Annotated in this window: 50 protein-coding genes; 26 read left to right on the forward strand and 24 right to left on the reverse strand. The window is 72.2% G+C overall.

Annotated elements, in window-relative coordinates:
• Positions 1-150 precede the first annotated feature (150 nt).
• The gene (locus tag ACWDRR_RS14750; protein WP_449772544.1) at positions 151-1,089 is read right to left on the reverse strand and encodes an LLM class flavin-dependent oxidoreductase; all 939 of its coding nucleotides are present in this window, start codon (positions 1,087-1,089) and stop codon (positions 151-153) included.
• A gap of 86 nt (positions 1,090-1,175) precedes the next feature.
• Here ACWDRR_RS14750 and ACWDRR_RS14755 point away from each other — a divergent pair, with 86 nt between their 5' ends.
• Positions 1,176-1,955: a helix-turn-helix domain-containing protein gene (locus tag ACWDRR_RS14755; RefSeq protein ID WP_449772545.1), complete on the forward strand. Its 780-nt coding sequence runs from the start codon at positions 1,176-1,178 to the stop codon at positions 1,953-1,955.
• 46 nt (positions 1,956-2,001) lie between these two features.
• On the opposite strand, the gene ACWDRR_RS14760 is transcribed toward ACWDRR_RS14755, so the two are convergent.
• Positions 2,002-2,427, reverse strand: a complete 426-nt coding sequence (locus ACWDRR_RS14760) for a hypothetical protein (protein ID WP_449772546.1) — start codon at positions 2,425-2,427, stop codon at positions 2,002-2,004.
• Between the two features lie 404 nt (positions 2,428-2,831).
• On the opposite strand from ACWDRR_RS14760, the gene ACWDRR_RS14765 reads away from it, so the two are divergent.
• Positions 2,832-4,394, forward strand: a complete 1,563-nt coding sequence (locus tag ACWDRR_RS14765) for a hypothetical protein (RefSeq protein WP_449772547.1) — start codon at positions 2,832-2,834, stop codon at positions 4,392-4,394.
• A gap of 109 nt (positions 4,395-4,503) precedes the next feature.
• Here the strand turns inward: ACWDRR_RS14765 and ACWDRR_RS14770 are convergent, their stop codons facing one another.
• Positions 4,504-4,713: a hypothetical protein gene (locus ACWDRR_RS14770; protein ID WP_449772548.1), complete on the reverse strand. Its 210-nt coding sequence runs from the start codon at positions 4,711-4,713 to the stop codon at positions 4,504-4,506.
• A gap of 226 nt (positions 4,714-4,939) precedes the next feature.
• Between ACWDRR_RS14770 and ACWDRR_RS14775 the strand changes: the two genes are divergently transcribed.
• Both ACWDRR_RS14775 and ACWDRR_RS14780 read left to right on the forward strand, forming a co-directional pair.
• Entirely contained in the window at positions 4,940-5,854 is a 915-nt protein-coding gene (locus ACWDRR_RS14775) for a DUF6891 domain-containing protein (RefSeq protein WP_449772549.1), read from the forward strand.
• 88 nt (positions 5,855-5,942) lie between these two features.
• On the forward strand, positions 5,943-6,263 hold the full coding sequence (locus ACWDRR_RS14780) for a hypothetical protein (protein ID WP_449772550.1): 321 nt from the start codon (positions 5,943-5,945) through the stop codon (positions 6,261-6,263).
• A 34-nt stretch (positions 6,264-6,297) separates the two neighbouring features.
• Here the strand turns inward: ACWDRR_RS14780 and ACWDRR_RS14785 are convergent, their stop codons facing one another.
• The 5 genes from ACWDRR_RS14785 to ACWDRR_RS14805 all read right to left on the reverse strand — a co-directional run bounded on the left by ACWDRR_RS14785 (position 6,298) and on the right by ACWDRR_RS14805 (position 12,643).
• Complete coding sequence (locus tag ACWDRR_RS14785; protein ID WP_449772551.1) at positions 6,298-7,842, reverse strand: Clp protease N-terminal domain-containing protein; 1,545 nt, start codon at positions 7,840-7,842, stop codon at positions 6,298-6,300.
• Positions 7,843-7,847: 5 nt separating this feature from the next.
• Complete coding sequence (locus tag ACWDRR_RS14790) at positions 7,848-9,164, reverse strand: caspase, EACC1-associated type (protein ID WP_449772552.1); 1,317 nt, start codon at positions 9,162-9,164, stop codon at positions 7,848-7,850.
• Between the two features lies 1 nt (position 9,165).
• A complete protein-coding gene (locus ACWDRR_RS14795) occupies positions 9,166-9,549 on the reverse strand; it encodes an effector-associated constant component EACC1 (protein ID WP_449772553.1) in 384 nt (127 codons plus the stop codon).
• Between the two features lie 329 nt (positions 9,550-9,878).
• Positions 9,879-10,793: a diacylglycerol kinase gene (locus ACWDRR_RS14800; RefSeq protein ID WP_449772554.1), complete on the reverse strand. Its 915-nt coding sequence runs from the start codon at positions 10,791-10,793 to the stop codon at positions 9,879-9,881.
• A gap of 227 nt (positions 10,794-11,020) precedes the next feature.
• The gene (locus tag ACWDRR_RS14805; RefSeq protein ID WP_449772555.1) at positions 11,021-12,643 is read right to left on the reverse strand and encodes an FAD-binding oxidoreductase; all 1,623 of its coding nucleotides are present in this window, start codon (positions 12,641-12,643) and stop codon (positions 11,021-11,023) included.
• Positions 12,644-12,663: 20 nt separating this feature from the next.
• On the opposite strand from ACWDRR_RS14805, the gene ACWDRR_RS14810 reads away from it, so the two are divergent.
• Together ACWDRR_RS14810 and ACWDRR_RS14815 are read left to right on the forward strand one after the other, a co-directional pair.
• Positions 12,664-13,272 carry a TetR/AcrR family transcriptional regulator gene (locus ACWDRR_RS14810; protein ID WP_449772556.1) on the forward strand — a complete coding sequence of 203 codons (609 nt, stop codon included), beginning with the start codon at positions 12,664-12,666 and terminating at the stop codon, positions 13,270-13,272.
• Between the two features lie 102 nt (positions 13,273-13,374).
• Complete coding sequence (locus ACWDRR_RS14815; protein ID WP_449772557.1) at positions 13,375-14,931, forward strand: glycerol-3-phosphate dehydrogenase/oxidase; 1,557 nt, start codon at positions 13,375-13,377, stop codon at positions 14,929-14,931.
• A gap of 21 nt (positions 14,932-14,952) precedes the next feature.
• Here ACWDRR_RS14815 and ACWDRR_RS14820 read toward each other — a convergent pair whose 3' ends face one another.
• Together ACWDRR_RS14820 and soxR are read right to left on the reverse strand one after the other, a co-directional pair.
• Positions 14,953-15,246: a hypothetical protein gene (locus ACWDRR_RS14820; protein ID WP_449772558.1), complete on the reverse strand. Its 294-nt coding sequence runs from the start codon at positions 15,244-15,246 to the stop codon at positions 14,953-14,955.
• Between the two features lie 156 nt (positions 15,247-15,402).
• Entirely contained in the window at positions 15,403-15,867 is a 465-nt protein-coding gene (gene soxR, locus ACWDRR_RS14825; RefSeq protein WP_449772559.1) for a redox-sensitive transcriptional activator SoxR, read from the reverse strand.
• A gap of 94 nt (positions 15,868-15,961) precedes the next feature.
• Here soxR and fdxA point away from each other — a divergent pair, with 94 nt between their 5' ends.
• Positions 15,962-16,285, forward strand: coding sequence for a ferredoxin (gene fdxA, locus ACWDRR_RS14830; RefSeq protein ID WP_449772560.1), 324 nt, complete (start codon positions 15,962-15,964; stop codon positions 16,283-16,285).
• 164 nt (positions 16,286-16,449) lie between these two features.
• Here the strand turns inward: fdxA and ACWDRR_RS14835 are convergent, their stop codons facing one another.
• Positions 16,450-17,241 carry an SDR family oxidoreductase gene (locus ACWDRR_RS14835; RefSeq protein ID WP_449772561.1) on the reverse strand — a complete coding sequence of 264 codons (792 nt, stop codon included), beginning with the start codon at positions 17,239-17,241 and terminating at the stop codon, positions 16,450-16,452.
• A 121-nt stretch (positions 17,242-17,362) separates the two neighbouring features.
• Here ACWDRR_RS14835 and ACWDRR_RS14840 point away from each other — a divergent pair, with 121 nt between their 5' ends.
• Positions 17,363-18,295 (forward strand): LysR substrate-binding domain-containing protein, encoded by a 933-nt coding sequence (locus ACWDRR_RS14840; RefSeq protein ID WP_449772562.1) that lies wholly within the window; start codon positions 17,363-17,365, stop codon positions 18,293-18,295.
• Positions 18,296-18,431: 136 nt separating this feature from the next.
• A complete protein-coding gene (locus ACWDRR_RS14845; RefSeq protein ID WP_387882469.1) occupies positions 18,432-19,007 on the forward strand; it encodes a TerD family protein in 576 nt (191 codons plus the stop codon).
• Positions 19,008-19,175: 168 nt separating this feature from the next.
• On the opposite strand, the gene ACWDRR_RS14850 is transcribed toward ACWDRR_RS14845, so the two are convergent.
• Entirely contained in the window at positions 19,176-20,405 is a 1,230-nt protein-coding gene (locus tag ACWDRR_RS14850) for an FAD-dependent monooxygenase (protein WP_449772563.1), read from the reverse strand.
• A 332-nt stretch (positions 20,406-20,737) separates the two neighbouring features.
• Between ACWDRR_RS14850 and ACWDRR_RS14855 the strand changes: the two genes are divergently transcribed.
• The gene (locus ACWDRR_RS14855; protein WP_449772564.1) at positions 20,738-22,786 is read left to right on the forward strand and encodes an oxidoreductase; all 2,049 of its coding nucleotides are present in this window, start codon (positions 20,738-20,740) and stop codon (positions 22,784-22,786) included.
• 23 nt (positions 22,787-22,809) lie between these two features.
• On the opposite strand, the gene ACWDRR_RS14860 is transcribed toward ACWDRR_RS14855, so the two are convergent.
• Complete coding sequence (locus ACWDRR_RS14860; protein ID WP_449772565.1) at positions 22,810-23,268, reverse strand: pyridoxamine 5'-phosphate oxidase family protein; 459 nt, start codon at positions 23,266-23,268, stop codon at positions 22,810-22,812.
• 134 nt (positions 23,269-23,402) lie between these two features.
• Here ACWDRR_RS14860 and ACWDRR_RS14865 point away from each other — a divergent pair, with 134 nt between their 5' ends.
• Both ACWDRR_RS14865 and ACWDRR_RS14870 read left to right on the forward strand, forming a co-directional pair.
• On the forward strand, positions 23,403-23,960 hold the full coding sequence (locus ACWDRR_RS14865; RefSeq protein WP_449772566.1) for a PadR family transcriptional regulator: 558 nt from the start codon (positions 23,403-23,405) through the stop codon (positions 23,958-23,960).
• 89 nt (positions 23,961-24,049) lie between these two features.
• Positions 24,050-24,802, forward strand: a complete 753-nt coding sequence (locus ACWDRR_RS14870) for a hypothetical protein (RefSeq protein WP_449772567.1) — start codon at positions 24,050-24,052, stop codon at positions 24,800-24,802.
• A 67-nt stretch (positions 24,803-24,869) separates the two neighbouring features.
• Here ACWDRR_RS14870 and ACWDRR_RS14875 read toward each other — a convergent pair whose 3' ends face one another.
• Complete coding sequence (locus ACWDRR_RS14875) at positions 24,870-29,153, reverse strand: LamG-like jellyroll fold domain-containing protein (protein WP_449772568.1); 4,284 nt, start codon at positions 29,151-29,153, stop codon at positions 24,870-24,872.
• A 560-nt stretch (positions 29,154-29,713) separates the two neighbouring features.
• Here ACWDRR_RS14875 and ACWDRR_RS14880 point away from each other — a divergent pair.
• Positions 29,714-36,817, forward strand: coding sequence for an RHS repeat-associated core domain-containing protein (locus ACWDRR_RS14880; RefSeq protein WP_449772569.1), 7,104 nt, complete (start codon positions 29,714-29,716; stop codon positions 36,815-36,817).
• Positions 36,799-37,236, forward strand: a complete 438-nt coding sequence (locus ACWDRR_RS14885; RefSeq protein WP_449772570.1) for a hypothetical protein — start codon at positions 36,799-36,801, stop codon at positions 37,234-37,236. Before ACWDRR_RS14880 ends, ACWDRR_RS14885 begins: the two co-directional genes overlap by 19 nt.
• Before the next feature lie 224 nt (positions 37,237-37,460).
• On the opposite strand, the gene ACWDRR_RS14890 is transcribed toward ACWDRR_RS14885, so the two are convergent.
• Complete coding sequence (locus ACWDRR_RS14890; RefSeq protein ID WP_449772571.1) at positions 37,461-37,889, reverse strand: hypothetical protein; 429 nt, start codon at positions 37,887-37,889, stop codon at positions 37,461-37,463.
• A gap of 95 nt (positions 37,890-37,984) precedes the next feature.
• A complete protein-coding gene (locus ACWDRR_RS14895; protein ID WP_449772572.1) occupies positions 37,985-38,383 on the reverse strand; it encodes a YybH family protein in 399 nt (132 codons plus the stop codon).
• 48 nt (positions 38,384-38,431) lie between these two features.
• Here ACWDRR_RS14895 and ACWDRR_RS14900 point away from each other — a divergent pair, with 48 nt between their 5' ends.
• Complete coding sequence (locus ACWDRR_RS14900) at positions 38,432-38,845, forward strand: winged helix-turn-helix transcriptional regulator (RefSeq protein WP_449772573.1); 414 nt, start codon at positions 38,432-38,434, stop codon at positions 38,843-38,845.
• 16 nt (positions 38,846-38,861) lie between these two features.
• Entirely contained in the window at positions 38,862-39,374 is a 513-nt protein-coding gene (locus ACWDRR_RS14905; RefSeq protein ID WP_449772574.1) for a hypothetical protein, read from the forward strand.
• A 24-nt stretch (positions 39,375-39,398) separates the two neighbouring features.
• Here the strand turns inward: ACWDRR_RS14905 and ACWDRR_RS14910 are convergent, their stop codons facing one another.
• The 3 genes from ACWDRR_RS14910 to ACWDRR_RS14920 all read right to left on the reverse strand — a co-directional run bounded on the left by ACWDRR_RS14910 (position 39,399) and on the right by ACWDRR_RS14920 (position 41,927).
• The gene (locus tag ACWDRR_RS14910; protein WP_449772575.1) at positions 39,399-39,812 is read right to left on the reverse strand and encodes a hypothetical protein; all 414 of its coding nucleotides are present in this window, start codon (positions 39,810-39,812) and stop codon (positions 39,399-39,401) included.
• A 907-nt stretch (positions 39,813-40,719) separates the two neighbouring features.
• Positions 40,720-40,902 (reverse strand): hypothetical protein, encoded by a 183-nt coding sequence (locus ACWDRR_RS14915; protein WP_449772576.1) that lies wholly within the window; start codon positions 40,900-40,902, stop codon positions 40,720-40,722.
• A 290-nt stretch (positions 40,903-41,192) separates the two neighbouring features.
• On the reverse strand, positions 41,193-41,927 hold the full coding sequence (locus ACWDRR_RS14920) for a TetR/AcrR family transcriptional regulator (RefSeq protein WP_449772577.1): 735 nt from the start codon (positions 41,925-41,927) through the stop codon (positions 41,193-41,195).
• A 201-nt stretch (positions 41,928-42,128) separates the two neighbouring features.
• On the opposite strand from ACWDRR_RS14920, the gene ACWDRR_RS14925 reads away from it, so the two are divergent.
• Both ACWDRR_RS14925 and ACWDRR_RS14930 read left to right on the forward strand, forming a co-directional pair.
• The gene (locus tag ACWDRR_RS14925) at positions 42,129-43,622 is read left to right on the forward strand and encodes an APC family permease (RefSeq protein WP_449772578.1); all 1,494 of its coding nucleotides are present in this window, start codon (positions 42,129-42,131) and stop codon (positions 43,620-43,622) included.
• Between the two features lie 76 nt (positions 43,623-43,698).
• Complete coding sequence (locus ACWDRR_RS14930) at positions 43,699-45,336, forward strand: amidohydrolase (RefSeq protein WP_449772579.1); 1,638 nt, start codon at positions 43,699-43,701, stop codon at positions 45,334-45,336.
• A gap of 104 nt (positions 45,337-45,440) precedes the next feature.
• Here the strand turns inward: ACWDRR_RS14930 and ACWDRR_RS14935 are convergent, their stop codons facing one another.
• Entirely contained in the window at positions 45,441-46,814 is a 1,374-nt protein-coding gene (locus tag ACWDRR_RS14935) for an MFS transporter (protein WP_449772580.1), read from the reverse strand.
• A 71-nt stretch (positions 46,815-46,885) separates the two neighbouring features.
• Between ACWDRR_RS14935 and ACWDRR_RS14940 the strand changes: the two genes are divergently transcribed.
• Positions 46,886-47,875, forward strand: a complete 990-nt coding sequence (locus ACWDRR_RS14940; protein ID WP_449772581.1) for a GlxA family transcriptional regulator — start codon at positions 46,886-46,888, stop codon at positions 47,873-47,875.
• A gap of 198 nt (positions 47,876-48,073) precedes the next feature.
• On the opposite strand, the gene ACWDRR_RS14945 is transcribed toward ACWDRR_RS14940, so the two are convergent.
• The gene (locus tag ACWDRR_RS14945; RefSeq protein WP_449772582.1) at positions 48,074-48,532 is read right to left on the reverse strand and encodes an ATP-binding protein; all 459 of its coding nucleotides are present in this window, start codon (positions 48,530-48,532) and stop codon (positions 48,074-48,076) included.
• A 132-nt stretch (positions 48,533-48,664) separates the two neighbouring features.
• Between ACWDRR_RS14945 and ACWDRR_RS14950 the strand changes: the two genes are divergently transcribed.
• The 6 genes from ACWDRR_RS14950 to ACWDRR_RS14975 all read left to right on the forward strand — a co-directional run bounded on the left by ACWDRR_RS14950 (position 48,665) and on the right by ACWDRR_RS14975 (position 52,901).
• A complete protein-coding gene (locus ACWDRR_RS14950) occupies positions 48,665-49,537 on the forward strand; it encodes a helix-turn-helix domain-containing protein (protein ID WP_449772583.1) in 873 nt (290 codons plus the stop codon).
• A gap of 2 nt (positions 49,538-49,539) precedes the next feature.
• A complete protein-coding gene (locus ACWDRR_RS14955; protein WP_449772584.1) occupies positions 49,540-49,833 on the forward strand; it encodes a DUF397 domain-containing protein in 294 nt (97 codons plus the stop codon).
• A gap of 174 nt (positions 49,834-50,007) precedes the next feature.
• Positions 50,008-50,973: a DUF4331 family protein gene (locus ACWDRR_RS14960; RefSeq protein ID WP_449772585.1), complete on the forward strand. Its 966-nt coding sequence runs from the start codon at positions 50,008-50,010 to the stop codon at positions 50,971-50,973.
• 123 nt (positions 50,974-51,096) lie between these two features.
• Entirely contained in the window at positions 51,097-51,930 is an 834-nt protein-coding gene (locus ACWDRR_RS14965) for a DUF1206 domain-containing protein (protein WP_449772586.1), read from the forward strand.
• 87 nt (positions 51,931-52,017) lie between these two features.
• Positions 52,018-52,458, forward strand: coding sequence for a hypothetical protein (locus ACWDRR_RS14970; RefSeq protein ID WP_449772587.1), 441 nt, complete (start codon positions 52,018-52,020; stop codon positions 52,456-52,458).
• A gap of 278 nt (positions 52,459-52,736) precedes the next feature.
• Positions 52,737-52,901: a hypothetical protein gene (locus tag ACWDRR_RS14975; protein ID WP_449772588.1), complete on the forward strand. Its 165-nt coding sequence runs from the start codon at positions 52,737-52,739 to the stop codon at positions 52,899-52,901.
• 106 nt (positions 52,902-53,007) lie between these two features.
• Here ACWDRR_RS14975 and ACWDRR_RS14980 read toward each other — a convergent pair whose 3' ends face one another.
• From ACWDRR_RS14980 to ACWDRR_RS14990, 3 genes are read right to left on the reverse strand one after another with little or no spacing between them, the layout of a single operon-like run.
• A complete protein-coding gene (locus ACWDRR_RS14980; RefSeq protein ID WP_449772589.1) occupies positions 53,008-53,232 on the reverse strand; it encodes a DUF6458 family protein in 225 nt (74 codons plus the stop codon).
• 31 nt (positions 53,233-53,263) lie between these two features.
• Complete coding sequence (locus tag ACWDRR_RS14985) at positions 53,264-53,881, reverse strand: hypothetical protein (RefSeq protein WP_449772590.1); 618 nt, start codon at positions 53,879-53,881, stop codon at positions 53,264-53,266.
• A gap of 52 nt (positions 53,882-53,933) precedes the next feature.
• On the reverse strand, positions 53,934-54,467 hold the full coding sequence (locus ACWDRR_RS14990) for a hypothetical protein (protein WP_449772591.1): 534 nt from the start codon (positions 54,465-54,467) through the stop codon (positions 53,934-53,936).
• Between the two features lie 272 nt (positions 54,468-54,739).
• Here ACWDRR_RS14990 and ACWDRR_RS14995 point away from each other — a divergent pair.
• Positions 54,740-55,480: alpha/beta hydrolase (locus ACWDRR_RS14995; RefSeq protein ID WP_449772592.1), on the forward strand; the 741-nt coding region annotated here is incomplete at its 3' end.

Genomic DNA, 55,480 nt, shown 5'->3' on the forward strand with positions numbered 1-55,480 from the left:
CCGACAAATCCCAAACAGGACAGTCGAGACGTCAGTCAGGCCACGGGTCAGACCCACCGACGACATCACCACGAACATCATCACTGTCAGGCCAGTTCAGGGTCAGGCCGGTTCGGGATCAGGCCAGGTCACTGTCAGGCCAGGTCAGGGTCAGGCCAGCTCGGGGAGCAGGGTGGCGAGCCGCCGGAGCTGGTCGCGCTGGGAGGCGAGGTCCAGCGCGCCGGGCCGGACGACGACATGGCGCGCCCCCGCGTCCCGGTACCGGGCGAGGCCGGCGACGACGTCCTCCGGCGTCCCGGTGACGACCGCCTGGATCCGCTCCAACTCCTCCAGTGGCATCCCGTAGTTGGCGTGCGCGTAGGCGTCGAGCGCCCGGCGGCCGTCCGCCACGCTGTCGTCGACGCGGACGGAGACGAACAGGGCCGGCGTGATCGACTCCGGGGCCCGGCCGACCCCGGCCGCCGCCTTCCGCACGTCCAGCAGCCCGGACCGGTAGTCGGCCGGGTCCGGCGGGTACGGCAGCCACCCGTCGTAGAGCCGCCCGGTGCGGGCGAGGGCGGCCGCAGTGGCGCCCCCGAGCCAGATCGGCGGGCCGCCCGGGCGGAACGGGGCGGTCGCGACCGGGATCTCGGCGTGGTCGTGGAACTCGCCGTGGAAGGAGGTCGCCCCGCCCCACAGCGCCCGCCAGAGCGCCACCGTCTCGTCCAGCCGGGCGAAGCGGCGCTCCCACGGGACCTCGGACAGCGCGTGGACCGGCTGCCCGAACCGGCCGGGGAAGCCCGCCCCGACGGCGACCGCCAGCCGGCCGCCGGAGAGCAGGTCGATCGAGGCCAGGGCCTGCGCGGCCTGGATCGGCCGGCGCAGCACGGGCAGCAGCGCGCCGGTGCCGAGGGTCACCCGCTCGGTCACCGGGGCGAGGGCGGCCAGCATGGTCAGCGCCTCGATGCGCGGGCTCAGCAGGGAGTCGTTGACGAAGAGTGAGGAGAAGCCCGACTCCTCGGCCTCGCGGGCGAAGGCGATCAGCTCGCGCGGGTCGCCGTCGGAGCCCCACTGGGCCTTGCCGGTCGGGAGAAGCACACCGATGTCCATGCCGGGAATCCTCGCCGCTCCGGGAATCGTCGACAATTCCCGCGAGGGAATGGCCGGTTGTCCGTCGCGCGGGCTACAACTGCCGGGTGGACTTTCCCCGGACGCTCCGTGAGCGTCGCACCCGAAGCCGGATCAGCCAACTCGACCTCGCCACCCGTGCGGGGACCACCCAGCGCCATCTCAGCTTCATCGAGTCCGGCCGGTCCGCGCCCGGACGGGGCATGGTCGTCCGGCTGGCCGAGTCCCTCGACCTCCCCCTGCGGGAGCGCAACGAGCTGCTGCTGGCCGCCGGTTACGCCCCCGCCTACCCCGAGAGCCCGCTCGACGGCCCCGACCTGGCCCCGGTGCGGGCCGCCATCGACCACATCCTGGCCGGCCACCTGCCCTACCCCGCCGTGGTGGTGGACCGCCAGGGCGACGTGGTCGCCGCCAACGACGCCCTCGGCCTGATCACCGAGGGCGCCGCTCCCGAGCTGGTCGGGCCGGGGACGAACGCCTACCGGCTCGCCTTGCACCCCGACGGCATGGCCCCGCGCATCCTCAACTTCCCCGCCTGGGCCCGCCACATCGTCGAGCGGACCGGGCACCTGCGCGAACTGCACGCCGAACTGCTCGGCTACGTACCCGCGTTGGACACCCCCGGCGCCGACCACCTGGGCTTCGCCGTGCCGCTCCACCTGCGCAGCTCGCGCGGCGACCTGCATCTGATGACCACGGTGACCACCTTCGCCACCGCCGTCGACATCACGCTCGCCGAGCTGAAGCTGGAGGCCTTCCTCCCGGCGGACGAGCCGACGGCGGAGGCGCTGCGGGCGGCCTACCGGGTGCGGGACGAGGAACGGGACGCGGTGACCGGGACGCGGTGACCGGGCAGCCGGGGGTCGGGCGGTCTGGGGTCGGGCGGTCGGGGGCTCAGGGGCCGGGGAACATGTAGTCGGCCGTCACCCGGTCCTCGGCGTCCAGGACGAGGAACTCGACCCCGCTCCCGAGCGCCTCCCCGCCCCCGGTGGGGACCATGTCCCAGGTGAACGTGAGGACGTCGCCGAGCCGGACGGCGGCGCCCCGGGCCCGGAAGGTGTGCTCCCCGTCGGCGACGAACTCCCGGTAGCTCCGTGCCACCCGGGCCTCCACGGCGTTGTGGCCGCGCGCCTCCAGGACGGGCGAGGGGAAGCCCAACTCCGCTGCCCGGTCCCGGATCTCCACCGGTGGCTGGAGGACGTGGACCCCGTCCCGCGCCCACACCGCCTCGATGAGCCGGCGGCGCCGGGCCGGATCCGGTTCGATCCAGGCGGCGATGTAGCGGTCGGCGATCTCCTGCGGGGTGGTGGTGGCGGTCACGACGGTCTCTCCTTCGTGGGCACTGGTGGTGACGGCGGCGCTCCGGCCGTCTGCGGCCCATCCTGTGCGGCCCCCCGGGGCCGGACAATTCCCGCCGGGGAATGGCCGGGTGTCGTCGTGCGGCGGGCCTTCCTCCCGGTCGGCGGGGGTACGGCCCCCGCCGGTCGACGGGTTGGCGGAGGGCGGAGCCCCGTCGAAGGTCGGGGGTCGGCGCCGACCGCACACCGCAACTCGTCGTGTCGGTAGGGCAGTTGGCCCGGTCCTCTCGATCCGCGGGGCATGTGCATGACTTCGACAAGATGATTCCTCGTCAGTAACATGGCGGCGCGGCCGTGCGAGCCGCCTTCCTGCGTCCACTGATCACGGGCGGTCGTGTCCTCGTCCGCCGCTCCGAAAGAGTCCCGTTGAAGAGTTCCCTCGGCATGGCGGTCCGCCCTGCCCTCGTTTCGCTGGTGCTGTTCGGTGTCGCTGCGTGCGGGCCGACCTCGGACGCCCAGCAGGCCTCCTCGGTGGCCGACGCGACCGGTGGTGCCCCGGTCGCCACCTCCACCTCCGCCGCCGGCCGCGCCCCGTCGTCGGCCGCGACCCCGCCCGCCTCCCCGCAGGCCCGGGCGGCCACTCCGGCCGCCGCCCCGACCTCCGCCGGGCCTTCGACGGCCACCACCCTGCCGGTCGCGGCCGCCCAGCCGGGCGCGCAGCAGGCGGCCGTCGGCGCGCCCGGGAAGGACGGCGCGGCCGTCTCCCCGGCGGCTAGGAACCTCCAGCTCACCGCGTACGACCCGGCGGCCGGCACGGCGGTCCTGGCGGCCGCGGCGCCCGCGTCGGCGGCTCCGTCGACGACCCCGTCGGCCGCTCCGTCGTCGGTCCCGCCGGCGGCCTCCCCGGTCGAGCCGACGGCCGCCGCCGAGGCCGTCCGGCCCGGCCAGCTGATCGCCAGCCCGCCGACGGCCGCCGCGCCGCAGGGCGCACTGGTCGCGGTCACCGCCGTCCGTTCGGCGAGCGGCGGGTCCGTCACCCTGGCGACCCGGCCGGCGACCCTGACCGAACTGCTCGGCGGCGCCGAGGCCGACGGCAAGGTCGCCGTCGACCCGAAGGCGATCAAGGTGACGCCGCTGGTCAAGGACGTCAAGGCGACCGTCGGGCGGGAGAACGGCACCACCACGGCCGACGCCTCCGGCACGCTGGAGGTCGACGTCAACGCACCGATCCCGCTCCCCGACGGACTGAGCGCCGACGCCTCCGGCTCCCTCCAACTGCACCCGGCCGTGCACTTCGCGTACCACGGCGCCGGCGTGACCGGCCCGCGCACCGCCTCGATCGGCTTCGACCTGGGCGCCCACGCCCGCTGGAAGGTCACCGGCGACCTCGCCCGCAGCACCGGCGCCGCGCCGATCCGGGTGCCGTTCGCCAAGCTCCAGGCCAGCCCCGTCATCACGGTGGCCGGCCTCCCGGTCGTGGTGAACCTCGGGCTCACCTGCTACCTGGAGATCAGCGCCGACGGCCAGGTCCACCTGGAGGCCGAGCAGGAGGCCACCGGCACCTGGGCGGTGCACGCCGACTACACCGGCGGCCGGGGCTGGACGTCGGCCACCGACGCCGCCGACACCAAGGTGTCCCCGGTCCACGTCCGACTGAGCGGCAAGGCCGGCGCCCGCGCCGCCCTGGGCGCGGAGGTGAGCGTCGGCCTCTACGACACGGTCGGCGTCGAAGCCACCGTGGCCCCCTACCTGCGCGCCCAGGTCGACGGCTCCCTCACCGTCGACGTCCCGGGTGGCGCTCCCCAGGTCCAGGGCGGCTGGGCCCTGCTCGGCGGCGTCGACCTGAACGGCGCCCTCACCGCCCACCTGAAGATCTTCGGGACCCCGATCCTGGAGGGCAAGCTCCCGCTCCCGCCCTTCCACCGCGAGTGGCCCCTGCTGGCGGGCGCACTGCCGTCGGCCCCGGCCCCGGCAGCGTCGAAGGGCTGACCCGGTCCGTGACGACGGCGAACCCCGGGCCGACGACACCGGCCCGGGGTTCACTGCTGCGCGGACGCGGCCCGGCGGCCCGGCCGAGGGATGGGGCCGGGCCTCGGGGTCAGGCTCCCGCGTCGGACCCTCCCGCCTCCTCCTCGGCGACCGCCGGCGCGACGCCACTGAGGGTGTTCGCCGCCAGCAGGTAGTCGAAGCTGCCCGCGCTGCTGTGCACGCCGCCGGCGGGGCAGGACCCGTTGGTCGGGTTCCCGTTGAACCAGAGGCCGAAGCATTTGCTGCAGTAGCGCCAGTTGGACTGACCGACAATGGCCATGGTGCTTCCTTTCCGGACGGATTCCCGGTCCTCGGGAAGGCGCCCTGTGGGGATGCGTTCATGGTTCTGTGCCCGGCGTCCCGGGCACATGAGGCCTGGGTCCCCTTCGCGGCACGGAAGAGCGCATGACGCCCTGTCGGTGAGCCGCGAGGGGCACGCGGGCGGCCCGCCGGGTCGGCTCGGCCGGTCCGGCCGGGGTGTCAGTGGCCCGTGCCAGAGTGACGGCATGTTGGCGATCACGGTGCACACGGAGAACGGCGCGCGGCACCCTCGGGTGACCGCGGAGACGCTGGCCGCGCTGATCCTCGGGATCGGCGGGCCGGACAACCACTTCCTCATCGTCGAGCGGGCACCGGAGGTCCCGGACTTCTACATCCAGGTGTGGCACGACGCCGGGGGAGAGTACATGCTGCAGCACCGCGCCGGCTCCGCGGACCGGCACTTCCAGGTGCTGCTCGACGGCCCCGAGCCGGTGATCGCGGCGATGACGGGCTGGGCCCGTCTCCAGGACGGCTGGGACGACGGACTGGACTGGATCCGACTGGCTCTGGCCGAGGAGCCCGTCCCGCCGCTGGAGCTGGACGAGGACGACCGCGTGCAGCTGGAGGGGCGGCTGCGGCAGACCCTCGTCGGCGGCTACGCGACGCGGGCGGAGCTCGCCGAACTCGCGGAGGACCACCTCGTCTCCGGCGACCGACGGCCGGTCTCGCCCGCGCAGGCCAGGGAATTGGCCGACCGGATGTGGCGCGAGCGGGTCGAGGAGCAGGCCGGCTGGGAGGGCGAGACGGACCCCGACCGGCTCACCCGCGCGTTCGCGGCCCTGGAGGCGGCCGGAATGACGGCCCGCGAGAACTTCACCTGCTGCCGCTCCTGCGGGCAGGCCGAGATCGGCGGCGCGGGCTCGCCGGACGCCCGCGGCTTCGTCTACTTCCACACGCAGTGCACCGATGCGGCCGCCGCCGGCCACGGGCTGACGCTGCTCTACGGCGGCTTCGACGGCTCGGCGGAGACGACCGCCGCCGTCGGCCGCGAGGTGGTGGCGGCGCTGGCGGCGGTCGGACTGCCGGCGGACTGGGACGGGGATCCGGCCAAGGCCGTCGAGGTGCGGCCGCTGGACTGGCGCCGGCGGCTCGGCGGGTGACGACGACCACCGCTCGGAACCGGCCGGATGACGCCGTCGGCGGGGAGCGCGCGTGGACATCCGGGCGGGGTACCGGGAGGATCGCCCCATGACTGCTGACGGACCGTTGACCGAGGAAGATCTCAGCGCGATGGAACGGCGTGCCGCCGCGGCGGCACCGGGCCCGTGGGCCGCCTGGTTGGAGGGGCGGCACGGTAGCGGTGACAGCTTCATCCAGGTCCGCCCCGAGGCGGACCGGGAGGACGAGATCTACGTCAGCCGGTTCGTCGAGGGCGCCCAACTGGCCGACCGGGACCCGAGGCTCGACGCGGACCTCGACTTCATCGCGGCCGCCCGCCAGGACGTGCCGCGCTTGATCGCCGAAGTGAGGCGCCTGCGGGCGGCGGCGGACCGGTCGCGCGGCTGGTGAGCCCGCCGGGGCGGTGGGTGGACGGCAGGTCCTGTCAGCTCATCGCCCAGACGGAGGGGTCGTGCGGTGCGGGCGGCTGCGGCGCGGTGGCGGATCGGGACTGCCGGTCGTGGGCGTCGTCCGAGGAGACCGGCGGAAGGCCGGTGTGCAGGGCCAGGGCGTTCGCCACGTCGGCTTCGTCGACGCGGCGGCCCGGGGCCTGGTTCTCGATCAGCTCTCTCCGGTGGTCGGCGAGTGCCCCGGCCAACTGAGCCAGCTCGCTCCCGTGATGGGCCGCCACTTCGGTGTTCTGGGCGGAGATCGCGGCGTCGCGCTGCATTCGTTGCTGTTCGATTCGCTGGAGGTACTCCGTGGTGAGGGCGTCGGCCGGTACCTCCGCACCACGGGTGCCGGCCTGGGCGCTCGCCTCGTCGAGCAGGTCGATCCCGGCGCCCGGCAGCGCCTGGCCCGGGAGGTGGTCCCGCGCGAGTGCGGCGGCGGTGGCGAGCGCCTCGTCGGTGATCACCACGCCGTGGTGCTCCTCCAGCCGGGGCCGGACGACGCGCAGGATCTCCAGGACCTCCTCCATCGGGGGTTCGCCGACCTCCAGGGTCTGGAGCAGCTTGTCGAGGCCCGGATCCGGTGTCCGACGGCGGTACTCGGCGGTGGTGCAGGCGGCGATGACGTGGAGGCCCGGCGTGCCGAGGACGGACCGGAGGAAGGCGAGCGCTTCGCCCCGGCCCTCCTGCGTGTGTAGGACGGTGAGGGCGTTGTCGAGGAAGAGAATCAGGTCGTCGCTGTGCTTGACCTCGGTGAGCAGGCCGGTCATGAGTTCCGCGAAGCGGCCGTGGTTCTGAGGGTTGGTGAAGACGGAGCCGAGGTCGAGGGAGCGGACGGTCCGGCGGGCGAAGGCCGCCGGGACGGTTGCGGCCGCGATGGCGTGGACCAGGCCCGTGACGACGCTGGTCTTGCCGACGCCCGGCTCGCCGACGAGCAGGGGGACGTTCCGCTGCCGCCGGGCGAGGATGTGGGTGAGTCGCTCGATCTCCCGTGTCCGTCCGACGACGGGGTCGAGTCCCCCGCTGGCCGCCGCCTGACTGAGGTTCCGGGTGAACCGTTTCAGTTGCGGGGTGGGGCGCGGGACCGGATTCGGGGCGGGCGCGGTGCCGGCGATGATCCTGATGACCTCCTGGCGCACCCGGTCGAGGTCGGTTCCGAGCTTCGTTGCCACGATCTGGGCGGCGATGCCCTCGCCCTCGCGGATCAGGCCGAGCAGGAGGTGCTCGGGGCCGATGTCGTTCTGACTGAGTTGCAAGGATTCCCGGAGTGACAGATCCAGGACCTTCCTCACCCGGGGAGTCAGGGGAATGTGACCGGACGGGGCGACCTGACCGTAGCCGATGATCTCCTCGACCTGCCGGCGAACGGCCTCAAGAGTGATCCCGAGGTTCGTCAGGGCCTGGGCGGCGGCACTCTCACGCTCGTGGATCAGACCGAGGAGGAGGTGCTCGGTGCCGACGTAGTTGTGCTTGTGCATCCGGGCTTCTTCCTGAGCCAGGACGACGACCCGCCGCGCGCGGTCGGTGAACCTCTCGAACACGCTGGTCAATCCCTTCCCTGGTCCCTGCCGAACGCCGCGAGGTCCGCCCGTGCCCGTTGCGTGTGCGGGTGCTCGTCCCCCAGGAGCCGTTCCCGCTCCGCCACCAACTGCCGCAGCAGCGCCACCGCCTCGTCGCCGTTCCCGCTGAGCGCGAGGTTGCGGGCGAGCAGGTGCCGGGTGCGCAGGGTGTGCGCGTCCTCGGCGCCCAGCAGGCGGCTGCGGTCGGCCAGCAGGACGCGCAGCATGCTCACCGCCTCCTCGCGGTAACCGGCCTCGCCGAGGTTCACGGCGAGGAACTGCCGGGTGCGCAGGGTGTCCTGGTGGTCGGGGCCGAGCAGGCGGGTCTGGTCGGCGAGGAGTGGCCGCAGGAGGCGCGCGGCCTCGGCCGGGTCCCCGGCGGCGCCCAGGCTGTGCGCGTGGGACTGGCGGCCGAGCAGGGTGTCGGCGTCGTCGGCTCCGAGGACCCGGGTCGACTCCTCGACGACGCCCTGCAACGTCTCCGCCGCCTCCTTCCAGTGGCCGTCCTTGCCGTGCTCCACCGCCGCGATGCGCCGCTCGCGCAGCTCGGGGCCGGCGGTCGCGGCGAAGGCCCGGTTGACGCCGAGCGCGATCAGGCTGGCGGTCCGGGTACCCCGGTTGAGCGGGGTCGGCAGGCACTCGGCCGCCATGGTGGCGGTGAGCCGCTGGTAGAGGTCGTCGACGGTGAGGAGTTCGGGGCCGCCGACGACACCCTCGCGGAGGAGGCGGATCAGCCTCCCGGAGAAGGCGGTGTGGTCCTCTCCGGGCAGCGACAGTGCCACCTGGTCGCGGTGGGCGGAGGTGAGGACGTAGGTGCCCGCCACCTCGAGCCGGTTGAGCTTGTCGTCGTCCGCGGCCATCGAGTCGGTGACGACGCGGCCGGAGAAGCAGCAGTCCAGGACGATGACCTTGGCGGCGGCCGGGCTGTCGAGCACCGCGCCGCGCAGTTTGTCGTACTCCAGGGAGCTGAACTCCGGTGCCACGAACTCGCTGTCCGGCAGCCCGAGGTAGAGGTCGTGGCGCCGCCCGGCGACCAGGCCGTGGCCGGTGTAGTAGACGAGCAGGAGGTCCTCCGCCTCCTGCACGGCGGTGCGCAGCCGCTGGCCGATCGTCCGCAGGTCGCCGTCGTCCAGCAGGACGGTGCAGTGCTCCTCGGGGACGAGTCCGTGCGTGGGGTCGGTGAGGACCGCCGCGAGATCGGTGATCGTCCGAGGGACGGCGGGGAGGTCGAGCAGGTGCGGATCGCTGTAGGTGCCGGCACCGATGAGGACGATCCGGGAGCGCTGCGGGTCCGGAAGGCGCATGTCACTCCTGCTCGGGCGCGGCGCTGTCCGCTACCGGGCCGTGCTCCAGCACCCGGCGCAGGACGGCCTCCAGCTCGGCGGCGCTCACCCGCTTCGCGTCGAGCTCCACGGACTCCCCGTCCGGGCGGCGGATCTTGAGCCGGACGTCGCTGCGCCGGGGGTGGGCGAACCAGGTGCGCAGCGAGGCGGCGAGTACGGAGAGGCCCCCGCCGGCTCCGACCGCGACCGTCAGGACGTCCAGGGCGGTGCCGAGCTCACCGGGCCCGGGCGCCGCGCCGATCAGGCCGACGGCGCCGGTGAGTTCGGGTTCGCCCCGGAGCCAGTCGATGAGCGATTCCGCGTCCGCGGCAGGCTGCCCGCCGGCCACCGAGAGCTGCAGATCCACGGCTTGTCCCCCGAAATTCACCTGGAAACGACAGGAGTTGAGGGCAGGAGTCTACTGAAGGCGGGGCGCCCGATGCCCGGTGAACCGGGAGACGGGGGTGCACGTTCGCCGAGGACTTTGCAAAGTGCGGGGTGGCGGTAACGACGGCTGCGGGCACTTTGCAAAGTCTGGGGCGCGGCGATGACGGCTGCGGGCACTTTGCAAAGTGCGGGGCGCGGTAACGACGGCCCGAGAGGACTTTGCAAAGTCCGGAGGCGGTGACGGCGGCGCCGACCCGGCTGCACAGGAAGTCGGCCCGGCCGACTTCCTGTGCAGGGAGGACGCGTGCCTCAGGCCGGGGTGAGCAGGTGCAGGGCGCCCGGGACGGCCTCGACGTCGATCGGCAGGGCCGCCATGAACTCGCCGTCGGCGTAGGCGGTGATGCCGGGGGAGTCGATCCGCAGCGAGGGCGTGCGGTGGGTGGTGACCTCCGGGCGTTCGACGTGGGTGCCCTTGAAGAGGGTGGGGAAGAAGCGGGCGATGCGGTGCCGGGGCATGGCGTCGACGAGGGTGACGTCGAGCAGGCCGTCGGCGGGATCGGCGGTGGGGCAGATGAGCATGCCGCCGCCGTAGCTGGTGGTGTTGCCGACGGCGGCGAGGGTGAGGTCGCGGGCGACGACGGTGCCGTCGGCGAGGGTGATCCGGAACGGGAGCGGGCGCAGGTTGGCGAACTCGACCAGGATGGCGAGGTTGTAGCGCATCCGGCCGCGCGGCCAGCGGAGCCGGTTGGTGCGGTCGCTGACCAGGGAGTCGAAGCCGCTGGCGAGGACGGAGCCGAACCAGCGCTGCGTCCCGTCGGCGGCGGTGACCCGGCCGAGGTCCACCGTCCGGGTGTGCCCGGCGGCGACGACCTCGGCGGCGGCCTCCGGCTCGCCGCGCGGCAGCCCGTACGCACGGGCGTGGTCGTTCCCGGTGCCCGCCGGGACGACGCCGAGCGGGACCTCGGTACCCGCGGTCGCCTGGAGGCCGAGGTTGATCATGCCGTCCCCGCCGACCACCACCAGGGCGTCGCAGGTGCCGGAGGAGACGGCCGCGCGGGCCAGCCCGACCGACTCCGTCGCCGACGAGCCGGCCTGTTCGTCGACCTCGACGCCCAGGGCGCGCAGGCGGGCGGCGGCGCGGCGGGCCGCCGGCTCGGCGTGGCCGGCGGCCGCGGCCGGGTTGGTGAGGAGAACCACCCGGCTGATGGTTCTCCGGCCGCTCACGCGCCCACCTCGCTGCGCTCGGCGGGGGCGTTCGCCCGCGCGCGGTATTCGATGGTTCGCTCGCTTCGCTTGCTCACGCGCCCACCTCGCTCCGCTCGGCGGGGGCGTTCGCCCACGCGCGGTATTCGATGGTTCGCTCGCTTCGCTTGCTCACGTGCCCACCTCGCTGCGTTCGGCGGGGGCGTTCGCCCGTGCGCGGCGTGCGGCGGCTCGCTCGCTCCGCGCGCTCACGGGATCAGCTTGCCGGGGTTGAGGATGCCCGCCGGGTCCAGTTCCGCCTTGACCGCGCGCAGGATGCGGACGCCCAACTCGCCGATCTCCTCGGCCATCCAGGGCCGGTGGTCGGCCCCGACGGCGTGGTGGTGGGTGATGGTGCCGCCGTTGGCCAGGATGGCGTCCCCGGCGGCCCGCTTGGCGGCGGCCCAGCGGGTGAGCGGCTCCTCGCCGAGGGCGGCGACGACGGTGAAGTAGAGCGAGGCGCCGGTCGGGTAGACGTGCGAGATGTGGCAGAGCACGAGGGCGCCGGGCAAGGCGGTGGTCAGCGCGGAGGTGACCGCGAAGCGGAGGTCGGCGAGCCGGCGCCAGTCCGTCGCCGTCTCCAGGGTCTCGCAGAGCGCCCCCGCACTGAGCAGGGAGTCCCGCAGGTAGGGCGCGTTGAACCGGCCGTGCTCCCAGGACCGGGCCGGCGCCTCGCCCAGCGAGGTGCCGCCGGCCGCCAGCAGGACGGCCCGGGTCAGCTGGTGACGGGTGGCGACCTGCTCGGCGGAGCCCTCGAAGACGGTGACGGCCAGGCAGCCGGTGACGGCGGGCTCGCCGCCGATCTTCTCCGTCATCGCGAGGTTGACCATGGTCTCGGCCTCGTCGGAGAGCCGGATCACCGTCGGCCCGGTGTCCTGCTGCTCCACCGCGCGCAGGGCGGCCGCGCCGGTGGCGAAGTCGGGGAAGGACCAGGCCTCGTAGGCCTTCACGGCGGGCACCGGGTGGACGCGGACGCGGACGGCGGTGATCACGCCGAGCGTGCCCTCCGAGCCGAGGAAGAGTTCGCGCAGGTCGGGGCCGGCGGCGGAGGCGGGGGCGCGGCCGAGGTCCAGCACGCCCGCCGGGGTGACGACGCGCAGGCCGCGCACCATCTCGTCGAAGCGCCCGTACCCGGCGGAGTCCTGGCCGGAGGAGCGGGTGGCGGCGAAACCGCCGATGGTGGCGTAGCGGAAGCTCTGCGGGTAGTGGCCGAGTTCGAAGCCGTGCTCGGCCAGCAGCGCCTCCGCCGCCGGGCCGGTGAGGCCCGCTCCCAGGACGGCTTCACCGGAGGTGGCGTCCAGGTCGAGCAGTCGGTCGAAGCGGCGCAGGTCGAGCGAGACGACGGCGGTGAAGCCCCCGCGCTCCGGGTCCAGCCCGCCGACCACGCTGGTGCCGCCGCCGAACGGCACCACGGCGATGCGGCGTTCGGCGCAGAGGGCGAGCAGTGCGGCGATCTCGTCCTCGCTGCCCGGCAGCACGACGGCGTCCGGCGCGTCCTGCGGCTCGCGGCTGCGCCGGCGCAGCAGGTCCGGGGTGGACTTGCCGCCGGCCCGGGGGAGGCGGTCCGCGGGGGCGGCGCTGACGTGCGCCTCGCCGACCACGGCGGCCAGCGCCTTCAGGTCGGCCTCGGCCAGCTGCGAGGGCCGCAGGGCGACCTCGTCGACGGCGGGCCCGGGGGCGGCGTCGCCGGTGACGCCGAGGGCGGCGGTCAGCAGGGCCTTGATGTCGGCCGACAGCTCCTTGGCGAGGGCCGGGTCGCCCCAGGCGTCCCACTTCATCGGGGGGAGCGGCAGCGCGGCGTTGGCCGGTCCCGCTTGCGTCTCAGGTGCCATGCGTTACAGTTTCACACATCATGTCAAGTAGTAACGCTGGCCAGGTCGACCCCGAGGCGACCCCCGAGCCCCGCAGCACCGATGACGCCATCCTCGACGCCGCCGCCGAGCTGATCGTCCAACTCGGCGTGCGCCGAACGCAGTTGGCCGAGATCGCCCGACGCGCCGGGGTCAGCCGGCCGACGGTCTACCGGCGCTGGCCGGACGTCCGGGCGGTGATCGGAGCGCTGCTCACCCGGGAGATCCTCGCGACCCAGGCCACCGTCCGGCTCACGGGTGAGGACCGCGCCGCCTTCGTGGAGGGCGTCGTCGAGGTCGCCGTCCGGCTGCGCGACCACCCGGTGCTCGGCGCGCTGCTCCGCTCGGCCGACTCCGACGCGCTCTTCGAGTACGTCGTCGAGCGGCTCGGCACCAGCCAGCTGGGACTGCTGGAGGCGCTGCGAGCCGGCATCGAGCAGGGCCAGGCGCACGGTTCGGTCCGTGCCGGCGAGCCCGTCGAACTGGCCGCCATGGTGCTGCTGATCGCCCAGTCCACCGTCCAGTCGCACCGGATGGTCGCGCACCTGCTGCCCGAGGCGGCCTGGCGGCGCGAGCTGGCCAGGGCGCTGAACGGATACCTCGCGCCGTGACCGCCCGCGCCGTGACCGCCCGCGCGCTCGCGGCTCGCGCCGCGACGAACGGACGCCTCGCGCCATGACCATGCACGCCGTGACGAACGGATACCTCGCGCCATGACGATCAACGCCGGGCCTTTCGCCGGAACCACCCGACTCACCTCCCGCCGAAGGGAGTTGGAGCTGGACGCGCTCGCCGCCGCACCGGCCGTCGACCTGCTGGTCATCGGCGGCGGGGTGACCGGCGCCGGGGTCGCGCTGGACGCGGCCGCGCGCGGGCTCCGCGTCGTCCTCGTCGAGGCCCGCGACCTGGCCTTCGGCACCAGCCGGTGGAGCTCCAAGCTGGTCCACGGCGGCCTGCGCTACCTCGCCTCCGGGCGGATCGGGGTGGCCCGGGAGAGCGCCGTCGAGCGCGGCGTGCTGATGACCCGCACCGCCCCGCACCTGGTCCGCCCGCTGCCCCAACTCGTCCCGCTGCTGCCGGGGTTGCTGCGCCCCGGGCAGGCGTCGCTGGTCCGGGCCGGCTTCCTCGCGGGGGACGCGTTGCGGCTGAGCGCCGGAACGCCGGGTGCGGTGCTGCCCCGGATGCGCCGGGTCGACGCCACCCGAGCCCGCCAACTGGTGCCCGGCGTGAGGGCGGTGGGCCTGGCGGGCGCGCTGGTCGCGCACGACGGCCAACTGGTGGACGACGCACGGCTGGTGGTGGCCCTGGCCCGGACGGCCGCGCAGTACGGCGCCACCGTGCTCACCCGCGTCCGGGCGGAGCAGGTCACCGGCACCTCGGCCCGGCTGGTGGACGGCCTCACCGGGCAGTCCCTGGACGTCACCGCCGGCGCGGTCGTCAACGCCACCGGTGTCTGGGCGGGCGAGGTGGACCCGTCCATCCGGCTGCGGCCCAGCCGGGGCACCCACCTGCTCGTGGACGCGGCCGCGCTCGGCCACCCGGTCGCCGCGCTCACCGTGCCGGTGCCGGGTTCCACCAGCCGGTTCGTCTTCGCGTTGCCGCAGCAGCTCGGCCGGGTGGCGATCGGGCTGACCGACGAGGACGCGCCCGGGCCGATCCCGGACGAACCGCAGCCGACCGACGCCGAGCTCGACTTCCTCCTCGACACCGTCAACGCCGCCCTGACCACCGCGCTGACCAGGGCGGACGTCCGCGGCGCGTACGCCGGGCTGCGGCCGCTGATCGACACCGGCGGCGGCAGCACCGCCGACCTCTCCCGGCAGCACGCGGTCCTGGAGTCCCCGTCCGGGGTGATCACGGTCGTCGGTGGCAAGCTCACCACCTACCGGCGGATGGCCGAGGACGCGGTGGACACCGCCGTCCGCCTGCGCGAGCTGCCCGCCCGCGCCTGTTGGACGGCCCGCCTGCCGCTGGTCGGCGCGCCGGGGCACCGGGACAGCCGCCCGGCGCCGGAGGGCGCCGTGCCCGCCTCGCTGCTCGCCCGGCACGGCGGCACGGCCCGCGAGGTCCTGGCGGCGGGCGGCGCCGAGCCGATCGCCGAGGGCATCGACGTGACCCGCGCCGAGATCGCCTACGCCGTGACGCACGAGGGCGCCCTGGACGCCTCCGACGTGCTGGACCGCCGGACCAGGATCGGCCTGGTGGCACCGGACGCCGCCCGCGCCCGGGCGGCGGTGGAGGAGATCGTCGGGGAGTGCCTGGCGCGGTAGCGCGTTCGTGACCCCGCGCCCTCAGCGTTCGACGCGCTCCGGTACCGGGCGGACGGTGCCGTCCAGGTCCACCGTGCAGGCGAGCGGGTGCTCCGCCGAGCCGGTCCGTTCCAGCCGGACCGAGAGCGGCAGCGCGGGCTCCCCGGGCGGCCGGGCGGCCAGGGTGAGCGGGTAGACGCCGTGGCCGTGGACGCGGTGGAAGGCGCACTCCTTGCCGTCCACCAGCAGCTCGGTCTCGGTGATCCAGCCCGAGCGGACGTTCACCGTGACGGACCGGCCGGCCCGGTCGAGGTGGAAGCTGTACCGGCGGCGCATGGCACCTCCCGCGCGGGGGTCTTCGCCCGCACGGCCAGTCTAGGTCCGGTCCCGCGGTGACCGCCGGTTTCGCCGACCCGCCGGGGGCAGTCCGGCCCCGGCCCCGTACCGCCGCCCGCCGGCCCGGACCCGCGCCCGGACCCGCGCCCGGAACCGCTACAGGCGGCGGGGGCCGGCGCCGTCCTCGGCGAGTGCGTCGCTGGGGTTCAGCAGGGCGCAGGCCTTCATCGAGAGGCAGCCGCAGCCGATGCACCCGGTGAGTTCGGCCTCCAGCCGTTCGATGGTCTGCCGGCGCTCCTCCAGGCGGCGCTTCCAGCCGCGGGAGGCGCGCTGCCACTCGTCGTGGCTCGGTGGCCGGTCGAGCGGTACGTCGGCGAAGGCCTCCTGGAGGTCCTGCAGGGGGATGCCGATCCGTTTCGCCACCGAGATCAGGGCGACCCGGCGCAGCATGTGCCGGGGGTAGCGGCGCTGGTTGCGCCCGTCGCGTTCGGACGCGATCAGGCCGAGCTCCTCGTAGAACCGCAGGGCGGACACCGCCGTACCGGTTCGCGCGCTGACCTCGCCGATGGCGAGCCGGTCGTCGGGGGTGGCCCCGGGGCCGCCGGGCCGATGGGTCGTCATGCACCGCCTCCTGTTGACCTCAAGTTTACTTGAGGCCCTACGGTCGGCCGTGCCAGAGCGGCGAGCAGCACCGACCGGAGAGGACGGCAGCCCGATGACCTTCGTGATCGCCCTGCCCTGTGTGGACGTCAAGGACAAGGCATGCCTGGACGAGTGCCCCGTGGACTGCATCTACGAGGGGGAGCGGATGCTCTACGTCCAACCCGACGAGTGCATCGACTGCGGCGCCTGCGAGCCGGTCTGTCCGGTCGAGGCGATCTACTTCGAGGACGACACCCCGGAGCCGTGGCGTGCGTTCAACACGGCGAACGCCGAGTTCTTCGCCGACATCGGCTCCCCCGGCGGCAGCGCGAGGCTCGGCCTGATCGAGAAGGACCATCCGATGGTGGCGGCGCTGCCCGTCCAGGACACCGTCTGACCCACCGGGGCGCCGGGCCCCCTCGTCCCGGGACCTTGCCGGGACCCTTCCCGGACCCTCCGGGGACCTTCCCGGACCTTCCCGGGCCGGACCGCGCCGGACCTTCCCGGACCGGTGTGTCGCCGGGCGCCCGGCAAGATCCGCGAGGAAGGCCCCGGGACCCCCTAGACCAGGCGGCCGCCGCCGTCCACGTGCAGGACCGTCCCCGTGACGAACGGGCTGGCCATCGAGAAGAGGACGGCGCGGACCAGGTCGTCCGTGCTGCCGACGCGGCGGGCGGGGTTGCGCTCGGCGACGGCGCGCAGGAACGGTTCCTTGTCGGTGCCCATCCGGTCCCAGGAGCCGCTGTCCACGATGCCGGGGGAGACGGCGTTCACCCGGACCGGGGCGATCTCGACGGCGAGGGCCTGGACGAGGAAGGCGAGCGCGCCGTTGGTGGCGGCCATCACCGTGCGGGCGGGGGCCGGGCGCCAGGCGGCGACGCCGGAGAAGAAGGTGAACGAGGCGCCGTCGGGGCCGTCGGTCGCGGCCTGGCCGGCCAGGTGCTTCGCGAGCAGCAGCGGGCCGACCACCTTGGCCGCGAAGGCGCGCTGGACGTCGGCGAGTTCGAGTTCGGCGAGCGGACCGTTGGCGGGCATCGCGGCGGTGGACACCAGGTGGTCGAAACGGCCGGTGGCGGTGGCGAGGGCGGCGATGGACGCCTCGTCGGCGAGGTCCACCGGGACGACCCGGGCGGGGCCGGACAGCTCGCCGGCCGTCCACTCCAGCTTGCGCGGGTCGGGGCCGGCCAGGACCAGCTCCGCGCCGGCGGCGGAGGCGGTGCGGGCGAGTGCGCGGCCGGTGTTCGATCCGGCGCCGACGACGACGATGCGGCGGCCTTCGAGGGCGCCCGAGACCGGGGCGGGGACGGGGACGGGGACGGGGGAGGGCGTGGGCTTGGGCGTCTGGGCGGTCATGCGGTGGCTCCTGGGGAGGTGGGTGTCTTCGACGGAGGAGCTTGTCCTCGCCGACCACCCTGCGCCGAGCAGCGGTGATGCGTCCAAGGCTTGTCTTTTGGGTGAGCCATAAACTCTGTGCATGGCCACTCTCCGACAGCTCGAATACCTGGTGACCGTCGTCGACACCGGCTCGTTCACCCGGGCCGCCGAGTTGCTGCACGTCACCCAGCCCGCGCTCTCGCACCAGGTGCGGGCGCTGGAGCGGGCCGTCGGCGGCACGCTGCTGGAGCGGCTGCCGCGCGCCGTGCGACTGACGCCGATGGGCCGGGCGGTGCTCCCGCACGCCCGGGCCGCGCTCGCCGACGCCGAGCGCCTGCGCACGGCGGCCCGTCTCACGGCCGGCCTGGACCACGGCGAGCTCGAACTCGCCACGGTCTACTCGATCAGTCTCGGCATCCTGCCACCGGTGCTGCGGGCCTGGCGCCGGCTCCACCCGCAGGTGCGGATCCGGCTGCGGGAGTACTCCCACAACGACGAGTTGCGCGCGGCGATGGCGGCCGGGCAGGCGGACGTCGCGATCGGCACGCCGCCGCCGGACTGGGACGGGCCGATCCGCGAGCTGGGCGTCGAGGAGTTCGTGCTGACCCTGCCCGCCGAGGACGATGAAGTGACGGAGCGCCAGATGGTCCGGCTGGCCGACCTGTCCGGGCGCGACTGGGTGCACTACGCGCCCGGCAACGGCCTCGCCGACCTGCTCGACGAGGCCTGCGCGGAGGCCGGGTTCCGCCCGCGGGTCGCGGTGCGGACCGAGCAGACGGCGGCCGCGCCGCTGCTGGCCGCGGCCGGGCTGGGGCCGGCCCTGGTGCCGGCCAACATCGTGCCGCCCGGCTTCGACGGGCTGGTCCGCCGCCCCGAGCCGCCCGTGCGGCGCCCGCTCGCCGCTTACACCCGGACCCGGCCGGATCCGCTGACGGCGGCCTTCGTCGACCTGCTGGCGCGGCAGGCCTGCCTCCTGCCGCCGCACGTGGCCGACCTGCTCGCGGGGTCGACGGACCTCGGCGAGCAGCGGTGACCGGTGATGGAGGGCAGTGCCACCCACCGGCGCGCAGTAGCCGGCGCACGCCGGGGGCGCATCGGACCGGATGGATTCTCGTGATCTCTACAGTGTTGTAGATTCTTTCGGAGGGAGAGCAATCGAGGAGGGCATCGTGGGAGTTTCGCTGGCCAAGGGTGGCAATGTCTCGCTGACCAAGGAGGCGCCGGGTCTGACCGCCGTCATCGTCGGTCTCGGCTGGGACGTGCGGACCACCACCGGGGCCGACTACGACCTGGACGCGAGCGCGCTGCTCTGCAACGCGCTCGGCAAGGTGGTCTCGGACCAGCACTTCGTCTTCTTCAACAACCTGCGCAGCCCCGAGGGTTCGGTCGAGCACAGCGGCGACAACCTGACCGGTGGCGGCGACGGCGACGACGAGCAGATCAAGGTCGACCTGGACGCCGTGCCGGCCGGGGTGGCCAAGGTGGTCTTCCCGGTGTCGATCTACGACGCCGACGCCCGCCTGCAGAGCTTCGGCCAGGTCCGCAACGCGTTCATCCGGATCGTCAACCAGGCCAACGGCCAGGAGATCGCCCGGTACGACCTCTCCGAGGACGCCTCGACCGAGACCGCGATGGTCTTCGGCGAGCTGTACCGCAACGGCGCCGAGTGGAAGTTCCGCGCCATCGGGCAGGGCTACGCCTCCGGCCTGCGCGGCATCGCGACCGACTACGGCGTCAACGTCTGACGCCGCCCAGGGTCGTGACGCCGCCCGTGGGTCGTGGCGCCGCCGGTGGGTCGTGACGCCGCCCGTGGGCCGCGGCGCCGCCGGTGGCTCGTGAAGTTGCCCGTGGCTCGTGAAGTCGCCCGTGGGTCGTGAAGTCGCGCAGGCCGGGGAAGCGAACGCCCCCTCCGGTCAACCGGCCTGACGGTGGGTCGGCGGGCGCCCGAGCGCGTGCCCGCCGAACCCGCCCGTCCCGGCCACCTGTTGGCGCCACCAGGCGGTCATCCCGTCGTGGTCCATGGCCGTCCAGTCCGGTGCCTCGGTCACCTGGGCCCGCCCGAGCCGCCGGCCGACCTCGACCATCTCCCGCCCCACCGCGCCGCGTTCGCGGTCGTACGCGGGCAGCAGTTCCGCCCAGGAGCCGGCCGTCCGCCAGGCGTCCTCGAAGGCACAGGCGTCCTGGACGGCCTTGACCGCGCCGCTGGTGTTGTGCGGGCGGACCACGGTGGCCGCGTCCCCGGCGAGCAGCAGGCGTCCGGCGGTGCGGCGCGGCGCCGCCAGGTCGTAGATCGGCTGGATGAAGGTCCGCTCGCGGGGAGAGAGGGCGACCACCCCGGCCCAGTAGGGCGGCAGGTGCCGCTCGGCCAGCTCGGCGAGCTCCTCGAACTGCCCGCCGGTGAGCGCGCCGGCCGGGACACTGGTCGGGTCGCCCGGTCGCAGCCAGGCCGGCGTGGGCGCGTAGAAGACGAAGTTGACCTGGGTGGAGCCCGGGGTCAGCCCGGGGATCCGGTACAGCACCACCTGGCCGCCGGGGTAGCAGACCGTGATCACCTCGTGCTCCGGCCAGAGTGCCGCGCCGCCGGGCAGCTCCGCCAGCAGCCGGGTGTCGAAGCTGCCGCGCCAGCAGACGTAGCCGGCGTACTCGGGCCGGGCCTCGGGGCAGACGGCCTCGCGCACCACCGAGCGGTAGCCGTCGGCGCCGACCACCAGGTCGTACCGGTCCGGTCCACCGGCCGGGCCCGTCAGCCAGGCCTGCTCGCCGTCGCCGGTCACCGTGGTGACCGCCCCGCCCAGCCGGAATTCCACGCTGTCGGGGGTGCGTTCGCGCAGCGCCTGCCAGAGCACGCCCCAGTGGTAGGAGCGGAACGGCATCTCCTGCGCCCAGAGCAGCCGCCCGCGCGGGCCGCCCCCGCCGTCGGGGTCGCGGGCCAGCCAGTGCCGCTGGGTCAGCAGGTGCCAGCGGATGCCGTCGTCGAGGTGGCCGGCGCGGGCCAGTTCGGTGTAGCGGTCGTCGAGCACGCAGAGGCCGACGCCGCGGTCCTCCAGCCGGCCGGGGCTGCGCTCCAGCACCACCACCCGGTCCGCCCCGCCGCGGGCGGCCGCCCGCGCGAACGCGCACCCCGCGATACTGCCGCCGACCACGGCTATCTCTCCGCCTCGCACTGCCGTCCCCTCCCCGGGGATTCCTCCGAACCCCCCTCCGGAGAAAGACCATACGCACATTCCGTGCCGATCTGACGGATGGTCAGGCAAATTGCCGGCGGTGATCGGGAGGCTGTGGGACGGCCGTCGGGCGGCCGGTCCGCAGTGCGGCCCGCGGAGCGGCGGGCGACATCGCGGCGAGCCGCCCGGGTCGGCGGCCGCCCGCAGGGCCCACCGCCCGGGGTCGGGTTATGCAACTAGTTGCACATCCCGAACCGTGTCCCCTACCGTGTGGTAACAACGAGCCGCCGCACGCCGCACAGGAGAAGCCGATGAGCACCGACCCCCAGCGGGCCCGGAAGCCGTACCCGCACCTGCTGAGCCCGCTCGACCTCGGCTTCACCACCCTCCCGAACCGCGTGATCATGGGATCGATGCACGTCGGCCTGGAGGAGGCGCCGAACGGCTTCGAGCGGATGGCCGCCTTCTACGCCGAGCGCGCCCGCGGCGGCGTCGGCCTGATCGTCACCGGCGGCATCGCCCCCAACGAGGCCGGCCGGCCCTGGGGCGGCGGCGCCATGCTCACCACCGAGGCGGAGGCCGACCGGCACCGCGTCGTCACCGACGCCGTGCACGCCGCCGGCGGCCGCATCGCGATGCAGATCCTGCACTTCGGCCGCTACGCCTACCACCCCGACCTGGTCGCACCCAGCGCCCTCCAGGCCCCGATCAGTCCGTACGTGCCCAACGCGCTCACCGCCGAGCAGGTCGAGCAGACCATCGAGGACTTCGCCCGCTGCGCCGCCCTCGCCCGGCGGGCCGGCTACGACGGCGTCGAGATCATGGGCTCCGAGGGCTACCTGATCAACGAGTTCACCGCCGCCGCCACCAACCACCGCGAGGACGAGTGGGGCGGCGCGTACGAGAACCGGATGCGCTTCCCGGTCGAGATCGTCCGCCGGGTCCGCGAGCGGGTCGGCCCCGACTTCATCCTGGTCTACCGCCTCTCCATGCTCGACCTCGTCCCCGGCGGTTCCACCCTCGCCGAGGTCGTCCGGCTCGCCCAGGCCGTCGAGGCCGCCGGCGCGACCATCATCAACTCCGGCATCGGCTGGCACGAGGCCCGGATCCCCACCATCGCCACCTCCGTCCCGCGCGGCGCCTACGCCTGGGTGACCAAGAAGGTGATGGGCTCGGTCACCGTCCCGCTCGTCACCACCAACCGCATCAACACCCCCGAGATCGCCGAGCAGTTGCTCGCCGACGGCTGCGCCGACCTGGTCTCGCTGGCCCGTCCGCTGCTCGCCGACGCCGACTTCGTCGCCAAGGCGCAGGACGACCGCTCCGCGTCCATCAACACCTGCATCGGCTGCAACCAGGCCTGCCTGGACCACACCTTCAGCGGGCAGATCACCTCCTGCCTGGTCAACCCGCGCGCCTGCCACGAGACCGAGCTCGTCCTGACACCGACCAAGCTGCGCAAGCGGATCGGCGTCGTCGGCGCCGGACCGGCCGGCCTCGCGTTCAGCGTCTCCGCCGCCGAACGCGGCCACGCCGTCACCCTGTTCGACGCCGCCGACACCGTCGGCGGGCAGCTGAACATCGCCCGGCGCATCCCCGGCAAGGAGGAGTTCGACGAGACCCTGCGCTACTACCGCACCCGGCTGGCCGAGTTGGCGGTCGAACTGCGGCTCGGCGCACCGGTGACGGCGGAGCAGCTCGCCACCGAGGGCTTCGACGAGATCGTCCTCGCCACCGGCGTCACCCCGCGGACCCCGGTCGACCTCCCGGGCGTCGACCACCCCAGCGTCGTCGGCTACCTGGACGTCCTGCGCGACGGCGCGCCCGTCGGCGAGCGCGTCGCCGTCCTCGGCGCGGGCGGCATCGGCTTCGACGTCGCCGAGTACCTCACCGACCAGGGCGACGCCGCCAGCCTCAACCCGCCGGTGTTCCAGCGCAAGTGGGGCATCGACCCGGAGTACCGCGAGCGCGGCGGCCTCACCCGCCCCGAGCCGCCCCGGCCCCCGCGCAGCGTCCACCTGCTGCAGCGCAAGACCACCAAGGTCGGGGCCGGCCTCGGCAAGACCACCGGCTGGATCCACCGCACGGAGCTCAAGCACCGCGGCGTCACCATGGTCGCGGGCGCGAGCTACGAACTGATCGACGACGCGGGCCTGCACTTCGTGGTGGACGGCGAGCGCCAACTGCTGCCCGTCGACACCGTCGTCCTCTGCACCGGCCAGGAGCCGCGCCGCGAGCTGGACACCGCCCTGCGCGCGCTCGGCATCACCCCGCACCTGATCGGCGGCGCCGACGTCGCCGCCGAACTGGACGCCAAGCGGGCCGTGAAGCAGGGCACCGAGCTGGCGGCCACGATCTGAACCGCCCGCCCGGCCGTGGCGGTTCAGGCGCTGACATCCAGTGCGGTGCCGTAGAGCCGGTGGACCCGCAGTGTGATCACCAGGCGCCGCTCGGCGACCTGTTCGGCCAGGAACTGCCCTGGGTCCACCGGTCGGAGCTCCGCCGGAAGCATCGCCAGCAGCTCCTGCCCGACCGCGTCACCCGGCTCGGCCGACTCCTCGGAGACCTCCGCCTCGCCCTCCGCGACGGCGAAGGAGAACGGGTCCGCCCCCTGGACGTGCAGCGCCGCCCGGGGATCGCGCCGCAGGTGGCGGACCTTGACCCGGTCGGCGGTGGTGGAGAACCGCACCGTCCGTTCGGCCGGGTCCCAGCGGTAGAGCATGGTGGTCAGGTGCGGGTGGCCGCCGGCCTTGACGGAGGCGAGGGTGCCGAACTGCTGGGCGGCGAGCAGGTCCGAGGCGGCCTGGTCGGAGAGCGGGCGGGGGGTCGGTCGCTGAGTCATATCCGGGACAACCGCCCGGTGCGCAGAAATGTTCCGTACGGGATTACCCGAATGTGGACGACTTTTCGCCAGGGTCCGGAGCCCGACATCAGGCCCCGGCTCTGCTGCCGCCCGGCCCGGCCTACGATCGACCCATGTCCCTGCCGCACGCCATCCTCACCGCCCTGCTGGAGAAGCCGTCCTCGGGGCTGGAGCTGACCCGGCGGTTCGACAGGTCGATCGGCTTCTTCTGGCCCGCCACCCACCAGCAGATCTACCGCGAACTGGGCCGGTTGGAGACCGCCGGGCTGATCCGGGCGCTCCCGCAGGACGGGCCGGTGCGCGGGCAGAAGAAGGAGTACGACGTCCTGCCCGCCGGCCGCGCCGAGCTCGAACGGTGGACGGCCGGCGGGGACGTCCCGAAGGCCGTCCGCGAACCCCTGCTGCTGCGGCTGCGCGCGGCCGCGGTGGTCGGCACAGCCGGCCTGGACGCCGAGCTGGCCCGGCACCTCGCCCTGCACCGCGCGCAGTTGGCCGACTACCGGGAGATCGAACGGCGGGACTTCCTGCCGGCCGGCACCGAAGAGGGCGAGCGGGCCGCCGAGGGTGACCGGCTCCGGCACGCCGTGCTGCGGGCCGGCATCGGACTGGAGTCCTTCTGGGTCGAGTGGCTCACCGAGACCCGCGCCGCCCTGTCGGCAGACCCGTCCTGACCTGTGACGATGTCGCGCGGACGGGCGGGGGTGCAGCCCCGGTGGGACACTGGGTGCCTGTCCCAGCCCGACTCCCGATCGGGGGCCGTATGTCTCGTCCGAGGCCTCTCCTCGCCCTCACCGCCGCAGCCGTGGTCACCGTGGTCACCCTCGGGGCGGCCGGCATCGCCATCGCCACCGGCTCCGCCGCCGCCCCACCGGCGATCTCCCTCGGGGCGGCCGCCCCGGCCGACCGGCTCCCGACAGCCGACCAGCTGAAGGCGGCCCTGCTGAGCACCGCCGAACTCGGCCCGAACTTCACCGAAGTCCCGGTCGGCCAGAGCTCCGCATCGGCCGGCGGTGCCTCCCCGGTCGCGGGCTGCGACGCGCTCCGCGCCCTGCTCAACGGGAACGGATCCGGACCCTCCTCCCAACTTCCCCACCAGGAAGTCGAATTCGACGGCCCCGACGGCAACCCCATGGTGACCGAGTCCCTCACCGCCGAGGACGCCGCCCAACTCACCAGCGACTTCACCGTCGTCACCGACGCGTTCGCCGACTGCCACAGCCTGACCTTCAACGACGGCACCGACGCCTCGGTGACCTTCACCGTCACCCCCGTGACCCTCGGCGACCGCCAGGCCCCCGCCGTCCGCCTCGACGGCACCCTCGCCGGCGTCCCGCTCAACGGCTACATCGCCGTCGAACGCTTCGGCACCGTCGCCATGTCCTACGGCTTCTTCCAACGCAACGACTCCTCCTCGCAGTTGGCCTCCCTCTACTACCGCGCCGCCGTCGCCAAGGCCGAACGCACCCTCGGCACCCCCGCCGGCACCGCCACGGCCCCACCCGCCTCCGTCTGACCCCAAAGAGCGGCGAACCCCCGCCGAGCGACTGCTCGACGGGGGCCGGCCGTGTGTTCAGCTGGGCTCAGCGGGTCTGCGCCTCGAAGAACCACCGCTGGTTGGGGTTGCCGTTGCACTGCCAGACACCGAGGGCGGCGCCGTTCCCGGTGTTCCACCCCGGCAACTCCAGGCAGGTGTTGGAGTCGGGGTTGTAGAGCGACCCGTCGTACTGCCGTATCCAGGTCTGCGCAGCGGCGTCGCCGCAGGCCTGGGACGTGACGTTCGTTCCCCAGTGCACCGGCTTGTCCTTGGTTCCCAGGCAGCGATCGACGCCCGGGACCTTGAGCTGGTTCTTCTCGGTCAGCGTGAAGTGCTGCGCGTCGCCGTTGTAGCAGTCGTAGACGGCGGCGGTGGCTCCCAGGCCACCACCCCAGCTGTCGACGCATTTGGCAGGGTTGTAGGCGCTGTGGATCTGCACACTGGCCGCGGTGGTGGCCAAGGTGTTGACCTGCTGATCGGTCAGCGCGTACGGGTAGAGCCGGACATCGCTGACGGCACCGTTCAACCGGTCACTGGGTCCGGGGTAGCGGGAGGTGACGTCGCCCCCGATGTTGACCGTGCCGTTGGTCTTCCAGACCCCGGGAATGTTCGCGGAGCCGGCGGCCCGGCCGTTCACGAAGAGTGTCGCCACACCGGTGCCGGCGTTGTACGTCCCCACCAGGTGGGTCCAGACACCGGTCAGCGGCGACGGCCGCTCGCCCCCGTCCACCACCGCGTAGTACGTGCTGGTGTTGTAGTTGTCCGAATCCGGGAAGACGAAGGCCCACTTGCCGAAATGGGCCGAGTACTGGAGGTAGAAGGGGCTGCGCTCCTGGCCGGCCAGCGAGACCACGGTCTGGTAGTCGTTGGTGTTGTCGAGCTTCGCCCACGCGGCAACGCTGTAGCTCTGCGTCGTGTCCAGACCGGGCTTCTCGGCGGTAGGGCCGACAACGGCGGTCGAACGGTAGATCTTGGTGCCGTCGAACGTCGTGGCCTTGTTGGCCGCACCGTTGTGATCGGCGGTGCGCGCGATGTTGTCCTTCGGGTACAGCGCGTTGGTGTCGCCGGTGTCGCCGCCGGTGCGCCCGTCGAGGGCCCACCAGAGCGGGTTCACTTCGGTGTTCCCGATCGCCTCGGGGCCGACCTGCCAGGTGAAGCCGGCGTTGGCGGTGCCGGGGGCGGTCGTCAGGCCCGTCCAGATGTCGATCCGACCCTCCCCGGTCTTGCCCCACAGGGTCGGGTGGCCGGATCCCGTGAGGTCCCCGTCGGAGCCGAGGACGGGCCAGCCGCTCACGGGTATCGCGCCGATCTTCGTTGTGGTCGCGATCTGCGTCAGGGTCGGCACCGTGATGGTGGCACCCGTGTCGTCGACGATCGGCTGGCCCTGCTCGTTGGTGGCGACCACGGTGCCGGTGGTGAAGGTGTAGGCGAGGAGGTCGCCCTGTGCACCGTCGGGTGCAGCCTGCAGGTTGCGTGCCCACAGGCCGGGGTGGCCCTGCTTGGCCCAGTCACCGGGGGTGATGAGTTCCTTGTCCTTCCACCCGGAGGCTGCCAGCTGGACGGGCTTGCCGAGGGTGTTGTACTCGGTCGCGGGGTAGTACCAGAGTGCGGCGTCGGCGCCGTTCCCGGTGCTCTCGACGGTGAGCAGACCGGTCTTGTTCCTGAACTTCAGGCCGGCGTCCAGATCGGTGTGCACCGGGTCACCGAGCGCGGCGATCCTCAGGGTGGTCGACCAGTCCGTGGCGTTGTAGCCGGGTGCTGTGCGCCAGGCACAGGTTTCCGTGGCCGTCACTGCGCACTGGGGCTTTGTGAGCTTGCTCTTGGAATTGATCCGGCCGACGACACTGTCGTTGTTGGGGTTTCCGTAGATCCAGAGGTTGACGTCCCTGGGCGCGTGCGCGATGACGTCGTCCACGTTGTGGCCACCGCTCAGGGTGCCCCGGTGGGTGAACTGGATGTTGTTCCAGCCCTGACTCGTGGGTGAGTCGGCCGCCGTGGCGGCAACGGCCACGGCGGGGCTCGTCGCGTTCGGGTTCCCAGGAGCGTTGTAGGTGCGCAGGTAACCCGACTGGTCTGCGGTCAGGATGTCCGGTGCGCTGTCACCGGTGACGTCGCCGAAGACCGGCGGTGGCCCGTCCGGGTTCCACGGAACGTAGAAGGCGTACTGGGCGATCGGCGACACGTTGCGCGCGTTGTCCATCACCCGGATGTACAGGATGTTGGTGCCCCAGTGCGTCGGCAGGACGCCGATGCCCCCCTGCGGGAACGAGGAACCGCAGGACCAGGGCGCTCCGGACAGCTGCGGGTTCCAGGACCACTGGGCGCAGACGAGGCCGGACCCGGTTCCGTCGTTCGGTGCAGCGTCCGCCGCCGAGAACGGGACGACGCCCCACTCGCCGGAGCGCTTCTTGGAGACCTGGCCGTTGCCGGACGGCGGGAACTGCGTCGCGAGGTCGGCATCGGACAGCTGGCTGTAGACGTTCGGGACGCTCAGGGTCGGCGGCGTGAGGTCGATGCCGAAGCGGCAGGTGGGTGTCGAGCTGGACTTCGCGTCGATCAGCGTGTCGTAGGACTGGGCGCCCCAGCCGTAGACGTGGCCGTCCTTGAGCACCTCGGACGGCACCTGGTAGCTCGCGACCGCCCCGTTGGCGACCTCGGACGACTCGCCCTTGGCGACGTCCGGGATGCCCGGCAGCGAGTAGTCCCAGATGTGGGTGTAGGACTTCAGGGTGTTCTGTATGGGGCTGTGCACATTGGCGTTGAGCGAGACGTTTCCGTTGAATCCGGCGGAGGAGTTCATCCAGCCCAGGGTCGAGCCGTCACAGCCTTGGTTGTCCGTCCACGGTACGGCCGTGTTGGGGACCGGCCAGGCGTTCGGGTTGGTGGGGGTCTCCGGGTAGCGGTCGTACTCGATCACGACGACCGGCCGGTAGTCCATCCGCTTGAACGCGTACTTGTTCGTCTCGTCGCGAGCGATGAGGGCGAAGGTCAGCGTGTCCTGCGACGGTGCGTAGTTCTGGTAGGCGGAGGTGACGTTGTACTGGAACAGGAGGTTGTCGTGGCAGCCGGGACTGCCGGATCCGGCCACGTCGGCGGTGCCGACGAGGCCGCCGATGAAGCCCGGGGCGTTGTTCCAGGTGGTCCAGTTGTTGATGGCACCGGTCTGGTACAGGTCCACGGTGTAGGGCTTGGCACAGTTGTGGTCCGAGGACTCGTACTCCCAGACCGACATGACGGCGCTGTGGATGACGATGTCGTTGTACCAGCGGGTGTCGAACTGGAAGTAGGACCGTTCGACACCCTTCTCGACCTGCCACCCCTGGTAGCCGACCCCGGGGTGGGAGTACTCGTCGCCGTTGGCGGTGGTCTTCAGGTAGTTGGAGGTTGTCGCATGCGCCGACTGGGTCCAGGTCCAGGCGTTGCCCTCGCGTCGGTCGGGCTGCCAGACCGGGTCGATGTACCAGGGCCCCTGACCCTTGCCGAGCACGGACTGGTCGGGGATCATCTCGATGCCGTCCGCGGTTGCTGACGTGGCCATCGTGACCACCCTGGCGCCGATACCCGGGCCGTCCGCACTGCTGGTCCGGGGCGACTTGCCGGGCGCACCGGAGCCGGGGTCGTCGCCGCCCGCGGTCGGCGCGGCCTGGGCCGACTTGCCGGCCGGGGCGGCCGGGGCGACGGAGCTGTCCCACATCTGCGGCGCCGAGGCGTGCCACTTGACGGTGCCGTCCGCAGTACTGGCGGTGAGGTTGCTGCCCGCGTCGGCCTTCACCGTCACGCCCTTGGCAGTGGTGCCGAAGCGGACCTTCTGGAGCTTCGGATTGGCCGCAGCCTCAGGGGTCTTGACGATGAGGACGGTGCTGAGACCGCCGGTGGCGCCGGCAGTCACCTTGAGGTCGACACCGGGGGAGACCTCGGGGTAGACCAGGCCGTCGCCGTCCTCGTCCACGGTGGGCTTGGTGAGCGGGAACGGCGACTCGATCGTGAGGGTCTCGCCCTCGGGAGTGGTGAGCGTGCCGAGCGGGCCGGGACCGCCGCCCGAGAGGTGGACACCGGAGGCGGCGACCTTGGGCCGGTAGCCACCCCCGGTCTCGGCGACGAGAGTCGCGTCGAGCTTGGCCCAGGAGCCGTCCGTTTGCTTCGCCCGCTGCTGGTCGGTGTGCTGGCTCCGGGAGAGATGGCCCTGCGGAGTGGCGACGGTCTCGCTGAACTCGTCGGTCAACTCCGGAACCGGGACGGGCTTTCCGGTCGCCTTGGCCTGGGTCGTCGCCTTGTCGACGGCAGTGACGACGGTCTTCTCGCCGGCCCGCTTGGCATCGGCTTCGGCCATGATCGTGGACAGGTCGGGTGAGCTGGCGGCCGGCGAGGCGGGCGGCGGAGCGGATGGCGAGTTGGCGAAGGCGACCGGCGCCACCGAGGTCAATGCCAGGAGAAGGCCGACGGCAGCGGCGACGGATCGCCGGGACGAGTAACTGGAACGGAGCGCGCCGGAGCGCGCCCCGGGCGGAGCGGCAGGCATGGTGAGTCCCCCCACGGACATGTCGAGTCAGCTGCGCGTGCAAGATCTGTGAAGCCCACGCGCAGAGTTCGGTAGCAAGCTGTCGCAGACGCAATGGTTCGTCAACCGCTTATTCGTACGGATGTCCGATTTGCAGTCGCCGCTCCCGTTAACTTACCGTGTGAGGTCGGTCACCCAGGTGATAGGTCGACAATATGCTCGACCGGAGGACGGTCGAGGGCCTAGCCTCCGCCACAGTCATCCGTCCGTACCCGACTCGGGTGCGGTTGAGCCTGTGGGGGGTCGAGGTGTCGGTTCGTCATGTCCGTTTCTCCTGGTTGATCGGGAGGGGGAGTCCGTCGCCGGGGAGGCGGAGATCTCGTGTAGCCCTTGTGAGTTCACTGGCGATTCTGAGTGCGCTGGTCTCGCCGATGGCGCCGGCGCTCGCCGCGTCCTCGGTGGACAAGGACAAGATCTGGTCGCCGCCGAACACCCCGCTGCCGAGGACGGCGTCCGTTCCCGGCAAGGCGGAGAAGCCCAAGGCGGTCCCGCCTGCCACCGGTTCGCCGAACTGGGTCCCGCCCAAGACGCCGGTGCGGGCCACCCACGGCGCCGCCCTGGCGACGCTGGAGACGGCTCCGCCCGCCGGCTCCGTCACGATGCGCAAGGACGCGGGCGGGACCGAGGTCCGCGAGCCCGCCGCCGGCGCCTCCCGGCAGGCGGGCGACCTGCCCGTCTGGCTGGCCCCGCTGGCCCCGGAGGCGGCTCCGGCGAAGGGCTCGGCCGAAGCGCCCGCCAGTGACGTCGCACCGGCCCCCGGCTCCGTGCGGGTGGACGTGGCGGACGCGAAGGCGGCCGACGCGCTCGGCGTCCAGGGCACCCTGCTGGCGCTCTCCCGCAGCGGCCAGGCGGGCGCGTCCAAGGTCCGCGTCGCGCTGGACCTCGGCGGCGTGGGCTTCGGCGGTGACTTCGCCGAGCGCGCCCGCCTGGTCGCGTTGCCGGCCTGTGCGCTGACCACGCCCGAGGTGCCGAGTTGTCTGGTCCGCACCCCGGTGCCGTCCCATTACGACGCGCAGGCGAAGAAGCTGGTCGCGGACATCGAGCTCCCGGCGGTGGAAGCGCCGCTGACCGCGCGTGAGCAGAGTGCGGGGAAGTCGGCCGCCCTCGCGCCGTCCGCCGCACCCGCGCCCGCAGCACTCGCACCGATGGTCCTGGCCACCGAGGGCGCGCCCTCCAGTGGCACCGGCACCTACAGTGCGACCTCGCTTTCGTCGAGCCAGGCGTGGACGGCCGGCAGTTCCTCGGGGTCGTTCAACTACAGCTACCCGATCCAGTCGCCGCCGACCCTCGGTGGGGCGGCGCCGCAGCTCGCACTCGGCTACGACTCGGCCTCGGTCGACGGCCGGACGGCCTCCACCAACTCCCAGGCCTCCTGGATCGGTGACGGCTGGGACCTCAGTTCCGGATTCGTGGAGCGGTCCTACAAGCCGTGCGCCAAGGCCGGCATCCCGGGCTCCGCCGACCAGTGCTGGGGCGGTGCCAACCTCACGCTCTCGCTGGGCGGCCACTCCGGCGAGCTCGTTCCACACGACACCTCGTGCGTCACCACGGACAGCCGGTTCGAGCAGTCCAAGTGCACCTGGCGGCTGAAGAACGACGACGGCACCAAGGTCGAGTTCCTGACCGGTGCCGCCAACGGCACCTGGAGCGAGTCGTACCTGAAGGTCACCGACACCTCCGGCACGGTTTACTACTTCGGGCTCAACCAGGTGCCCACCGCGGCCGGTGCCCCCAGCAGGGTCGGTCCCGAGAGCAAGTCGGTGTGGACGGTGCCGGTCTACTCGCCGAACGCCGGTGACCCCTGCTACGACGCGGCCAAGGGCAAGGGCTCCTGGTGCCAGATGGCGTGGCGGTGGAACCTGGACTACGTCGTCGACCCGCACCACAACCTGACCACCTACAGCTACGCCCCCGAGACCAACTGGTACGCGCGCGGCGGCGGTCAGAACCCGGGCGCGGGGGTGAACACCCTCTACACCCGTGGTGGCACCCTCGCCTCGATCGGCTACGGCCAGCTGGACTCGGACCAGATCGCCGCAGGCGGCAGCTACCAGCCCGCTTCGAAGATCGATTTCGAGACGGGGGAGCGGTGCATCGCCGCCAACTGCGACCCGTCGCAGCGCACCTCGGCGAACGCCGCCGACTGGCAGGATGTGCCGCTGGACAAGCAGTGCGCCCAGTCGGGCGCCTGCGCCAACACCGGCCCGAGCTACTGGTCCACGAAGTGGCTGAACACGATCACCACCAAGGTCCGGTCCGGCGGGTCGTACCGTCCGGTGGACAGCTACGAACTCGTGCACAGCTTCAAGGCGCCCGAGAATCCGACCGAGAACACCAGGATCCCGTGGCTGGAGTCGGTCCGACGGATCGGCAAGGACACCTTCAACGGTCCCGAGGAGAAGGACCTCCCCAAGGTCACCTTCGCCAGCGCGATGCTGCCCAACCGCGTCGACGGTCTCGTCCCGGCCCGCCCGCGGTACAACCGCCCGCGCATCGAGGTCATCACCAGCGAGACCGGCGGCACCATCTCCGTCGCCTACAAGCTCGCCTCGTGCTCGCGGACCGACGGCCGGATGCCCGCGTCCGCCGACGACAACACGATGAGCTGCTACAACGTCAAGTGGTACGACAGCGCCATTCCGGGCACCGCCGACGACTGGTTCCTGCGCTATCCGGTGGCGTCCGTCACCGTCGACCCGAACGGCAACCTCGTCCAGGGCTCGGTGCCGAAGAGCACCAGCTACGAGTACGGCAAGGCCGCGTGGCACCGCAACGACGGCGCCCTGGTCGACTCCGACTACCGGACGTGGGACCAGTTCCGTGGCTACGCCAGCGTGACCGCGGTGACCGGCTCCGGTACGGACGGGGCCAAGTCGAAGTCCGCCACGTACTACTACCAGGGCATGGACGGTGATCTCAAGGCGAACGGCCAGACGAAGACCGTGACGGTGGCCGGTCCGAAGAGCGGCGCCCAGGCCGACAAGGACTGGCTGTCCGGCCGTGTGTTGGAGTCGGACAGTTACACCGACGCCGATGCCGTCCACACCGATCCCGTCGGCTACACGGTGAACACCAGCTCCGGCGAGTCTTCGACCGCTACGCACAAGCGCACCGGCCTGCCGGACCTGGAGGCCCGCTACGCGGCGACCACGTCGAGCAGCGTGAGCACGGTGAAGACCACCGGCGGAACGCGCACCACGTCCACGGTGACCAAGACCGACAAGGACTACAACAACCGGGTCAAGTCCGCCCGAAGCACTGCCGACGGGACGCCCGACCTCTGCACCCGTACCGGGTACGCGGTCGGAAGCAACCCGCAGATGACGGGCCTGGTGTCCGAGGTGCTTACCGTCTCGGGCGGCAACGCTTGCGACGCCACGGCGACCGCGGCCAACACGGTCTCCGGCACTCGTACCCTCTACGACGGCGCGGCCTTCAAGGCGGCGGGGGCCAAGGGGGAGGCCACCGGTGGCCAGGTACTCGACCGCTACGACGGCTCCGGTACGGCCCAGTACGTGACCAGCGGCGCCAGCACCTACGACGTGTACGGCCGCGTGGCCACCGTCACGGACCTGACCGTGTCCGATGGCGCGAACCCCAACGGCGCGGTGGTGACCACCTCGTACAGCTCGGCAAACCCGGGCGAGTTGCCGAACCGTACGGTGACCGGGACGCCGGCACCGGCCGGCGCTCCGGACGCCGGTTCCCGTCGCGAGACCACGGTGACGGCGAACCCGGCCCGGAACCTGCCGATCACCACCACCGACCCCAACGGCCGCAAGGTCACCCAGTCCTATGACTCGTTGGGTCGACTGAAGGCGGTCTGGACACCTGGCCGCGACACCGCGCTGAGCGCCAACTACACCTACGACTACGCGGTCAACGGGACCACCGCGCCGTCCACGATCAGCAGCAGCACGCTGCGTTCGAGCGGCCAGTACGGCACCGCGACGCAGATCATCGACGGCCTCGGACGGGTGATTCAGACGCAGAGCCCGCCGGCGATCTCCGCCTACCACGGCCGGTTGATCACCGATACCTTCTACGACTCGCAGGGGCGTGCCAACCAGGCCTACAACACCTACTACGAGGACACCGACGGCCCCGGAACGACGCGATGGAGGCCGGACGGCGCGATGGTGCCGAACCGGACGACCACCCAGTTCGACGGCATGGGCCGACCGGTCAGCACGCAGTTCATCGCCCTCGGCGTGCTGCAGAACACCACGAACACGGCCTACCCGGGCGCGGACCGGGTCGACGTGACCCCGCCCGCCGGGGCCACCGCGACCAGCACCGTCAACGACGCCCGCGGCCGCACCGCGCAGCTCTGGCAGTACCGGACGCCGACCGCGACCGGCAACCCGGCCGACGCGGACGTCACCACGTACACCTACACACCGGGCGGCCAGGCGGCGACGCGGGTGGACGCAGCGGGCAACAGTTGGAGCTACGGCTACGACCAGCGCGGACGCCAGATCCGCGCCGACGATCCGGACACGGGCGTGTCGACCCGCAGCTACGACAGTGCCGGCCGGCTCGCCGCCACGACCGACGCGCGCAACCAGACGGTCGCGGTCACCTACGACCTGATCGGTCGCAAGACCGGCACCTACAACGGCACGGTGGCCCCGGCCAACCAGCTGACCGGCTACACCTACGACACCGTGGCCAAGGGCCAGGCGGCATCGTCGACCCGGTACGTGGGTGGTGCGAGCGGCGCGGCCTACACCAAGGCAGTCACCGAACTGGACGTCGCCTACCGGCCGATCGCTACGACCGTGTCCCTTCCCGGCAGCGAGATCGGCAAGACCGGTCAGGTGACCTTCGGGTACCGAGCCTGGTACGACTCGATCACCGGTGCACTGGTCTCGGAAAGTCGCGCTGCCGCCGGCAGCCTGGCCGACGAGTCGATCACGTACAAGTACGAGGACTACGGCCTGCTGTATGGCATGGGCGGCGCCGGGGTCACCTACCTCCGTCAGGCCGACTGGGACGCCTACGGGCGCAACATCCGCTCCACGATGAACTCGTGGGGTACCTACCTGGTCGCCACGAACACCTATGACGAGCCGACCGGTCGGCTGCTGAACCAGTACATCGACAAGCAGACGGCGGCCACCGGCTCCGTCCAGAACACCACGTACGCCTACAACCAGGCCGGCCAGATCACCGCGATCAGGGCGATCCCGAACAACACCCCGTCCGCGACCGACCTGCAGTGCTTCAGTTACGACTACCTGGGCCGCCTGACCACCGCGTGGAGCGACACCGGGCAGCTGGACCAGCCGACCCCGTCACTCGGCGGGCAGGGCAGCTGCGCCAACGCTACCCCCACCAGCGGAGCGTCCGCACCGGCGAGGACCACCGTCGGAGGCGGCGCCGCCTACTGGCAGGAGTACGGCTACGACCTGGCCGGTAACCGCACCAAGCTGGTCAACCACGACCCGGCGGGCGACCCCGCCAAGGACCTGACGGCCGGCCAGACCTTCCCGGCCCCCGGCACCCGCAACACTCCCACCGCGGCCGCCGGTACGGGTGGCGGCACCGGCGGTCCGCACGCGCTCGCAACCGGCAGGTCCACCTTCGGCGTCGCAGCCGGTGTGCAGGGAGCGGACGAGTACGACGCGGCCGGCAACACCACGAAGATCAACAATCCTGGGGGCACCAAGGAACTCAAGGCGGGCTTCGTTCTCAATTCCGGCGAGTCGGTGCGCTCCAACAGCGTCCAGCTCGCCATGCAGCCCGACGGAAACCTGGTACTCAGCTCGCTGCGCACCGGAAAGGCCGTCTGGTCCACCAACACCCAGGACCACCCGGGTGCTTGGGCGACCATGCAGGACGACGGCAACTTCGTCGTCTACGACCCGCAGCGCGTCCCGCTCTGGTCCTCCAGGACCTGGGTCGGCAACAACAGCGGCTACTCCGCCAAGGTGCAGGACGACGGCAACTTCATCGTCGTCGCGCCGGGTGGGCAGGCGAAGTGGAGCAGCGTCACCTGGAACGCCGTCGATGCCGCGAACGGCACCACGCTCACCTGGGACTTCGAGGGCAAACTCGCCTCACTCACCCAGGGCGCTGCCACCACGACGTACGTCTATGACGCGGACGGCAACCAGCTGGTGCGCCGCAACCCGGGCAAGGTGACGGTCAACCTCGGCGGCGGTGACGAACTCACCTACGACATCGCCAGCAACACCAGCACGGGTGCGCGCTACTACAGCATCCCCGGTGGCATCACCCTGGTCCGCGAGGGCCCGGGCAAGCTCGCCTATCAGTTCTCCGACCACCACGGCACCAGCTCCCTGTCCATCGAATCCGCGACCACCAACGAGACCCGCCGCACGTTCGATCCCTTCGGCGCCACCCGCGGCCCCGGCTCCCTCGCCACCCCCTGGTCCGGCGACAAGGGCTACGTCGGCGGCCTCAAGGACGACGCCACCGGCTTCACCAACCTGGGGGCGAGGCAGTACCAGCCGGGCACCGGCCGCTTCCTCAGCCCCGACCCCATCCTCGACGCCGGCGACCCACTCCAGTGGAACGCCTACGCCTACAGCAACAACAACCCGGTCAACCGCTCCGACCCCAACGGCCTCAAGTCCGAGGAGTGCGGCACGCTGTACGACTGCGGCTCGGCCGGCACCATCACCATGAAGAACGCGGCGGAGACGACGGCGAACAACGTCTCGGCTGCAGCCCTGCAACGGCTCGACGATACACAGCGAAATTCGGACTACTATGATTCGGCCCAGCAGGCGGGATTCGGTCCGAAGCCAGCCAAGTCGCAGCGGAAGGGAAATAAGGGTGCGCAGGGGAGTGCCGACAATGGAATTATCATGGTGAGATTCTTTATACCCGAGAAAGAAGCGGCATTCGGATCTCTTCTGGGTGATAATCGATCGTGGTCGAGGGCTCCGGTTGACAGTGCTCGCATGACCCTGTTTTGGAATACTGCCACTGGGGAGGCGAATTTCACCGTCATGCCGTCCGTCACCGCCGAGGGGCACGTGAAGCCCGGCAGTAAGGATGGTGAGTGGGTCCCGCAGGAGGTGGAGTCAGCAAAGGGTATCGACGAAGGTGAGAGCTACTGGTGGACTACGGTCAGACATCGGAATGCAATTGCATTCAGGCGGTCGGATGGCGGTGGACTTGCGGCGAGCATCCATGGCATCAATAGCAAAATGCCAATATTTGGCACCGACGTCCAAATTAATATTGAAATCAATTCATTTGGAATTCGAGTCAACCGCAAGGGTGATGACTATCCCAATATGGAGGTGGTTCAGTACCGTCGCGGGAAAACTCCTAATCTTCTCGCCCAGGACCCCTGGGGTGCCGCGCCGGGTGACCCTGGCTTGCTTGCGATACCAGCACTTTTTGATATCTACAAGATCAACCGAACCCACGAAGAGGGTAGGTGTATCTCAGGATGCTGACTCGCGGGGTTGTTCGAACGTTCAGATGGTTTGCGTGGGCGGCGCTTAGATATATAGCGACCTGTGTAGTGCCTGTGTATGCACTCCTTCTTGTGCTTGCGGCGTTCTCTCCTGATGGGCGTGACGCCGACGGGTTTTCGCAAAATGGGCCCGAGGGCTACTATGCGATTCTGCTGATGATCTCGGTGACAATAACTGTCCCTGCGCTGATCTCGATTCTTTTGGTGGCTTTTCCCGCAGCGAAGGGGAGGGATGTTCGAGGTGTTGTAGCATTGTTGCTTGCCCTGCCACCCGCGCTCTACTTGCTCGCGGGTGCCTGGCCCTTCTTGTTGATGAGCCTTCTTGGTGTTGTTTATGCAGGACTGATAATGCCTGCAGCGGCTCCTGAGGTCTTGAAGCCTGAGGCTGAAGGGAAGTAATGCCTGCTGGGGCGGTGTAGCTCGTCTTTGCCCGGCCGGGATTCCCCGGCCGGGCTCTTTGTGGCGTCAGTACCCTCAATGCGATCCGATCCGACAGCCGGTCACCCACCGGCAAATTCACCTGCCCAGGTCATGGAACAACCAATCCAACGACCCAAGCCCACCAAAGTCACGGGTATTGGGGCTAGGCCAGCAGCTCAGTGGTAGGATTCGGTCAAAGCGAATCAGGCTCGCGCATTCGGGCAGATGATCTCGCGAACGGTTGCCACGATGCGAACTCCTTGCTCCTCGTTGAGGAAGAAGCTTCCGTCTCCTGCGAAAACGGACATCGTGTACTGGAGAGTACTGGCGTCGTCCGATCCTCTGCTGATTTCGGTACATACCATTTGAGCGTTCATCCCGGGAGTTCCGTAGCTCCTCAGTTCGGGTTCGATTTCCGCCAGAGCCTTGGTCAGCTTTGAGAGGGTGGCGGCGTCGGGCGGGGGCCATAGCTTCGCGGAGCGGCTAGCGCGTGGAGTCGGGGCGGCGTTCGGCGAGTCGTCCGGGCCTTCCTGTCCTCGTCGGTCGTAGAACCATGCTGCCAGGGAGAAGACCGCTACCGCTGCAAGTGCTGTGGTGAGGGCGACAACGACCTGATGGATTCGCGACTGCATGGCGACATGCTTCCAAGGTGGAGCGCGGAAGGGAACAGCGAGTTTCCGGCGCCGCAATGGTGACGGACGCTCAGTGGCGGCGAGTGCGAGGGCTGTCAGCCGGTCGCCGTGCCGAAGGGGTTGTCGATGATGTACTGCCACCTGCCGTCCGGGCCGCGGCGGGCGACGTCGGTGGCGGTGCCTTCGAGGTGGACGTGGGTGCCGTCGGGGCCGGGGCCGTCGATGGTCCAGTCGACGATGAGGAGGGCGATGTCGTCGGCGACGTAGGTGTGCCGGGGGTGGACGGTGATGGGGAGGCCGAGGGCGAGGAAGTCGGCCGTTGCGCGGGTGAGTTCGGGACCGGTGACGGGGGAGCCGGGGGTGGGGACGAAGACGGCGCCCGGTGCGTAGACCTGCTGGACGGCCGCGAGGTCGCCGGAGTTGAAGGCGGCGGCGAAGACGGCCGGGTGTTGTTCGGCCTCGGTGGTCAGGGGGACAGTGGTGGGATGGGTCATGAGGGCAGTGAAATCGGCGGCCGAGTAGGTCACCAAACGGAAAGCGACGTGGCGCAGCGGCGTTGGGACGTCGAGTTGGTCCCCGACGAGCACGGTCGGACGGTGCGTCCGGAGGCCGGCTGTCCGGTGGAGGTGGCGCTGGCGGCGGTCGCGGGGCGTTGGACGACGCTGGTGCTGCGCGAGTTGATGCACGGCCCGCTCTCCTTCGGTGAACTGCGGCTCCGGCTCCCGGAGATCAGTCCGAAGGTGCTCGCCGACCGCCTGCGCGTGCTGGAGGAGCGTGGTCTGGTCGAGTGCGAGCGCCTGCGCGGGTTCCCGGTGCGGACGAGCCACCGGTTGACGGAGACCGGGCGCGCGTTGCGGCCGTTGCTCGTCGAGTTGTACCGGACCGGCACGGAGATCGGTGTGTCCGGAATGCGCGTAGGCTCGTCCGGCGATGGGGGAGGTAGTGGTGGAGCGTAGGAGGCCTCGCTTGTTCGTGGGCGCGCTGCTGTTGGCGGCCGCCCTGGCCACCGGCTGCGATGGCGGCAGCCCCGCCACCGGTGTGACGGCCGAGGCCTCGAAGGCTCCAGAGATCCACACCGACGCCCAGCCGCTGGCCGCGGCACTGCCGAAGCTCGGCCGTATCGTCGCGGCCCACTGGCAGGAGGAGGCGCTCGGGGTCCCGGGCAGCCGGGCGATCGGTCCTACCGACTACCAAGTCAGTGCCCTCATCCGCCTGGAGCCCGGCGCGGTGGCGACCCTCACGGCATCCACGCAGATGACGGGGGCGGTCATGGGGACCGGGCCGGAGAGTCTCGCCATTCCCGCCGGACTCGCCGGGTTCGCGCCGGCGGGGGCGCAGTGGCTCCACAGCAGGGACCTGGACGAGAGCCTGGTGGCGGCGGACAACGCGGAGCTCTACTTCGACCCGGCCTCGGACACCGTCTTCCTCTCTGCCGTCAACCTGCACGCGCCGACGTCGCCCACGGCCACGCCGCCAGTTGGCTGATTCCGTGGGTGCCGGCGGCGGCGGTCAGGCGCCGGCGGTCGGGCAGACGTTCTCGCGTACGGCTGCGAGGATGCGCACGACCTGCCCGTCGTCGAGGAAGTAGCTTCCATCGCCTGCGAAGGCTTGCCCGGTGGAGCGGAGGAGGCTCTTCTCGTCGGCTCCTCTCCTGATGTCGGTGCAGATCTTCTGCGCCGACATTCCCGGGCTCCCGTCCCGCAGTTCCGGATAGATCTCACCCAGCGCGGCGATCAACCGGGCGAGTGTGGCGGCGTCCGGCGCCGGCCACGGCGGGGACTCAGGTGCGCTGGTCACGCGCGGGGCGGTCTCCGGCTCGGCGTCGGCGCCGAAATCGTAGATGTACGAGGCACCGGAGAGGACCCCGGTTGCTGCCACGGTGACGGCGAGGGCGACCACTGTCTGATGCAAACGGGGGTGCATGGCGCCATGCTCCCAGAGATGTCACAAGGTGGTAGGAGGAATTCGCCCCGCTGCTGGAGGAGTTCGATCGGTGCGTCCCGATCGGACCACCCGGCTCGGGCGGTCGACCCAGGTTCGGGGCCGGGACCCGGGCCGGGACCCTGGCCGACCGGAGGTGGAGCCTGGCTCGCCGAGGTCGGGTGCAGTGCCCGGCGGAGTGCGGCCGTGCGGTAGCCCGTGATGCGGGTGCTCAGTTCGGCGTCCGGCGCCAGCAGTTCACTGGCGTGGATGCCGCCCGGCCAGACGTGCAGTTCCACCGGGGCGCGGGCCTGCAGCAGCCGGTACGGGTGGCGGCACCGGCGGTCCGCACGCGCTCGCAACCGGCAGGTCCACGTTCGGCGTCGCAGCCGGCGTGCAGGGAGCGGACGGGTACGACGCGGCCGGCAACACCACGAAGATCGACAGGCCGAGGCTGGCGGTGATATTTGTACTGCTCGGGCGCCCGGTGTGGGTGGCGTAATGACCGAATGCAGCAAAGCGTCGGACATCGAGGGCAGGCTGACTCCTGGTGTCGGAATTGTATTTGGCTCTCGGCTGGTTGAGATGGAGACCCAGGAGAGGTGGAGTGTCCTTCTCTTGGCGAGTGGTGAAAGTGTGGAGAGGCTCTATTGCCAACAGCGCACTTTCTTTGCCCGAAAGGTTTTGTAAGTCACGGTTGGCGGTGTACCGCGGACCGTCTATGCCGTCAGTATCCCGACTCAACTTCCCGGGGACTACCGGGTCGATGCCCGCCGCAAAGGAATGCCGGTGGCCGATCACATAATGCTCAACCCGATGCAGGTCGGGGCCGTCCAGTGTTGAAATAGATCATTGTCGGTGTTCGGGCCGCCCGTCCCGTTCTCCGGAGCGGGCGGCACCGTGCAATGGTCTACCGGAGGGGAGTGCCGGGTTGGGCCTGGGGGCCCTTGAGCTCGGCAATCGCGGCGGCGAGGGCGAGATAGGCTTCGACCTTCGCCGCTTCGATCTTGGTTGTGGCGCTGAGCGAGTCAGGGTTGTGTATCGATGCCAGCCAGGCTCGTGCGGTACTCGCGTGGTCGAGGTGGTTGCTCATTCGAGGCCTCCGGAAGAGATCACTAGGCAGGTACAAGCTGAGCGTAGGACCAGATTGGGTTGTATGCAGGCCTCCAGGGAGGGCTGACGCTCTGGCCGTCCGATGGGCAGTCACATGCCAACGGTAGGAGGTGAGATGTGACTGGGCCGGTGCAGCGGATGCTTCGGTGGTCGTGCTGATGCTTCTGATTCCCTGGCGCTGGGCACAGCCGCCGTCACGGACTTCCGGGGGATGAGCAGGTTCTACGAGCAGCCGACCAAGCGGTCCCCCACGGCGGCCGGGCCGGACGGTCAGCGGGCCGCCGTCGCTGGGGGTGTGCCGCCTCCGTGCGTCGTGAGGCGGGCGGAGGCGGCCTCCAGGAGGAGGTCGAGGGCGAACGGGTAGCCGCTGCGGTCCATGTCGGTGATCAGCAGGTCGGCGGTGGCGGCGATGTGCGGGTGGGTGTCGGCGCCGAGGCGGCCGTAGCGGACGCGCCAGACGGCGAGGTCGGCGGCCCGGGCGGGGGCCGGCAGGGCGAGGGCGGCCGCGTCCTGGGCGGCGAAGGCGAGGGCCTGGTCGATGAAGGCGTGGTAGATCGGGACGGCCTCCCGGTCGGGGAAGCCGGCGGAGCGCAGCACCCCGAGGATGGTCTCCACCGCCCGTATCTCGTTGTCCCGCCCGGTGGTGCGGTGGGCGGCGAGCAGGGCGGCCTGGGGGTGGGCCTGGTAGGCGGAGTGGACGCGCATGCCGATGGCGCGCAGGTCGGTGCGCCAGTCGCCGCTGAGTCGCAGGCCGTGCTGGGCGCGGCCGATCAGCTCGTCGGCGACGGCCAGCATCAGGTCGTCGGTGTTGTGGAAGTACCGGTAGACCGCGCTCGGGTCGGCGCCGAGTGCGGCGCCGAGGCGGCGGACGGTGAGGGCCGCCGCTCCGTGCTGGCCGATCAGCCGCAGGGCGGTGGCCACGATGACCTGCTCGGACAGCACCGTGCCCTGCTTGGTCGGCTTCCGGCGCCGCCGTTGCGGTTCGGGGACCACGCGTTCCGTCATGGCGGGGAGCCTAGGGCATCGACGCTTATGACAACGGCATTGACGTGTGAGGGAGGCCACGCTTTCATGGCCGCCACGGCCCGGACAGGTACCGGCCGCCACCCCTGCTCCCCCCACGATCAAGGCGGTGATCCGTTGGCAACGACGGTCAAGGACCCCGGCGACACCCCGAGAGCCGGTGCGCCCGGCGCTGCGGGCCCCATGCGCAAGTCCGTCGGCGTCGTCGGCGGGATCGTTCTCGCCGCCTCCAGCACCGCGGCGACCAGCAGCATCGGCATCGGGCTGGGCCTGATGGCGGGCGTCGTCGGCCTGCACCTCCCGGCGATCATGCTGTTGGCCTTCCTCCCCGTGCTCGGCATCGCCGGGGCGTACGGGCGGCTCAACCGCGTCGATCCCGACTCCGGCAGCAGCTACACCTGGGTCGGCCGGGTGCTCAGCCCCTGGCTGGGCTTCCTCACCGGCTGGGTCAACACCGTCGGCACCGTGGTGTTCATGGCCTACACCACCACCGTGACCGGGTCGGCGCTGATCCAGCTGCTCGGCCAGGCGCAGGTCCGCTCGGTGGCCGGGCTGCGGCTGGACGCGGACTCCACGCTCCAGGCCACCCTGCTCGGCATGGTCGTCCTGGTGGCCGCCGCGCTGGTCGCCGTGCGCGGCCTGGACCTCGCGGCCCGGCTGCAGAAGTACCTGTTGATCTTCGAGTACGTGGTGCTGCTGGCATTCTGCGGCTACGGCCTGTTCGCCGGCGACCAGCCGTTCTCGCTCGACTGGTACAACCCGTTCGCCATCCCCTCGATGGACGCCCTGGCACAGGGCATGGTGCTGGCGGTCTTCTGCTACTGGGGCTTCGAGTCGGTCTTCAGCATCGGCGAGGAGGTCCGCGAGCCGGGCGACGCCTCCCGGGGCGGCTTCATCGCGCTGGTGGTGATGCTGCTGCTCTTCCTGCTCGCCGGGACGGCCTTCCAGCGCGTGCTGCCGATCGACGAGCTGGCCGACAACGGCGCGCACGGCCTGACCTACCTCGGCGAGAAGCTGGCCCGCCAGCCGCTGGCCGCCCTGCCGCTGATCGCGCTCACCTTCTCGGCCGTGGCCTCGCTGCAGGCCTCCGTCATCCCCACCGCCCGGGGCATGTACGCGATGGGCCGCGACGGCACGCTCGGCCCGGTCTGGACCCGGATCCACCCCCGCTACGGCACCCCGGCCGCCGGCACCCTGCTGATCTCGGGCGCGGCCATCCTGCTCGCCCTGCTCTCCCTGGTCATCCCCACCGTCAACGACCTGATCTCGGCGACCGTCAACGCGATCGGCATCGTGGTGGCGCTCTACTACGCGCTCACCGCCCTGGCCGCCGCCGTGCGGTTCCGGCACCTGCTGCGCACCGCGCCGCTGGAGGGGCTGCGCGCGGTCGTCGCCCCGCTGCTCGGCGCAGCGGTGCTGCTGGCCGTCGGTGGCTACCTTTGCTGGATGCTCTACGACTCCGCCGACCACTTCGAACTCTCGGCCGACAACGGCTGGTTCGGGCTGTCCGTGCCGGTGCTGATGATCGGCTCCGGGCTGGTGGCCGCCGCGTGGTCCCGCTTCCACCGGAAGTCCGCGTACTTCGAGCGGACCACGCCGGCCGGCCCGGCCTCCGTCGACCCGGCCGCCGAACCCGAAGCCGAACCCGTCACCGTGGGCCCGGCCGGCACCGTCTGACCACCCCTGCCCCCGGCCCGCACGCCGACCCGACCCCGGCCGCACCCCGGCCGCCGAACTTCCAGGAGCACCACCCATGCCCAAGGCCGACCTGGTCTTCACCAACGGTCCCGTCCACACCGGCGACCCGGCCCGCACCCGTGCCACCTCCCTCGCCGTCACCGGTGAGCGGATCACCGCCGTCGGCCACGACGAGGTGCGCGAGCTGATCGGCCCCGGCACCGAGGTCGTCGACCTGGACGGGCGGTTGCTGATCCCCGGCTTCCAGGACGCGCACATCCACGCCGTCTTCGGCGGCATGGAGCTCGCCGAGTGCGACCTCACCGGGACGGTCGGCGCCGACGAGTACCTGCGCCGGGTCGCCGCGTTCGCCGCCGCCCACCCCGAGCGGGCCTGGATCACCGGCGGCGGCTGGTCGATGGAGAGCTTCGAGGGCGGGGTGCCCACCCGGCAGCTGCTCGACTCGGTCGTCCCCGACCGCCCGGTCTACCTGGTCAACCGCGACCACCACGGCGCCTGGGCCAACACCCGGGCCCTGGAGCTCGCCGGGGTGACCCGTGACACCCCCGACCCGGCCGACGGCCGGATCGAGCGCGAGCCGGACGGCACCCCGAGCGGGACGCTCCAGGAGGGCGCGACCGGCCTGGTCGCCCGGCTCGTCCCGCCGACCGACGCGGCCGGCCGGCTGGCGGGCCTGCACCGGGCGCAGGAGCTGCTGCACTCGCTCGGCATCACCGGCTGGCAGGACGCCCTGCTCGGTGAGTTCAACGGCCAGCCGGACCCGTCCGACGCCTACGTCGCGGCCGCCGCGGCCGGGACGCTGACCGCGCGGGTCACCGGGGCGCTCTGGTGGGACCGCGCCCGCGGCGCCGAGCAGATCGCCGAACTCGTCGCCCGGCGCGAGACGTTGACCGGCGGACGGTTCCGGGCCGGCTCGGTGAAGATCATGCAGGACGGGATCGCCGAGAACTTCACGGCCGCCCTCTCCACCCCCTACCTGGACGGCTGCGGCTGCGCCACCACCAACTCCGGCCTCAGCTTCGTCGACCCCGCGGCGCTGTGCGCCTACGTGACGGCGCTGGACGCGCTCGACTTCCAGGTCCACTTCCACGCGCTCGGGGACCGCGCGGTGCGCGAGGCGCTCGACGCGATCGAGGTCGCCCGGGCCGCCAACGGGTGGCGCGGTACCCGGCACCACCTCGCGCACCTCCAGGTCGTCGACCCGGGCGACCTGCCGCGCTTCGCCGCGCTCGGCGCGATCGCCAACATCCAGCCCCTCTGGGCCGCCCACGAGCCGCAGATGGACGAGCTCACCATCCCGTTCCTCGGCCCCGAGCGGGCCGCCTGGCAGTACCCGTTCGGCGGCCTGCTGCGGGCCGGTGCCACCCTCGCGGCCGGCAGCGACTGGCCGGTCAGCAGCCCGGACCCGATCGCCGGCATCCACGTGGCCGTCAACCGGATGGAGCCCGAGGCGACCGACGGCCGGGTCTTCCTGCCCGAGCAGCGGCTGGACCTCGCCACCGCCCTGGCCGCCTACACGGCCGGCACCGCCCATGTGAACGGCCTGGACGACGCGGGCAGCCTGCGGGCCGGCCACCTCGCGGACCTGGTGGTGCTGGACCGCGACTTCTTCGCCGCCCCGGCCGAGGAGATCGCCGGGACGCGGGTCGAGCGGACGTACGTCGGCGGCGCGCTGGTGTACGCCAGGTCCTGATCGCCGGTCGCTCCACCGCCGCGCCGCACCGGGCAACTCCGGTGCGGCGCGGCGGCCTTCGTCGGCCTCCTCCATGCCGCCGCTCAGGGTGCTCGCCGGCCCGCTCACGCCCCCTGCGGGCCGCCCGGGGGAGCGGCCCGGCGCAGCGTGCGGATCGCCGGGATCGCGAGCAGCGCCGCGCAGCCCGCCAGGCAGGCGCCCGCCGACACCAGCAGCAGCCGCCCCGGGGAGGCCAGCGCGAGGGCCGGACCCGCCAGGACCTGGCCGAGCGCGATGCCGGACACCGAGCCGCCCAGCTCGTACGCGGAGACCCGGTTGAGCACCGCGGGCGGGGTGTGGGTCTGCACGCTGGTCGCCCACATCACCGACCAGAAGGCGAGCGCGCCGCCCCCGAGGACGTGGCCCGCGAGCAGCACCGGCAGGCCGGTGTCCAGCGCCACGCTGAGCGGCAGCACGGTGTACAGCGCCATCGCCACCGTGCCGGCGGCCAGCGGCCGGGGCGGGCGCACCCGCAGCGCCAGCAGGCCGCCGAGCACCGTTCCGGCGCCGAGGAAGGAGACCGCCAGACCGTAGGCGTTCGGGCCGAGCCGGTCACCGACCAGCGCCGAACTGAGCGGTACCAGCGGGCCGAAGACCAGGACGCCGTAGCCCATCCAGATCAGGATCACCGCCCACATCCAGGTGCGGGAGCGGAACTCCTGCCAGCCCCGGCGCAGGTCGCGGCGGAGCGAACCGCCGGTGCGGGCCGGGGTGTCGGCACCGGCGGGGGCGTCCGTGGACGCGGCGGCCGGGGCGAGCCGGACGAGCGCCAGGCACAGGGCGCTGAGCAGGAAGGTCCCGGCGTCGATCGCGTACACCGTCCCGGCGCCGGTCAGCGCGATCAGCAGTCCCGCGAAGGCCGGGCCGAGCAGCTGGGCGAGCGCGTCGGCCACCTTGAGCGTGGCGTTGGCCCGCTGGGGCTCGCGGGCGACCAGCGGGACCATCCCGTTCGCCCCCGGCAGGAACATCGCGACGGCCACCCCGGCCACCGCCGCCATGGTCACCAGCAGCCAGAACGGCGGCGGCCCGGCGAAGAACGCGGCCGCCAGGATCCCCTGGGTGAGCACCCGGACGAGGTCCGCGCCGACCATCATCCGGCGCGCGCCGAACCGGTCGGCGAACACCCCGCCGAACAGGACCACGACGACGAACGTCCCGGTCCAGACCCCGAGCACGAGGCCGACCCCGGAGATCCCGTACAGCGCGCCGACGGCGAGCGCGGCGGCCACCGGCATCATCGCGTCGCCGAACATCGAGACCGTGCGGGCGGTGAAGAAGAGCGTGAACTGCCGGTCCCACAAGGGGGGCCGGACGGGCGGCCGGGCAGCCGGCGGATCGGCGGGCGGAGCGGCGGGCCGGTCGCGGGGCGGCGCGGCGGGCCGGGGGCCGGGCGGGTCGCTGAGCGGTGAGAACTGGGTCAGGGGCTTCGCGGTGGTCACAGCACCGATACTGGTTTGGACCAATCGTCCGGCCCAGTGTCCGGAACGACATGATGGGGTACTTTCGCGTCATGACGCCTCGTTCGCTGCCGAAGTCCCCGGCGCCGCACCGGGTGGTGGCCGTGTTGCAGCCCCCGCAGTCGACCTTCCCGCTGTCCTGCGCGGCCGAGGTGTTCGGAGACCACGGCCCGGCGATCCCCGTCCGCTACGCCTTCGAGGTCTGTACCGAGCACCCCGGCCCGGTGCGCACCCAGGCCGGCTACGACGTGCTGGTCACGGCGGGCCTGGACGCGCTGGAGCGTGCGGACACCGTGCTGGTCCCCGGCTGGCAGCAGCCGGCCGGCAGCGAGGTGCCGGCGGCGGTGGTCGAGGCGGTCCGCCGGGCGCACGGGCGCGGCGCGCGGATCGTCGGCATCTGCTCGGGTGCCTTCGTGCTCGCCGCCGCCGGGCTGCTGGACGGTCGCCGGGCCGCCACCCACTGGGCCCGGGCCGCCGAGCTGGCGACCCGGTTCCCGCTGGTCCGGGTCGACCCCGGGGTGCTCTACGTCGACCACGGCGACGTCGCCACCAGCGCCGGCTCCGCGGCCGGCGTGGACCTCTGCCTCCACCTGGTGCGCGAGGACCACGGCGCCGCGTACGCGCTGCGGATCGCCCGGCAGATGGTGATGCCGCCGCACCGCGAGGGCTGCCAGCTGCAATACGCCGAACTGCCCACCTCCGGGCCGGTCGCCGACTCGCTCGCGCCGCTGCTGGAGTGGCTGTCCGGGCGGCTGGACCAGCCGGTCAGCGTCGCCGAGATGGCGCTCAGGTCCCAGGTCTCGGCCCGCACGCTGACCCGGCGCTTCACCGAGCAGCTGGGCATCAGCCCCGGCCGCTGGCTGCTGGACCGGCGGATCGCCGCCACCCGGGCGCTGCTGGAGGAGACCGACCTGCCGGTGGAGACCATCGCCCGCCGGGTCGGCCTCTCCTCGGCCGTCAACCTGCGCCGGCGCTTCCACGAGGCCCTGCGCACCACGCCCGCCGCCTACCGGCGCACCTTCCGCGCGGACGAGGCCGGGTAGGCCGAACGGGTGGGCGTGGAGTGGGAAGTCGGCCGGGCCGACTTCCCGTGTCGCGTTCAGGGGGTTGGGGTGACGGTGACGCGGGGGGTCGTTGGGGCGGGCGGTGCGTGGGGCCGGGCGGGGAGCGCCCAGGCGGTGAGGGCCAGGAGGAGGACGAGGGGGAGCAGGGTGAGCGCGGCGGCCTGGGCAGTGGGGTGATCAGACTGCACGGGGGAGGTCGAGTTCGGCCCAGACGGTCTTGGCGTTGGGGTGACGGGGGATGCTGCCCCAGCGGTCGGCGAGCGCGCCGACGAGCGTGAGACCGCGTCCGGACTGCGAGTGGGCGGCACAGGCGGCGGGCACGGCGGGGTGCCGGTCGCCCCGGCAGTCGGACACCTCGATGCGCAGGGTGGCGCCGCCCCGGGGCGTGCTGGTGAGGGTGAGGGCGAGCTCGAACCGGCGGCCCGGCACCCGCCCGTGGGTGCTGGCATTGGCGGCCAACTCGGCGACCACGAGCAGCGCCGAGTGGAAGGCGTCGGTGGCACGGGAGTTGAGACCCCAGGCGGTGAGCTGCTGTCTCGCGATCCGGCGACCGATCGAGGCCCCCTTGGGGGAGGCGGTGAGCTGCGCGGTGTGGGTGCGGGCGGTCGCGGTGTCGAGGGGAATTTCGGACTTCATGTGACAAAGCCTGGTGGCTCGGAAGTACCCTGACCATGCATCGGACGAGTACGGAGAGTGCTTGTCCGGGCGCGGAGTGTTTGCCTGTCGGTGGGCTCAGGATTAACCGATCGAAACGGCGGGGTGGTTGTCGTGGGTGGCGATGAGCGCGTGGTGTTCGAGGACGGCGAACTGCCGGAGGGCTCCGAGGGGGTGGCGGAGTTCTACAGTGCGGTGGGAAAGCAGATCAAGATCTTCCGCGAGCGGGCAGGCCTGACACAGCGTGAGATGGCCGAAAGGATCGGCTACGGCGAGGACATGGTGGGGGCGGTCGAGCGGGGCCGCCGGACCCCGAGGGTGGAGTACCTGACGGCGGCTGATGAACTCCTCGGGGCCGGGGGCGTGTTGAAGGCGGTCGCGGATGACGTGATGAAGGCAAAGATCAGGGTGAGTACGCGGCACCCTGCGTGGTCCAAGGCGTTCACTACCGAGGAAGCTCAGGCTGTCGAGATCCACGGCTACAGCACACTCGACATCCCGGGCTTGTTGCAGACGGAAGCGCACGCGCGTGCGCTGTACGAGATGCGCAAGCCGGTGCTGCCGGATGACATGGTTGAAAAGTGGGTGGCGGCACGGCTGGCGCGGCAGGAAGTCCTGACCCGTGTGCCGCTGCCGATGATGAGTTGGGTGATCGACGAAAGCGTACTCCGGCGGCCCATGGGTGGCTGGGAGGTCCACGAGGAGCAACTTCGGCACCTGCTGAAGATCGGCAGGGTCCGAGGTCCTGAAATCCAGGTAATGCCGCTGGACCGGACCGAGCATGCCGGTATGGGGGGCTCCTTCAGCCTCCTCATGCCGAAGGGCAGGGCGCAGATCGCCTTTGTGGAGGTGCAGCATGTCAATCGGCTGATCACGGATCCGGAGGAAGTCCGTATCATGGCCGCACGGTACAGCAGCATCAGGGCTCAGGCGTTGGGCCTGAGGGAATCCCTGGCCTTGATCGAGAAGATGCTGGGAGAGCGGTGAGCATGGCCGAACTGGATTGGTTCAGGAGCAGCCACAGCACCAACGAGGGCGCGAACTGCGTAGAGGTCGCCTGGCGCAAGAGCAGCTACAGCGGAAATGAGGGTACCGAGTGCATTGAGGTCGCCTGGCGCAAGAGCAGCCACAGCACCAACGAGGGTGCCGCGTGCGTCGAGGTCGCCAGTGCCCCCGGTACCGTCCACGTCCGCGACTCCAAGGACAAGAGCGGACCGCAGCTGGCCTTCGGTCCGGCTGCGTGGCAGGCGTTCGTCGAGTTCGCCGCCGCCTCCTCCCTCTGACACACGCGCTCCGACGTCCCACCCTCTGAATACCCGTCACAGCGAGTCGGCCGTCCGCCAATCGGCGGACGGCCGTCTTCTGTACGGGTGGCCTCCCCCTCTTGTACGGGTCCCGCTGGTAGCAACGGAACGGACAAGCCAGGGGGGAACGCAGAGACGAGGTAGCGCAGCGCCATGTCCCACCACCTCAGCGGTCCCAACCTCCGCTCCCCCCGGGGCGACGCCCGGCTCGACCTCACCGACCTGTTCGCCTTCCCGGCGGCCGACGCCTCGGGCCGGACGGTCCTCATCATGGACGTGAACCCGTACGCGCCGACCCAGGCGACCGCGTTCCACCCGAACGCCGTCTACCGGATCAACATCGACAGCGACGGGGACGACCAGGCGGACGTCGCCTACTCCTTCACCTTCTCCGACCCCGACACCGGCGGCCAGACCGTCACCGTCCGCCGGGCCACCGGTGAGGCCGCCCGCAAGCACGAGGCCACCGGCGACGTCCTCTTCGCCGACGTCCCGGTCGCCTTCGGCGATGCGCCCGACGTCGTCCAGGCCAACGGTTACAAGCTCTCCGTCGGACTGCGCAGCGACCCCTTCTTCGCCGACCTCGAAGGGATCGTCAACAACTTCACCTGGACCGGCAAGGACGCGATGGCCGAGGCGAACATCTTCGGCATCGCCCTCGAAGTCCCGGACGCCGAGCTGGGGCCGGATCCGACGATCGGCGTCTGGGCGCGGGTCAGCCTGCACCAGGACGGTCAGCTGATCTCCGTCGACCGGGGCGCCCATCCGTCCCTGACGGCGTACTTCAACGCCGAGGAGGTCAAGGACGCCTACAACACGGGCGAGCCGGCCGACGACTGGGCGAAGTACCGGGAGCCGTGGACGGCTGTCCTCCAGCACACCGGGGACTACACCACGGACGCGGCCACCGAGACGCTGAAGCTGGTGCTGCCGGACATCCTGCGCTACGACCGCTCCCGCCCGGCGATCTACCCCAACGGGCGGACGCTGGTCGACGACGTGACCTCCGCCCGCCTGGCCATGGTCTCCGGCGGCAAGATCACCAGCGACCACATCCCCCCGCACGTCGACCTGCTCCCCGTCTTCCCCCACCTGGGCCACCCCCACCCGCCCAAGTGACGCCCCGGGGCTGCCCGTTCCCACCGGGCAGCCCCCACCTCCCGGATGCGTGTCCGGCGCTCCGCCGGGCAGACGCCCCGGCAGACCGGGCGCGGACGGCGCCCGCCGGTGAAGGGGGCGGACGTGGCCGCAGGAGCGCACGGAAGGGCGGCGCGCCGGGGAGCGGCCGCCGGCGACACGGCGGACCGCGCGCTGAGCGGGGCCGGTCGCGCCGGGTTCACGGCCCGGGGCGTGGTCTACGTCCTGGTCGGCTACCTCGCGCTGCGGATCGCCTTCGGCAAGGGCTCCGACGAGGCCGACCGCGAGGGCGCGCTGCGCACGGTGGCGGACGGGCCGCTGGGCCGGGTCGTGCTCTGGCTGCTCGTGGCCGGCTTCGCGGGCATGGCACTGTGGCGGGCCGGTGCGGCGGTGTTCGGGCGCGGCAAGGACGGCAAGCCGGGCAAGCGCGCGCTCAACACCGGCCGTGCGGTCTTCTACGGCGCCGTCTGCTGGGGAACCGCCGCGTTCGCCCTGGGCAGCGGCGGGCGGTCGAGCAGCGACGACACCTCGAAGGACTGGACGGCCTCCGCCCTCGGCCTGCCGGGCGGGCGCTACCTGGTCGCCGCGGCGGGCCTGGTGCTGGCCGGGATCGGCGTCGGCACGGCCGTCCGGGCCCTGCGGCACCGCTTCCTCGACCGGCTGGACACGGCGGCGATGGGGCCCCGCACCCGGACGGCCGTCACCGCCAGCGGTGTCGCGGGCAACACGGCCCGCGGGGTCGTCTTCGGGGCGGCCGGCGCCTTCGCCGTCACCGCCGCCGTCCGTTTCGACCCGCAGCGGGCCAAGGGCCTCGACGACACCCTCCGCAGTCTCGCCACCACCCCGGCCGGCCCCTGGCTGCTGGTGCTCACCGCCGCCGGCCTGCTGCTGTTCGGCGCCTTCTCCTTCGCCTCCGCGCGCTGGCGCCGCCTCTCCTGACGGCCCCCCCGCACGGCAACTGCTTTCGGGTGGCAGCGCGCCCGAAAGCAGTTGCCGTGCGGGGGCGGTGTGCGGTGATACTCCGGCATGAGCAGAATGGCGCAGGTCATCGTGTTGGCGATGTACGCGGACGAGGTGATGGAGCCGCTGACCCGGCCCGACGAGTCGCGCAGTTGGCGCGGTGAGTTCCGCTCGCTGGACCTGTTCGCGGGCGGCTGGGTCATCGAGTTCGAGCGCATGCGGCCGCGCTCCGGGCTGCTGGAGCACCTCGCCTCGCTCCCTTGGCCCAACCCGGGGTACGTCCAGGTGCTGATCCACGACGAGGAGGACGACTGCTTCGGCCTCTGGATGATCCACGACGGCAGGCTCGTCGAGGTGCCGCTGCCGCGCACCCGGCGGTACCACGGCCCGGCACCCGCCACCCACGAATTCCCGCCCAGCCCGGGATACCTCTGGCGGACCGACACCGGCAACGCCGTCCCGGCCGGTCTCTCGACCAGCCCCCAGGACCCGCGACCGGCCTGGTAGCGCCCGGGGCGCGTGGCAGTGCGCGGAGTGGGCGCGTCACAGGACAGAGCCGGTGCCGGAAGCCCGATGAACGAGGAGACCCTCTTGGAGATGTTCCGCTTCGACCGCGCGGAGAAGGTCGTCGACCGCTTCGACAGCGTGGGTGCCACCGCGACCCCGGTGGCCGCCGGAGACGGATCCGTCCACCTGACCTGCCTGGTCGTCGAACCGGGCGGGACCATCGGCGCCCATCCGGCCCCGGTGGCCCAGCTCTTCCTGGTGATCGCGGGCGAGGCTGGGTGGCGGGCGCCGACGGGCACCGGGTACCGGTGTCGGCCGGGGACGGCGTCCGCTGGGAGCCGGGGGAGGAGCACCCCTCCGGTACGGACACCGGCCTCACGGCCCTTGCCGTGGAGGGCCCGTCGCTGCTCCTGGCCACCCCCGGCCCGCGCGCGACCTCCTGAGGCCGCCCCGGCTCCGGCCGTCGCCGTGAACGCCCGTCCGCCGCCGGACACCCACACGGGGCCGGCGGCGGACGGGCGTTCACGGAGGTGTGCGGGCGGTGCCGGTTCAGGCGCCGTCGTAGTAGCGGCGCTCCTCCACCACCGGGTCGACCGTGCGGGCGCTCACCAGGCGGCGGCGCATGGCGCGGGCGTAGACGACCAGGCCGAGCAGACCGGCCACCATCAGGACGATGCCGACGACATCGACGTTGACGCCCGAGAGGTGCCAGTCGACGGCGAAGGTGAGGATGGCGCCCAGGGCGAACAGGATGATGCATCCGCCGATACCCATGACGATTTCCTTCCCGTGCGGGGGCGTGCGGTCAGGCGAGCAGGCGGTCGAGCATCGCGCGGTAGTCGCGCATCGCCAGTCGTAGCTGTTCGGTGCGGGCGCCGGGCTCCTCGTCGGGGGTGCGGCAGCCTTCGCGCAGGTCCTCCAGCCGTCGGCGGACGGCCTCGGCGATCAGGTCGGCGGTCCGGCCGACCAGGCCGTCGGCGGCGGCGACGGAGCCGGCGGGGTCGTCCACGAAGGCGATCTGGGCGCGTTCCCAGTCGGCTCGTGCTTCCTGGAGGGCCTGCGCGTCCAGCCAGGGGCCGGGGCCGCCGGCCGGTCGGCCGGGGGCGGTCGGCGCGACAGCCTCGCCGGTCGGAGCGGTCGGAGCGGCCGGCGCCTGCGGCATCAGGGGCGGCGCGGCCGGGGCCGCGGGGACGGCGGGCGGGGCGGGCGGCTCGGGCGCGCGGACCGCCGGGAACACCTGGAGCGCGGCGCCGTCCGGACGGTCCGGAGCGGGCGCGGGCTCGTGGGTGCGCTCGTGGCCGGCGGCGTGCCGGGGGCTGCCGGACCGGGCGTGGCGCGGATCGGCGTGCTGGGCCCTGCCGCGACCGGCCCGGTCGTCGTTGCCCGGGCCGTTTCCGGTGCGGTGCTGCTCGATGCGGGTCATCGTCTCCTCCTCGGACTGACGTCGTGCGGATCGGCGTACGGACGGGTGCCGGTCAGTGGCGGGCGAGTACGCCGCCGCGGTCGTCGTGGAGCAGTTCCACGATCAGGTCGCGGACGGCGATCACGGAGCGGCGCAGTTCCTCGCTGTCGGCGTCCCGGTCGTCCAGGGCCCGGCGGGCGTCGCGGTAGGCGGGCATCCGGGCCGCGTGATCGACGGAGAGGACCTCCGGCCGGTCCTCGCCCGGGTAGCCCATGTCGGTGAGCAGTGAGTCGAGCAGTCGCGCCGTGCGGACTGCGGACTGGCGCGGATCCTCGACGAACAGGGCCTGCAGGCCGCGCAGTTCGGCCAGGTAGCGGTCCCGGTCGGCGGCCTCGACGGGGGCGGTCTTCATCCGGCGGCGCAGCGCCATCCGGTCGGTGAGGTCGTGTTCGGCCGCCCGGGTGTCGCCGTTGTGGGCGAGGACGGCGCGGTCGTACTCCGGCCCGAACCGCTCGCGCAGCCTGCGTGAGCGCAGCCGGGGGGTCAGGACGGCGAAGAGCGCGGCGGCCGCGATGACCGCGACGATGACGATGTGGAGTGCCTCCATCTCCGCTCCTTTCGGGGGCGGTCCGCCGGTGCGGCCGCCGGGCCCTCGCCTTGCCCGTCCGGCGCCCGGCAAACCCGCCGGGGGCGGGCGGCCGTCCCGCTGCCGGGCCCGGGGAAACGGCTGTTCCGTCGAACGGGGTGTCGGGTACGGTTCCTGACACATGATCGACATCCGTGCGGGCGGGTGACCCGCGACTCCGGCGGCAGGCCGGGTGCGCCCCGGCCACCCCGTCGGACGAACCGCCCGGCGGCGTTCCGAAAGGCCACGAACCCATGCGCTTCCTCGCGGAGACGACCTCGGACGGCGTCTCGGAACGCCCCTTCACCCTCGGCGACGTCCCCGGCGTGCTCTGGTCGCCCGCCGATGCCGTCGGGGGCCGCCCGCTGGTGCTGCTGGGCCACGGCGGCGGCGGGCACAAGCGGCACGCGGCCCTGGTGGCCCGCGCCCGCCGCTGCGTGACGGAGTACGGCTTCGCGGTCGCGGCCGTCGACGCGCCCGGGCACGGGGACCGGCCGCGGAGCGAGCAGGACGAGTGGTTCGTGACGGAGATCGGGGAGTTGCTGGCGGCGGGCGAGCCGCTGAGCCCGGGGATCGCCCGCCACACGGCCGGGCTCGCGGAGCGGGCGGTGCCCGAGTGGCGGGCCGTGCTGGACGCGCTGCGCGAGCTGGACCACGTGGGGGCGGAGCACCCGGTGGGCTACTGGGGGCTGTCGCTGGGCAGCGTCATCGGCATCCCGTTGGTCGCGGCCGAACCGCGGATCACCGCCGCCGTGGTGGGCCTGGCCGGCCACGATTCGATGGCCGGGGCGGCGGCCCGGGTCACCGTCCCGGTCCGGTTCCTGCTGCAGTGGGACGACGAACTGGTGGCGCGCGAGGCGGGTCTCGCACTGTTCGACGCCCTCGGCTCCCGGGAGAAGACGCTGCACGCCAATCCCGGGGGCCACGGGGGCGTGCCCGCGTTCGAGCAGGAGGGCGCGGTCCGGTTCCTCGCGCGGCACCTCCGCGCGGCCGGC

This window comes from Kitasatospora sp. NPDC003701 (assembly GCF_053587085.1).

Excerpts from the sequence above, each read along its gene's own strand:
- ACWDRR_RS14750 (WP_449772544.1), bottom strand. The coding sequence starts at position 1,089 with ATGGACATCGGTGTGCTTCTCCCGACCGGCAAGGCCCAGTGGGGCTCC.
- ACWDRR_RS14770 (WP_449772548.1), bottom strand. The coding sequence starts at position 4,713 with ATGGCCATTGTCGGTCAGTCCAACTGGCGCTACTGCAGCAAATGCTTC.
- ACWDRR_RS14775 (WP_449772549.1), top strand. The coding sequence starts at position 4,940 with ATGTTGGCGATCACGGTGCACACGGAGAACGGCGCGCGGCACCCTCGG.
- ACWDRR_RS14780 (WP_449772550.1), top strand. The coding sequence starts at position 5,943 with ATGACTGCTGACGGACCGTTGACCGAGGAAGATCTCAGCGCGATGGAA.
- ACWDRR_RS14790 (WP_449772552.1), bottom strand. The coding sequence starts at position 9,164 with ATGCGCCTTCCGGACCCGCAGCGCTCCCGGATCGTCCTCATCGGTGCC.
- ACWDRR_RS14805 (WP_449772555.1), bottom strand. The coding sequence starts at position 12,643 with ATGGCACCTGAGACGCAAGCGGGACCGGCCAACGCCGCGCTGCCGCTC.
- ACWDRR_RS14810 (WP_449772556.1), top strand. The coding sequence starts at position 12,664 with ATGTCAAGTAGTAACGCTGGCCAGGTCGACCCCGAGGCGACCCCCGAG.
- ACWDRR_RS14815 (WP_449772557.1), top strand. The coding sequence starts at position 13,375 with ATGACGATCAACGCCGGGCCTTTCGCCGGAACCACCCGACTCACCTCC.
- ACWDRR_RS14820 (WP_449772558.1), bottom strand. The coding sequence starts at position 15,246 with ATGCGCCGCCGGTACAGCTTCCACCTCGACCGGGCCGGCCGGTCCGTC.
- soxR (WP_449772559.1), bottom strand. The coding sequence starts at position 15,867 with ATGACGACCCATCGGCCCGGCGGCCCCGGGGCCACCCCCGACGACCGG.
- fdxA (WP_449772560.1), top strand. The coding sequence starts at position 15,962 with ATGACCTTCGTGATCGCCCTGCCCTGTGTGGACGTCAAGGACAAGGCA.
- ACWDRR_RS14835 (WP_449772561.1), bottom strand. The coding sequence starts at position 17,241 with ATGACCGCCCAGACGCCCAAGCCCACGCCCTCCCCCGTCCCCGTCCCC.
- ACWDRR_RS14840 (WP_449772562.1), top strand. The coding sequence starts at position 17,363 with ATGGCCACTCTCCGACAGCTCGAATACCTGGTGACCGTCGTCGACACC.
- ACWDRR_RS14855 (WP_449772564.1), top strand. The coding sequence starts at position 20,738 with ATGAGCACCGACCCCCAGCGGGCCCGGAAGCCGTACCCGCACCTGCTG.
- ACWDRR_RS14860 (WP_449772565.1), bottom strand. The coding sequence starts at position 23,268 with ATGACTCAGCGACCGACCCCCCGCCCGCTCTCCGACCAGGCCGCCTCG.
- ACWDRR_RS14865 (WP_449772566.1), top strand. The coding sequence starts at position 23,403 with ATGTCCCTGCCGCACGCCATCCTCACCGCCCTGCTGGAGAAGCCGTCC.
- ACWDRR_RS14870 (WP_449772567.1), top strand. The coding sequence starts at position 24,050 with ATGTCTCGTCCGAGGCCTCTCCTCGCCCTCACCGCCGCAGCCGTGGTC.
- ACWDRR_RS14875 (WP_449772568.1), bottom strand. The coding sequence starts at position 29,153 with ATGGCCGAAGCCGATGCCAAGCGGGCCGGCGAGAAGACCGTCGTCACT.
- ACWDRR_RS14890 (WP_449772571.1), bottom strand. The coding sequence starts at position 37,889 with ATGCAGTCGCGAATCCATCAGGTCGTTGTCGCCCTCACCACAGCACTT.
- ACWDRR_RS14895 (WP_449772572.1), bottom strand. The coding sequence starts at position 38,383 with ATGACCCATCCCACCACTGTCCCCCTGACCACCGAGGCCGAACAACAC.
- ACWDRR_RS14910 (WP_449772575.1), bottom strand. The coding sequence starts at position 39,812 with ATGCACCCCCGTTTGCATCAGACAGTGGTCGCCCTCGCCGTCACCGTG.
- ACWDRR_RS14915 (WP_449772576.1), bottom strand. The coding sequence starts at position 40,902 with ATGAGCAACCACCTCGACCACGCGAGTACCGCACGAGCCTGGCTGGCA.
- ACWDRR_RS14920 (WP_449772577.1), bottom strand. The coding sequence starts at position 41,927 with ATGACGGAACGCGTGGTCCCCGAACCGCAACGGCGGCGCCGGAAGCCG.
- ACWDRR_RS14925 (WP_449772578.1), top strand. The coding sequence starts at position 42,129 with ATGCGCAAGTCCGTCGGCGTCGTCGGCGGGATCGTTCTCGCCGCCTCC.
- ACWDRR_RS14930 (WP_449772579.1), top strand. The coding sequence starts at position 43,699 with ATGCCCAAGGCCGACCTGGTCTTCACCAACGGTCCCGTCCACACCGGC.
- ACWDRR_RS14940 (WP_449772581.1), top strand. The coding sequence starts at position 46,886 with ATGACGCCTCGTTCGCTGCCGAAGTCCCCGGCGCCGCACCGGGTGGTG.
- ACWDRR_RS14945 (WP_449772582.1), bottom strand. The coding sequence starts at position 48,532 with ATGAAGTCCGAAATTCCCCTCGACACCGCGACCGCCCGCACCCACACC.
- ACWDRR_RS14955 (WP_449772584.1), top strand. The coding sequence starts at position 49,540 with ATGGCCGAACTGGATTGGTTCAGGAGCAGCCACAGCACCAACGAGGGC.
- ACWDRR_RS14960 (WP_449772585.1), top strand. The coding sequence starts at position 50,008 with ATGTCCCACCACCTCAGCGGTCCCAACCTCCGCTCCCCCCGGGGCGAC.
- ACWDRR_RS14970 (WP_449772587.1), top strand. The coding sequence starts at position 52,018 with ATGAGCAGAATGGCGCAGGTCATCGTGTTGGCGATGTACGCGGACGAG.
- ACWDRR_RS14980 (WP_449772589.1), bottom strand. The coding sequence starts at position 53,232 with ATGGGTATCGGCGGATGCATCATCCTGTTCGCCCTGGGCGCCATCCTC.
- ACWDRR_RS14985 (WP_449772590.1), bottom strand. The coding sequence starts at position 53,881 with ATGACCCGCATCGAGCAGCACCGCACCGGAAACGGCCCGGGCAACGAC.
- ACWDRR_RS14990 (WP_449772591.1), bottom strand. The coding sequence starts at position 54,467 with ATGGAGGCACTCCACATCGTCATCGTCGCGGTCATCGCGGCCGCCGCG.